The sequence below is a fragment of the Geobacillus zalihae NBRC 101842 genome (assembly GCF_001544135.1).
GTDB classification, from domain to species: Bacteria; Bacillota; Bacilli; order Bacillales; family Anoxybacillaceae; genus Geobacillus; species Geobacillus zalihae.
This window is the reverse complement of record NZ_BCPV01000033.1, coordinates 1-41,619: the sequence shown is the minus strand read 5'-3', so window position 1 is coordinate 41,619 and position 41,619 is coordinate 1. Positions and strand designations below refer to the sequence as shown.

The following is a 41,619-nucleotide window of genomic DNA, read 5'->3' as shown; positions in this document are numbered from 1 at the left end:
CGGCAAACACAGGCGGCGCTTCATGGCCTGCCGCCAGCTCGGCAAGCTGCTCGAGCTGCGCCTTGAACGAAATGATCATTTGCCAATCTTGTTCATACCGCTGCCGCTCTGCCTCAAGCTCGGACAGACGCTCAAGTTGGACATCGTGCGGTGCGGCGGCCGGATGCGGATGCTCGCGCGATCCGCACACTGGACACGGCTCGCCGGGACGGAGCCGCTCAGCCAAGGCGGAGGCGAGTTGCGCCGTCCGCGCTTCTTCGGCTCGCTGTCGCTCCGCCTCCATGGTTTTCTGCAACGTATACAATTGTTTTTCAGCGTCCTGCTGCCGCCAGCAGACGAAACGATACGTCCGCTCCACACGCCGGAACAGCTCTTGAAGCCGGGAGCCGACAGCGGCTGATCGGCGTTCCCGCTCCAACTTTTCCTCTTTCGCCCGACGCCAAACGGCCTCCTTTTGCTGAAGTTGGGCATCGACGCGAGCGATGGCTGACGCCGCTTGCTCAATATGCTGCTTCTGCCTGTACGCCCGCTCTGCCTCATCTTTTCCATCCAGCGCCTCTTCATGCTGTTTCAGTTCTTCTTTCAACTCCCGCTGCCGCTTCGCGCCGCGCTCATACCAGACCGACGCCTCTTCAAACCGGCGTGCAGCTGCCTTCTCCTGGGCAATGAGTCGCTTCCTCTCTTCACGAAGAGCTGCGAGCTCCTGTCCAAGCACTTCCATTTGCTGCTCAAGCTGCGCCGCCTGCCGCAGCCGTTCCATCTGGACGAGCAATTCCGGTTCGCGCTGCGCCTTTTCTTGGCGCGCCCGTTCATAACGCCGCGCCGCTTCTTCATAGCTCAATTGGGCTTCTTCTAACCGACGCGCCAGTCCTTCATACCGACGAAACGCCTCTGCCCGCAAGCGACATGCCTGCTCGCACTGCTCCCAATACGGCCAGATGCGCTCTGCTTGCTCGGCGCGCTCCTTTTTCGCCTCAAGCTCGCGGATGGCGGATTCATGTTGGCGCAGCGCGGCGAGCTCTTGTTCGACCGCTTCTTTTTCTTGCTGCCACGCCCATCGTTGTTTTGTTCGTTCCACATCTGCTTCGACTTCCTCAAGCTCTTTTTTTCGCTTGGCAAACAGCCCCGCGAGCTCCCGCACATCCGCCTCTGCCTGCTCGAGCGCTGCTTTTGAAGCATCGCCAAGCCCCGCTTTTTCCGCTTCGATTTTTTCCCATTCTTGCCGAGCGGCGGCAAGCCGGTCTTTCAACTTTTTATTCAACTGATCGCCATACCGCTCAAGATGGAAGAGGCGCTGCAGCATTTGCCGCCGCTCCGACCCTTTGAGCGATAAAAATTCGGCAAATTTTCCTTGCGGCAAGACGACCGCCCGGGTGAAATCCTCCATCGTCAAGCCGAGCAATTGCTCGATCGCCTTGTCCACCTCCGACAGTTTATCGGCGAGCACGACCGGCTCGGACCGATGCTCGATTAGGCGGCAAACGGCGCTGCGCGTCCGCCATTCGTCCACTTTTTTTAAGCTTCGTTCGACTGTATACCGTTTCGCTCCTGCCGCATTTTCCAGCTCAAACGTAAACGAGACAAACAACTCTTGCTCCGCGTGGTTGATGATCGCCTGCGTGCGGTTGGCCGCCCGCTCGACGCTGCCGAACAAGGCGAGCGTCATGGCGTCTAAAATCGTTGATTTGCCGCTTCCAGTCGGCCCGAAAATGCCGAACACACCGCCCTCACACAGTGCGGTGAAATCGATCGTCTGCTTTTCACGAAAGCTATGAAGCCCGGCGATCGTCAGCGAGATCGGCTTCATTCTCCCTCCCCTTCCTTCTCTTCTTCCGCCGCCAGCTCCAAAAAGAGGCGGACGAGCTCTTCATCCGGCGTTTGTCCCCCAGTCTGCCGTTCGTAAAAGCGGTGAAACATTTCTTCAAGTGAAAGCGGCTCGCGGCTCATTTCCATCATCTCTTCCACCCGATTGGGAAGCACCGGGCGAATGTGGACAAATCCGGGATGAAGCTTACGCAGCCGATCAATTTCTTCCATTGTCAACGACTCGGTCACATGAATCTCCAAATCGATCCAGCTTGATCGGTCTCTTCCTTCCTCACACCAGCGGTATACTTGAGCGAGCCCCTCTGTCGCCTTCCAACGGATGAGCGGTTTGCCGGCAACGAGCGGTATCTCCGCCACCTTGGCCTTCCTGCCTGGATGCACGTCAACGACCGTGACCGATTTGGCTTGACCGGCTTCGGAAAAGCTGTACGCCAACGGCGAGCCGGAATAGCGCGCCGCCGTCTTTGCCTGCTTGACATCCTGCGGCCGGTGCAGATGGCCAAGCGCCACATATTGCGCGGCTTTCGGCAAGCTCTCAGCCGCCACCGTATAAGCGCCGCCGACTTCAATCGGCCGCTCGGAATCGGACGTACGTCCGCCGGCAACGTAAAGATGGCTCATCGCGATATTGACGGTCTCCGCCGTGAACGAGGCGGCCATCGCCGCTAATAGGGCGCGGATGCGGTCATCGTACCGATCGCGCATCGTCGTCTCTTTACAGTCGGATGACAACAGCTCGGCGAGGCGCGATTCGGACGGATAGGCCAACGGAGCAAGCATCATCGTTTCGCCGCACGATGGAACGTCAATCCGGCAAACAGCCGCTTGCGGGCGGCCGAAAAGAAAAATGTTGTGCGCACACATCAACGTCCGGGCAGCGCTGATCCGGTCGGGGTGGTCGTGGTTGCCGCTGATGACTGCCACCGGGCGGCGTCCTTTGTCGGACAGGCGGGCGAGGCTTTCATAAAACAGTTGTTCCGCAGCCGCCGGCGGATTGACGGAGTCGAATACATCGCCGGCCACAAGGATGATGTCGATTTGTTCTTTCTTGACAATCTCCACAAGCTCATCAACAAATGCCTCTTGCTCGGCCATCCGACTCCGCCCCTCGAGCGTTCTCCCAAAATGCCAGTCCGCGGTATGCAAAATCCGCATTCTCTCTTTCCCCCCTTGCATCACTCAACAGCCACAACAAACCCGCCGTCAAACGAATACAAATAGCATTCCGCCACCGGCGCACGCCAAATTTGCTCGATGGCCCGCCGGTACAAGCGCATTTGCGTCCCGTAGCGGCCGAGCAGAAAACGAGCCGCTTCTTCCTTTTGCCCAGCAAAACGGTGGACGACTTCATCCGTTTTATAGTCAATCATCACATAGCCGCATTCGTCGGCAAACACGCAGTCGATCACCCCTTGCACGAGGACGCGCCGGCCGCTTTCCGTCCCTTCGCCGCCGTACAGTTCAGCCGCTTTAAGCCCCAAGCTGAACGGCACTTCACGGTGCACTTCGCGGGCGGCGCAAAGGCGGCGGCCAAGATCTGCAGTGAAAAAGGCAGCGATGGCCGCTGGATCGACCGCCTCTGCTTGTTCTGCCGACAGCAGCTCTTTTTCGACAAGGCGGACGATCTGACTGCGGATCCACGATTCATCAAGCGGCGCTTGCAAATCGAGATGGCGCATGACGACATGGAGCGCCGTCCCTTTTTCGGCCGGCGTCAACGTTTTCTCCTGCATAAAACGCGGCCGGGAAAACACCGGAGCCGTCCCTTGGCGCGGCCGCCATTCGTCCGCTTGCTCGCCAAAGAGCGCGCGCTGTTCTTTGAGTTCTGACACCGATTGCTTGGCGCGCACGGCCGTTTCTTTCTCATACGAATACCGCCACAACAAGCGGCGTTTGACCTCCTTCTGCCACCCTCCTTCTACGGGAACGGGTCGGCCTTGTTCGAGGGCAAGAAGCACGCCGCCATCCATCTCCTCCCTCGCAGCCTCTGCGCCGCGCAAATCGGCGGCCGGCACGATGGCGACACGCCATACAGACGGGTGAGAGGCGACCTCTTCAGGCGCCTTCGTTCCCGCAAGCGCCCCCCCATCCCGATGACGGATGAGCGCCCGGCCGATCCAATCCAAGTAGGAGCGGGCCGAAGCCCGCACATCGTCGGGGAGAAGCCAGCCGCGTTCCGAAGCAGCGCTTTTCCATTTTTCAATCTCCTTGGCCGCATCGTTGACCGACGCCAACAAATACAGCTTCTCTTTTGCCCTTGTGAGCGCGACATACAAAATGCGCATCTCCTCAGCGAGCAGTTCAAGCCGCTTTTTCGTTTGGATGGCCAACAGCGGCAGCGTCGGATAACTGATGCGCAGCCGCGGGTGGACAAAGCGGGCGGCAAAGCCCAGCTCTTTATCGAGCAAATATGGGTGGTGCAAATCACGTGTATGAAACGGACGAGCCAGCCCAGCGAGAAACACGATCGGAAATTCCAATCCTTTGCTGCTGTGAATCGTCATGATGCGCACGACGTCTTCCTGCTCGCCGAGCGGCCGGGCCGCCCCTAAATCGTCGCCGCGCTCTTGCAGCCGCTCGATGAAGCGAAGAAAGCGAAACAAGCCGCGAAACGACGTCGACTCGTACTGCCGCGCGCGGTCGTACAAAGCGCGCAAGTTCGCCTGCCGTTGCCTGCCGCCCGGCAGTGCGCCGACAAAATCGTAAAATTGCGTATCGCGGTACAGCTGCCAAATGAGATCAGCTAATGAGCGGCGGCGCGCCATCGTACGCCAGCCCTCGAGCCGCTCTAAGAAAGCCGCCGCTTTCCTTTGGGCGTTGGCCTCCTCTTTTGTTTCCGCCGGCTTTTGCCGAAACGAACAGAGCGCTTCATAAAACGTGCCCTTTGGATCGGCGAGGCGAATCATGGCGAGCTCATTCTCGTCAAAACGAAAGAGCGGCGACCGGAGCACCGCGGCGAGCGGAATGTCTTGGTGCGGGTTGTCGATCACTTTTAACAGTGAGAGCATGATCGAAATTTCCGTCGCCTGAAAATAGCCGGATGACAAATCCGCGGCCGCCGGGATGCCTTGCGCCTGCAACTGCTCGATCATCTGCGGCGCATTCGTCATCGAGCGGACAAGGATGACGATGTCACGGTACATGGCGCGCCGCGGCTGCCCGCTCGAACGATCGTATACATAAAACGGAGCGGAAACGATCTCTTTGATTTTTTTCGCCATCAGCCGCGCCTCGAGCTCCGCCGCTTCCCATTCAGCCGCTTCCTCTTCGTCCTCTTCCGCCGCACGCTGCCGGTTGATGATCATGACTTCCGGCGCCGCATCCTCCCCTTCCGGGTAATCGGCGCCGTATTTCAGCTGCGCCGCTTCGTCGTAAACCATTTCGCCGACGGTTTCCCCCATGAGTTGCGCAAACAGAAAATTCGTCCCGTCAAGCACTTCGCGGCGGCTGCGGAAGTTGCTCGCGAGGTCGATTTTCATCCCCCCTTCTTCCCCGTCGGCGGTGAATCGTTTGTATTTGTCCAAAAACAGCATCGGCTCGGCAAGGCGGAATCGGTAAATCGACTGTTTCACGTCGCCGACCATAAACAAATTGCCTGTTCGTTCACTTCCTTTTTTTACCATCCGCAAAATCGCTTCTTGAACGAGGTTCGTATCTTGATACTCGTCAACAAGCACTTCATCAAACTGCGCCTGGTATTCCAAGGCGGCGGAGGAAGGCTGCCATTCGCCCGTTTCCGGATCGCGCCGCCGCAAAATATGCAAACAATAATGTTCCAAGTCAGAAAAATCAACGATTCCTTTTTCCCGTTTCGCCGCTTGGAACATGACGGCAAAACGGCGGACAAGGTTAGCGATCGTTTCAACGATCGGCTTCATTTCCCTCATATGGCGGAGCCAAACGGATGGATCGAGCGAAAACACATTGTCGCGCAGCGCCTCCACTTTCTTTTTCGCCTGATCGCGCAGCGATTTGGCTTCGTCGATCAGCCGCTCGTCATAGTCCTTGCCGCGGCAGGCCGGCAGCCGCCCAAACGACAGCGCCTTTAGCGCGCGATGCAGCTCGGCCCACGGCCCGGAAAGTTGCGCCTCTAACTTGACGATCATCTCCAGATCTTCGCGCAGCCGCTCGGCATACGGCCGCGGCCCGCTCGGTTCTTCGGCGAGCTCAAGCGCCCTTCGGATCAGCCGTTTGGCCGCCGCCAGCTCCATCGCGGCATGTTGCGCGATATAGCGGGCTGCTGGCAGCGTCTTGATATCCGTCCGTTCATCGACGTCATACATCGAGGCCAAACCGGCCAACCATTCATCTGGTTCCGGATGGGAGCGGGAAAATTCATAAAGGGCGACAATCATCTCCTGCAGCTCGGCGTCGCTCCGGTCGCCCGTATAGGCATCCACGACGGCGAAAAACCGCTCGTTGTCCGGCTTTCCGTATTCCTCCTCAAGCAGCTCTTCAAGGACATCCTCTTTCAACAGCTCGATTTCCGTTTCATCCGCGATGCGAAACGACGGATCCAAATCGAGCAAATAGTAATATTTGCGAATGACATCCAAGCAAAAGGAATGGAGCGTCGAGATCGCGGCGCGGGGAAGCAGGCTGAGCTGGCGCCGCAAATGGAGCGAATGCGGACGCTTGGCCAATTCCCGCTCGAGCGCCTCACCGATTCTTGCTTTCATCTCCGCGGCTGCCGCATTGGTAAAGGTAACGACAAGCAGCCGGTCGATATCGACCGCTCCTTCTTCCGCCGTCACTTTTTGAATGATCCGCTCGACAAGAACGGCCGTTTTCCCGGATCCGGCCGCCGCGGCGACAAGAATGTCTCGGCCGCCCGCGGCGATCGCCTTCCATTGTTCATCCGTCCATCGGCTCCCAGCCGGCTTCGGGCGAATCGTGGCGTTCATTTATCCTTCCTTCCCTTCCGCTAGTTTTTCGATGACCGCTTCCTTCGTTTGCGGGGCAAGCTTCCGGTATTCGTTGCCGGAGAGTGCCTCATCAAATTGGCAGACCGGTTTGAAGACGCAAAACTCGCACGCTGTTTTATCTTTCAACTTGTACGGGGCGATCGACACGACGCCGTCGGCGATTTGCCCGCCGATGTCGATGAACAAACGGCGGACATGCTGGCGGAGCGCGGCAAAGTCGGATGGACTCGCCACCGACGAACGCGAATGGATCGATCCGCTTTTCGTAAGCTGAGCGGGCACAATCAGCGACCATTGTCCGTCTTCCGTTCGGTTGTCCATCAACCGGATCGCCTCGACGTCAGCGAGCAACAGTCCGCGCATCCGAAACGGTTCAAGCAACTTTTTCGCCATTTCCACCTCATCATCCACCCATTGCTTCGCTTGAACGATCGGATTGTGGATGTGAAAATAAAGCACCCCGGCTGGCAAGGCCGGCTGGCCGACGAGCTGTTCGGCATATGTCAGCACGATGTCCAGGTAGGTGAACATTTGCAGCGCCAGGCCGTAATATACTTCCGTCAAATCGAGCGTTTTCGCGCTCGATTTGTAATCGATAATGCGCAGAAGCACTCCTTGGCTGCTTTCCGCCTTATCGACGCGGTCGATCCGCCCAACAAGCTCCATCACTGTTCCGTCGGGCAGCCGAAACCGAAGCGGCGGCAGGTCGCCATTGGGGCCGAATGACAGCTCAAGTCCGATCGGAACGAAACCGCTCGCCCGCGCATGCTCACTTAACACATGGGTTGTACGGGCAACGACGTGTTTCAATTTTCGTTTCATATATTCATAGCGATGAGAGCTTGAGAGCACTTGCTGCTGGATGAGCGGGGCGATTCGCTCGACCGCTTCGGCCGACAGCCGTTCACAGTCTGGTCTTGACAGTTCGCGCCAATCAAGATGCTGTTCGCGCAGCCGGTCGGCGATTTGCTTGATGGCGGCATGGAACAATTGCCCAACATCCGGCGCCTCAAGTCGGAAAACGTTGCGCTCTTTCAACCGCAGCCCATGCGATGCGAAATGGGCGTACGGGCATTTTTGAAACTGCTCCATGCGCGAGACGCTCGCCTGAATTTTTTTGCCGTACAGCCGCTGGCTCCACTGTTTTTTGAGCGGCGTCGCTCCGTTTGTATAAAAGAGCGCGGAGACGGCATGCCGCACCTGCTCCTTCCAGTCCCGATGGCCGATGAACGTGTTATACACATCCCACCAAAGCGGATCGATGCCGTAGTTGCGCTTCCATGCTCGGAGCTGGCTGATCAAATACGTTTGCGTCGCCCGCGGCGCGGTCACGAACGCCTCTGCTTTTTCTGCCGGGGCGTCGAACGGGTCGTTGCCGCACAGATGCACCGGCGCATGCGGAAACAGTTCCGTAAGCTGCTTGATGAGCGGCGACGGCATCAACGCTTTCCCTTCTCCATCAGCAAGCGGATATGTAACATACAGCCGCCGGCTCGGACAAACAAGTGCCAAGTAGACAAAAAACGGGTCATAAAACAGCTGCTCCCGTCCCCCTGGGGCGAGCGCCACCCCCAACTCACGCAGCTGCTCGCGCTCCACTTCCGCCATCAGCCCGTCTTCCTTCACTTTCGCTGGAATAACGCCATCGTTGGCGCCGATGACGAACGCATACTTGATGTCAATTAAACGAGAGCGATCAAGCTGAGCGACGATCACCTGGTCCATCGCCGGCGGCACAAGGGAGAACTCCAACCGATCGAGCCCAGCCTCGATAATCTTGACAAACTCAGCGAGCGGCAGTGATTCTGTCCCGAGCATTTCTACATATTGGTCAAGCAAATCGACGACGGCGTTCCACGCCTGTTCATGCTGGCGCGCTTCAACGAGGCGGCCGTCCGCTTCCGCTTGCGCGCTCATTTTCTCTAGTTTTTTTGGAATCTGCAATTCTTCCAAAAACAGATATAATGCCATACAAAACCCGCGTCCGTCCTCCGCCCGGCGCAGACGGCGCTCCAACCGGCGAAGCGGAGCGGCCAACGCCTCGCGCCATTCATTGAGCATGTCCTCAAACTGCCGCTCTTCATCCGTTTGTGGTACGTTCAAACCGTCAAGCGCCTGATAGCGCCGATACGCCCAGCGCTCATTGTTTGTCCACTTATCCCCTTTGATTCCGTAAGCAAGCACATAGTTTTCGAGCTTGTCGGCCGCCTCGCGCCACATGTGCAGATCGCCGTCCGTTGGAAAAAGCAAATCCGTTTTCACCGCCCGAAACACCGCTTCATATCGCCAACGCGTCACGACCGTCTCTAAGGCAGCGCGCACGAGTTCAATGAGCGGGTGGTGGTGCATCGGTTCTTTTTCATCCATAAAATACGGGATCCCAAAATCAAAAAACACCGTTTTTACCAGATCGCGGTACGCCTCCGTCTGGCGGATGATCAGCGCAATGTCGCGATAGCGCGCCCCTTCATCGCGGACAAGGCGGATGATTTCGCGTGCGACCGCTTCGATTTCCGCTCGGCGATTGGACGCCTCATAAAGATGGACGGCATCGGTCTTTGCACCATATGGAAGCAACGGGCGTCGGTGAAATTGCGCCTCAAGATGAACGAGCGCCCTGTCTTCATGGCGTCGGTTGGCCGAAAGCACGATCGGCTCTTCGATCGCAATGTCATTGCTTAGCGCCAACTCCCTCAGCTGGCGGTACGTTTGCGCCGGCAAATAAAAGAGATGAAGTTCGTCCGGCATTCCGTCGTCATACGGGCGGTCGATCGTCAAACAAACGGTGACGCGCCGGCAATGGCGAAGAAGCTGTTCGATGATCATATATTCTTGCGGCGCGAAATGATGAAAGCCGTCGATGTAAATATCGGCATCCCGCAAATAACTTGAGCGCGGAATATGCTCAGCGAGCAAGCGCAAATAATCTTCCGAATCAAGATAGTGGCCGGAAAGACTTTTCTCAAGTTCCTCATACACAAGCGCGACATCGCTCAACTTGTCAGCGAGCAAGCGGCGGCCCGGTTGATCAGGCCCATCCTCGAACGCCTCAGCATGTCGGCGGAGTTCGCCCGGCGTCAGGCAATACCGTTTGCATTCGGTGATCATTTCGTTCAGCTGCTCGATAAACCCATGTTTGTCCGCCGCGCGGCCAAACAGTTTCAGCTCTTGTTTGCGTTGCTCAATAATTTTGCGGATCATCATCTGCACGCCAACATCATGAATGTGGTACCGGGTCATGCCGCCTGTTTCCTGCAGCACGCGCCAAGCGAGACGGGTGAAGCTGAACACTTGGGCGCGAATCATCCCGTCCACTCCCTCGGTATGTATCAACGCGTATTCGCATTGAAATGTCATTTGCTCCGGAACGAGATAGACGATCGCCCTTCCTTTTGGATCCTCTTGCAACTGGCGGCGAATTTCTTCGAGGCAGACAGCCGTTTTCCCACTTCCTGACCGTCCGAGCAAAAACCGCAGCGACATTGTATCCACCACCATTCGTTTCCTTTATTTGTTTTATTTTAGCACGTATGTTCGCTTTTGGGAAGAAAAAAACGCCCTTCCGGCCGCGGGTTATATAGAGGCAATCTGAAACGTTAACGTTTGTTTCTTTTTGTGGATCCAGCCGACATGTCAGCGACTGTCGGACGACTGAACAACCTCGCTTCGAAGGATCCATTTATTGGTCTCTGAAGCTTCACTTCGTTATAGAAGCGGAAGACTTCTTTCGAGATTAAGGTTAAAATTGAAAGGCGAACTGTTTAAACGGCCAGTAGCGAAAGTCCACCTTGCCGACAATTTGGTTGATTTTGACAAACCCAAAATGGCGGCTGTCCCAGCTGCTAAGCCGGTTGTCGCCAAGAACGAAAATGCAGCCGGGAGGCACCCGTGTTTTCCCGGTCACCTCCTCAAGCGTAAAATCCCCGGTCAGCCTGCCGTCAAGCAGCTTTTGCTTATACGGGCGCAAATACGGTTCGTCAACTTTTTTTCCGTTGACATACAAGATGTCATTTTTGTACGCGATCCGATCGCCAGGCAGGCCGATAACCCGCTTGACGTAATCTTCCTTTTTGTTGGCGTGAAAAACGATAATGTCGAACCGGCGAATAGGCCCGATGTCGTAGGAAAGCTTATTGACGATCAGCAAATTGCCGCTCTCCAGCGTCGGCATCATCGATTTTCCTTCCACCACGTAATTGCTGAACACGAACAACCGAAGCGTGGCGACAACACAAACGGCAACAAACCATGGCCATCGGCGGCCTCGTTTTTCTTTTTGCTTGGTCACTCCCCGCCCTCCTCGCCGCCTTGTTCTTCCGTCAACGAAAATCGCGCTTCCACCCGTTTTCCGGCGTACCAAAGCAACAGAACGACTGCGGCGATCATCGCCGTGCGCAGCGGCTGACGGATGAGCGCCTTCAAGTCATAGCCGATAAAACTGATGGTAAACACCATGATCATCTTTCCTAGCAGCACCGCCAATACAAACTGCTGGCGGCTGATGCGCGACAGTCCGGCAACAATATTGACAAGCGCCGATGGGGTGAACGGAAAGCAATACAACAAAAACAGCGGACCAAATCCGTGTCGCTCAATCCAATGCATAAACTGCCGCACTTTCGGGTGGCGGCGGACAAAGTGAAAAAAACGCTTCTGCCCCACTTTCCGCGTCAGCCAAAACACGATGAGCGAGCCAAGTGAAGCGCCTAGCCAAGAGATCAGAAACCCTTTCCATAGTCCAAACGCCGCTGCGTTCGCCATCACGAAGACGAACATGGGCAAAATGGGAAAAAACGACTCAAGCAACGTCGCTGCGATGCCGGGAAGCACGCCGAAAGAGCGGTATTGTTCGAGCAGGGAAAGGATGCTGTCGAGCGTGAACCATTGTTTGATTGTTTCCATATCCATGTCTATTCCCCATTCAAATGCCGTTTATATCTTTATTTTACACGTCCAGGCGCCTAATTTGAACTCATCTTTAGGAAAAACCATTTTTATCAATTTATTCAGCTAACTCTGTTTTTCTTGCTGCATGCGAAATATGTATTGGAGTTTGCGCTCCCTCGCTTCCATCCGCTCGGATAATTTTGTCCGCAGTTGAGCCGTTCGGTATAACTGGTTGATGAACGATTTGCAGGAAACATCGAGGGATATGCTTTTTCCGTTGCGGAAATAAACGATGGTCCGCTCATATTTGGCAGGCTCATACCGATAAACGTGCATGTGCGAGAGCCAAACGCAGCGGGAGTCACGCGGAGAGGCGGTTGGAAATACGTAAATTTCATTGGCTGGTTCAATGGCGATCGGCGCTTTATGGGTGATGCCAATGACGGCTTTTGTTCCTTCTTTTCTCCCTTGAAAGCTGCTTCCATAGTAATCGCAACTATGTTTAATAATGTCCATCGGCGTTTGTTTGATGATATATTCGCCGTCCTCCTCAATGACTTTCGCATACACATCGCTGTTTAAAAAGTATGGGAGAATCGCCATCGTATAACGGCTTACGATGAATTGCTCCAAGACAATGAATTCATTGACTTTCATCCGTTCGTCTCCTCTCTTAATCAACTCACCCACTACTCCTATCATACCATCAGAAGTTATATTTTTCTATATTTTGCAAAAAATCTATTAAAAAAACCCATGACAATCGTCATGGGTGTTCTAAGAGTTTTCAAACGTTTGACCGATTTCTTTGGACGCTAAATATTCATTCGCCTGTTCCAACGCGGTATGCTCGCCGACCGAGTCGCCAGCATACGTCTCTTCATCCATCAACCATTGCTCAACATGAAGATCCGTGCTGACGCGAAACTCAGCGGGCATCAGCTCCGGCAGGTCGCCTTGATTCTTTTCCATCACATCGCCTCCCTATGTCTTATAGGATGCTCCATCTTTTTCCTTTTTATACACGAAAAAAGCCCGGCCACGCCGGGCTTTCGTCTTCGTTTGTGATCGGTTTGCATTAAGCTGTCGTAAACTGTTCTTCTTCGGTCGATCCTTTCAAAGCGACTGTTGACGATTGGCCGCCAGAGATCACTTGGGCGACTTCGTCGAAATAGCCCGTGCCGACTTCGCGCTGATGGCGCGTCGCCGTGTAGCCGTACTTCTCGGCGGCAAATTCCGCTTGCTGCAGCTCGGCATACGCCGCCATGCCTCGCTCTTTGTAGCCGCGCGCCAGTTCGAACATGCTGTAGTTGAGCGCATGGAAGCCAGCCAAAGTGACAAATTGGAACTTGTATCCCATTTTGCCGAGCTCTTGCTGGAATTTGGCGATCGTTTCGTCGTCCAATTTTTTCTTCCAGTTGAACGACGGCGAGCAGTTGTACGCCAGCAGCTTGCCTGGGAATTTTTCATGAATCGCTTCGGCAAACCGGCGCGCCTCATCCAAATTCGGCTCGCTCGTCTCACACCAAATGAGGTCGGCATACGGCGCATAGGCAAGCCCGCGGGCGATCGCTTGATCCAAACCGGCTCTTGTGCGATAGAATCCTTCCGGTGTCCGTTCTCCAGTGATAAACGCTTGATCGCGCGGGTCGATGTCGCTTGTGATCAAGTCAGCAGCGTTCGCGTCGGTGCGTGCGATGAGCACCGTCGGAACCCCCATGACATCGGCGGCCAACCGCGCCGCAATCAAGTTGCGAATCGCCGTTTGCGTCGGCAAAAGCACTTTGCCGCCTAAATGGCCGCATTTTTTCTCCGATGACAGCTGGTCTTCAAAATGGACGCCAGCCGCTCCGGCTTCAATCATTGCCTTCATGAGCTCAAAGACGTTCAGTTGGCCGCCGAACCCCGCCTCAGCGTCAGCGACGATCGGCACAAAGTAGTCCACGTCCCCGCTGCCTTCTAAGTATTGAATTTGATCCGCGCGCTGCAACGCTTGATTGATTCGCTTGACGACATGCGGAACGCTGTTGGACGGATACAGGCTTTGGTCCGGATACATCTGTCCAGCGAGGTTGGCGTCGGCCGCCACTTGCCAGCCGCTTAAATAAATCGCCTTCAAGCCTGCTTTCACTTGCTGCACCGCCTGATTTCCGGTCAGCGCGCCAAGGGCCGCGACGTAATCCTCTGTATGAAGCAGCTTCCATAATTTTTCCGCCCCGCGTCGAGCGAGCGTATACTCGATGTCAAGCGAGCCGCGCAGTTTAATGACATCCTCCGCGCTGTACGGACGGACGATCCCTTTCCAGCGCTCCTCATTTTTCCAACTTTCTTCTAATTGCCGGACACGTTCAGCAAATGACGCCATTTTTCCTTCCCCCATCTCTCTATTGTTATATTACATTGTTTATATTTACGATTTTATTATATAACAGAAAAACAAAAGTGCAAGCCTTTTTTTGAAACTTTTTTTAATTGGGAAAATAGTCGCATATTGTTCATAAACATCGCGATTTTTTCGCTAATCTTTTTGATATGATCATATTGAGGAGTGATGAATAGTGAAAAAATGGTATACGTTAGCTGCCTCTCTTGTCATCATCGGCATCAGCGTCGGCATCCTGTACTTTGCTGTCTACCAGCCATCGACGATGCGGCTTCCAAATGACGTGACGATGGAAACAGCATGGGGAAAATCATACGAGTTTGGCGACCTTCCGCCGAAAGTGCGGCTTGTCGAGTTTATTTATACAAACTGTCCGGATCTTTGTCCGAATACGACAGCACAAATGGCAAAACTGCGCGATCGCCTAAAAAAAGCCGGGGTATTTGGGAGCAAGGTGGAATTCATCACGATCACGATCGACCCGGCGCGCGATACGAATGAAAAGCTGCAGACATATGCCAATGCGTTTGGAGTCATGAGCGACGGACAAGGTTGGGTGTTTTTGCGCGGCAGCGAAGCAGACACGAAAAAAGTAGCGGACGCCTTCCACTTTCAATACCGCGACCCGGGCAACGGCATGATCGTACACACGACGCTCGCCTACTTGCTTGGCCGCAACGGGCGTGTCGTCAAACAAATCGGCATGGGGACATCTCGATTTCATGTCGATGAGGTATACGAGGCGATTATGGAGGAATTGTCATAACCATGCAGCAAGTTTGCATACCTGTCGCAAAAGGAAAAGAGGAAGCGATGTCCGCTTCCCTTTTTAAACAAATAACGAATACAGGCTGAGCGCCGCAACCGCCGCAAGCACGACGATCATGACATTGGCCCCAAGCCAAGCGGTGATGACGGCCGCTACAAAACCGATGACACCGAACGAAAGATCATCTTGGATGAAAAAAACGTCCGGAATAATGAGCGCCCCAAGCACCGCATACGGCACATTTTTCAGCACTCCTTGCCAAAACGACGGCAGCTCGACGCCGCCGAGCAACACAAACGGCAACAGGCGCGGCAAATACGTCACGATCCCCATGCCGATGATCATCCATACGATCGCGCTATTCACCGCCGTTTCCCCCTTCCTTCGTCAGCCATTGAACGATGATGGCCGACAACAATGTAGCCAACACGATCGACCAGCCTTTCGACAAGTGAAGGGCAAACGTGCCGATCGAGTTGAATAAAGCCGACAGCCCCGCCAGCCAGACGATTTTCCGCTGCTTTTTCAACGCTGGAACGAGCAAGCCGATAAACATGGCATACAAGGCAATGGACATACTTTCTTGCAAACTTTCCGGCAAACCGGACCCAGCGGCATAACCAATGCCCGAGTTGACGACCCAGCTGCCATACGCCATGGCAATGAGCCCAAACATATACGAGGCATTGATCGTTCCTTCTTTCATCGCCGCCACCGAAAACGTCTCATCGGTAATGCCAAAGGCGTACAGCGCTTTTTTCCAAAGTGCGTCCGGCTCAGCCTTTTCATTAAGGGACGCCGACATTAAAAAATGGCGAATGTTCAATACGAATGTCGTCAACACGATTTCAAACACCCCGGTGCCAGCGGCAAGCAGACTTAATGAGATATATTGCGAGGCGCCGGCGAAGACGACGATGCTCATGAGCACGGTCTCGGCGAACGTCAGTCCGGTTGTCTTGGCGAGCAGCCCAAACGCCAGCGCGATCGGCATGTAGCCGATGGCAATCGCTGCTCCTGCTTGCACCCCTTGGCGAAACGGCGCCATCTTGCCGGCTGCCCATGTCGTTTCCATTCATTCATCCCCCCATTTGACTATATAAGTTGAAACTTTGTTTTACATCCAGTAGAGCGCCCGCTGCATTCTATCAAAATGACTTGTTATGAAGGAAAACAGAATCGAACAATCGGAAAATCTTTATTGCAACTTATATAGATTGATAACTTTATTATCTAAAAATTCGTCTCATTTCGCAACCCGAACATCCATCCATTGTTTCCGCTCACGCCAAACACGAGACAAACGCAGAAAGAGGCCAATCTATGATATAATCAAACTGATTCATGATTGATGGCAACAGAAAAGGAGTGCACGTCCATGTCAGTGAAACCGTATGTATTAACCGACCGCGGCATTTTCCGTTATGAACAAGTCACGTACCCGATGGAAGAGCGCGGCTTGCAATTCGGTGATGGCGTCTACGAAGTCGTCCGCTTATATAACGGGATATACGTTTGGCTTCGCGAGCATCTTGACCGGCTGTACCGTTCAGCGGCCGCCATTCGCCTATCCGTTCCGTTTGGCTGCGAAGAGCTCATCGAACAGCTTGAGGAGCTTCGCCGCCTCAACGATGTGCAGGAAGATGCGATTTTGTATTTGCAAATGACGCGCGGCAGCTTCCCGCGCAACCATGCGTTTCCGGCGGAAAACCGGCCGAACTTGTACGCCTACATCCAGCCGATGGCGCGGAAAACCGAGGAAATGACACATGGGGTGCGCACGATTTTGACGAAAGATGTCCGCTGGGAATACTGTTACATTAAAAGCTTGAACTTATTGCCCAACGTATTGGCGAAACAAGAAGCGGTTGAGCGCGGAGCGTTTGAAGCGATTTTGCATCGCGACGGCGTCGTAACCGAAGGCAGCTCGTCAAACATTTTCCTTGTCAAAAATGAAACGGTGTACACCCATCCGGCCACCGCACGGATTTTAAACGGCATCGTCCGCACGAAAGTGAAGCAGTTTTGCGCTGAGCTTGGCATTCCATTTGTCGAAGAAGCGTTTTCCACCAACGACCTTAGGGAGGCGGACGAACTGTTTTTAACGAGCACGACGTCAGCGATTATCCCGATTATTCAAGTCGACGAAACGGTGATCCGAAGCGGCGCGCCGGGGGCGGTGACGAAGGCGCTGCAAGCCGCCTACCGACAAGCGACGCAGCGAGAAACCCAAAATATCTGACCGGCCGGCCGAACAGAAGAGGTGTCCCCCAGCCAAAGAAGGACACCTCATTTCCTTTATGAGCTGAGCACGGCGCGGTCGCTCGCAAACTGGCTGCCGCGGATGCGTTGGAATGCCTCAAGCAGCCGCTCGACCGTCAGCTCTTCTTTCTCCTTTCCTTCTGCGGCAAAAATGATTTGCCCGCCATCCATCATGATCAACCGGTTGCCAAGGCGAATCGCCTGCTCCATGTTGTGCGTCACCATGAGCGTCGTCAGGCGGTGCTGCTCAACAATTTGCTTCGTCAACTCCGTGACCAACTCCGCCCGCGCCGGATCAAGGGCGGCGGTATGTTCATCGAGCAACAGCACATCCGGTTTTGTAAACGTCGCCATCAACAAGGAAAGCGCCTGCCGCTCCCCGCCGGAAAGAAGTCCGACTTTGGCGGCGAGCCGGTCTTCAAGCCCTAAATGAAGCGTTCGCAGCGTTTCCCGAAACCACTCGCGCTTTTGCTTCGTGACGCCAAGGCTTAACGTGCGCCGCTTTGTCCGGTTGTAGGCGAGCGCCAAATTTTCCTCAATCGTCATATGCGGGGCGGTGCCGGCCATCGGGTCTTGAAAGACGCGGCCGATGTAGCGGGCGCGCGCATGCTCCTTGAGCGCGGTTACATCGCGGCCGTTGATCCACACTTCGCCGGTATCAGGAGACAGCCGTCCGGAAATGATGTTCATGAGCGTGGACTTGCCGGCGCCGTTGCTGCCGATGACGGTGACGAAATCGCCGGGGGCAAGCGTCAGATCAATGCCGCGCAAAGCGATTTTCTCGTCAGCCGTTCCTTCGTTAAACACTTTTGTAATTCGTTTCAGCTCCAGCAACGGTTTCCCCCCTCTCCAACTGCCGCACCCTCCGCTTTTTCCTCTGCCGTTCTTTTTGCGCCGCCAACGTGTTGGGCACGACGAGCGCCATCATCACAATGAGCGCAGTAATCAATTTCACATCGCCCGTCTCCAAAAACTCGACGCGCAACGCAAGCGCCAAAATGAGGCGATAGACGATGGCGCCGCCGATGACCGCCCACGTCGCGCGTGCGACCGAACGGGCGCCAAACAAAGCCTCCCCGATGATGACGGAAGCGAGCCCAATAACGATCATCCCGATTCCCATCCCGACGTCGCTGAATCCGCCGTACTGGGCGACGAGCGCTCCGGAAAGCGCCACAAGTGCGTTCGACAGCCCAAGGCCAAACACGATCAACCAATCGGTGTTGGCGGAAAAGCTCGCCACCATCGGCTTGTTGTCTCCAGTTGCCCGCAAGGCGATCCCCACTTCTGTTTTCAGCAGCCAATCCAACAGCCCTTTGACCATTAGCGCGACAATCGCCATTGACACAAGCACCGCCCATGTCCGCGGCGCAAAGCCGGTGAAGGAAACAAGTCGGTTGAGCGCCGCATCCAATCCGGCTTGCCGCCAGGCGGCGGTGATTTTTGTGATGACCGTTTCCTGCTGCAACAGCGGAACGTTCGATTTGCCCATAATGCGCAAATTGATCGAATACAAAGCGATCATCATTAAAATGCCGGATAACAGTGGATTGATTTTCCCTTTCGTATGCAAAAGCCCAGTCAACACCCCGGCGGCAAAGCCGGCCAAAAGCGCCGCGGCTGAGGCGGCAAACGGGTTGGCTCCATTGACAATGAGCACGGCGGCGACAGACGCGCCGGTGACGAAGCTGCCGTCAACCGTCAGATCGGGAAAATCCAAAATGCGAAACGATAGATAGACGCCGAGCGCCATCACGGCGTAAATCAAGCCGGCTTCGACGGAACTGAACATCGCTGTCCACACAGCTTTTCACCTACCTTTTCGGAAACACACCGAAGGCGCATGTGGCACGTTGCGCGCCAAAACGCACTTTCCCTGCTTTTTTGGCCCCCTCCTTCATCGAAGGAGGGACGGCCGCTTATTCAATATATTCCGCAATGGAATCCCATTCTGGATTGAGCTTGATGCCCATTTCTTGCGCTGCTTTTTTATTGATGACAAGCTTCAATTTTTGTGGATATTGCACCGGCAAATCGGCTGGCTTTTTGCCGTCTTGCAAAATTTGCGCCGCCATTTCCCCCGCTTCGTAGCCGATGTCATAATAGTCAAACCCGTACGCCGCAAAACCGCCGCGCTTGACGGAATCGAGTTCACCGACAAAAAGCGGAATGTCGTGCTCATTCGCCACCTGGATCACCGACTCGAGCGCCGAGACGACCGTGTTGTCGGTGATGATGTACAGACAATCGACTTTGCCGACGAGCGACTCGGTCGCCTGCTTCACCTCTGCTGATGTCGATACGGACACCGGGACCATTTGCAAATCGGTTCCTTGCATCGCCTTTTTCACCTGCTCGATTTGAGCGACGGAGTTTTGTTCGCCGGCGTTGTAGACCATGCCGACGCGGTTGCCTTTGATATATTTGTCAATAAATTGCACCGTTTTTGGAATGGCCTCCGGGTGGGTATCGGTCGTTCCCGTCACATTGCCGCCCGGCTTTTCCATCGATTGGACAAGCTGCGCGCCGACTGGGTCGGTCACCGACGTGAACACGATCGGAATGTCTTTTGTCGCATTGAGCGCCGCCTGCGCGCTTGGCGTTGAGTTGGCAAAAATCAAGTCGACGCCGTCCGAAACAAAATTATTGGCGATCGTTTGGTTGTTGCTTTGGTCGCCTTGGGCGATTTGCACGTCATACTCAACGGACAGCCCTTTGTCTTTTAACGCCTGCTGGAATCCCTTGCGCGCCGCATCGAGCGATGGATGCTCGACAATTTGCGTCACGCCGATTTTGTACGTCTTTTCTTTCCCGCTCTTCCCGCCGCTTCCCTGGCTGCTTCCCGTCTCTTTCGCGCCGCCGCAGCCGCCAAGCAACAAAAAGCCGGCTGCACACACCGCGGCGAACCGCCGAATCGATTGGCCCATGATCCCATCCCCCTATGTAGAGAAGTTTAGTCCTTTTAAACTTTTATGTGTTAAATTATATAAATTTATCTACTTGTTTTCAATATACTATTCAAAAAAAAGAAAAGGTGCTGAAAATTCAGCACCATCAAGCATGGGAAGACGCGAGCCGCTCTTTTAACGCTCTTCGCAAAATTTTTCCTGTCGCATTTTTCGGCAGCTCGTCCAAAAAGTCAATCGCGCTCGGCACTTTATATTTTGCCAACCGCTCACGGCAGTAAGCAATGAGCTCTGCTTCCGTCAACTCCGGATTTTTCGAGACGACATACGCCCGCACCGCTTCGCCGTAGTCCGGGTCCGGCACGCCGATCACGGCGGCTTCCACGACATCTGGATGGCTGTACAGCACTTCTTCGACTTCGCGCGGATACACGTTGTAGCCGCCGACGATAATCATCTCTTTCTTTCGGTCGACGATATAGAAATAGCCCTCCTCGTCCATGCGCGCCAAATCACCGGTGTGCAGCCAACCGTCGCGCAAGGCAGCCGCTGTTTCTTCCGGCATTTTGTAATACCCTTTCATAACGTTTGGCCCGCGAACGACAAGCTCTCCGACTTCGCCGACGGGCACTTCCTCGCCGTACTCGTTGACGACCTTATTTTCAACATTTTTAATGTTCGTTCCGATCGAACCAGGCTTGCGCGGCCGATCAAGAGGATTGAAACAGGTGACAGGGGACGCCTCCGAAAGCCCATATCCTTCTGAAATGATGACGTTGAACTTTTTCTCAAAGTTTTCAAGCAAAGCGACCGGCATTGAAGCGCCTCCTGAGATGCAAAGGCGGAGCGTCCGCAAATCGTCCGCGCTTCCACCTTCGTACTGATAAAGGAAATTGTACATCGTCGGCACGCCGGCAAAAATCGTCGCTTTTTCCTCTCGGGCCAGCTGAAACAACTTTGCTGGACTGAACTTTGGCATAATGAGCACCGTCCCGCCGTTCATTAGCGGGGCGTTGAGCGCCACGGTCAGGCAAAACACATGAAACATCGGCAGCGCAGCGATGATGCGGTCATTTTCATTGATGCCTAAATAATCGGCCGTATCTTGGGCATTGCTGTATATGTTTTTATGAGTGAGCATCGCCCCTTTCGGCTTGCCGGTCGTCCCCGATGTGTACAAAATGACGGCGACATCGTCATCACCCAGTTCAGGGCCGGTAAAATCCCGGCTGCCGTCCGCCAACACTTCTGCAAACGATTTCATTCCTTCCGACAGGGAAATGCCTTTTTCCTTCCCTTCCGGTGTTTCACAAACGATCGCATGCTCGAGCAGCGGAAGCCGCTTCTTCGCCTCCACAAACAACGGAGCGAGCAAGTCAAGGCCGATCACCGCCTTGACGTCGCCGTTGTGCAAAATATAAGAAATTTCCTCGGGCGTGTAGATGGGATTGATCGGAATGACGGTCGCCCCAAGCCGCAGCGCCCCGTACAAGCCGATGACGAACTGCGGCGAATTGCCAAGCAACAAGGCAATATGGTCGCCTCGGCGAATGCCAAGCCGCGCCAATCCGTCGGCAAATCGGGAAATGGCTTCATCCAATTGTTGATACGTGCACCGCTCTTCCCTAAACACATACGCTTCCTTGTCCGGCAACTGCTTCGCGATTTGCGCCAACCGCGCCGTGACGTTCATATACGCTCCTCCCCCCAAAATGAATGAATGACCATTCATTTTATAAATAAAAAAATTCGAACTATATCCATTATAAAAAAAAGAACAGCAAAGGGCAAGGGAAAGCGTTTCCTTTGCTGCTCTCTCTTATTTTGGCCTATTGCGCCCATGTTAGGCCGGTGCGGGCGAGGCGGATGACACCGCGGAACGTCCGGCCAGCCTCCTCAACCAGCTGCTCGTGCCGGCCAACGTGTGGCAAATGCGTCAACCATAATTCTCCGACACGTGCTCCCTCTGCGATGGCCGCCGCCTCCTCGCTCGTCATATGCCCAGCCGGCGCCGCGTTTTGCCCAGCGTAAAAGTTGCACTCGCAAATGAGCAAGTCGGCTCCTTTGGCAAACGGAAGAAACTCCGGTATATAGCTTGAATCGGCCGTATAAACAACCGTCTTGCCGCCGGCAGTAATGCGCATCGCGTAGCATGGCACCGGATGGACTGTTTTCATAAATGTGATCGAAAACGGTCCAACAGCCAGCGTCCCATTCGGGTCATAGGCAATTCCTTCCGTAATGCCGCTGTGCGTCAAGCGGGAAAACGCCGCCTCGTCTTCCACATGGCCGTAAATCGGCAAGACGGGAAGGTCAGCTCCCAAATTTTTATGAATGAGACGCGCGTATTGGAGCGGGCCGATGTCGGCGATATGGTCGTAATGGTAATGGGAGATGATGACCGCATCTAAGTTTTCCACAGCCGTATAGTTTTGCAGCTTGGCAAGCGCCCCGCTGCCGCAATCAACGAGCAGGCAAAATCCGTCATGCTCGAACAAATACGCCGATGTCGCTTCATTGGAGGCCGGGAACCCTCCCCAATAGCCGATGACCGTCACTTTCATTTTCGGTTCTCTCCTTCCATTCGTTTTGTCTTCATCATACACAACCGCGCCTATTTTTTCATCTTTGTTGATTTTTGTTTTAAAACACATATTGACATTTTGTTATGTGTTATAATACAATAAAATTACCAAGACAACGGAGGGGATCGGAATGTTGATGAAAGTGTTGGAATTTTTCAGAAACTTGCCACCTAAAAAATGTACGCACTGCGGCAAAGAGATTGACGAGCAGCATGAATGCTACGGCAACACATGTTCTGATTGCCTTGGCGCCGCTTACCGCCACTAGGTAAGCGGAATACCTTCTTGCGTCACGACGTCGGCTGCCCCGCCGGCGTTTGGCTGTTCCCTAATGCAGCCTGCCTTTTCTTTTGACTGCCTCCAGCTAAGAGGCATTTTTTTTTTGCCAATCTCAGGGGCGCCATCACACACAACGTTCTAATGGCGGCCCATCCGCAAAAAGCAATCCCTCGTCCTAGAAAATGGTTTTAATTCCATCTGTTGTTTGATTCCGATATTGGCCAATGCAAAAAGGCGTCCCAATCTTTTTAGGACGCCTTCGAGACGGCATGGTTCAATCATCACGTTTGAGCCGCTGTTTCCGTCCATACCGCATAACGGCGGCGATACCGAAGGAGAAAATACACGAGCGTCGCCAAGGCAAAGACCGCGGCTGTCGCAAGCAATATCGCAGCTTCCTTCCACATGACCAAGAAATCGCCGCTTGAAATGACTGCTCGCAACCCACGGATCGCATGGGTCATCGGCAGCCACGGATGAAGCGACTGCAACGCACCCGGAACGAGCTCAATCGGATACGTGCCGGCGCTTCCAACTAGCTGGGCAATCAATAGCAAAATGGCAAGAAACCGGCCTGAGTTGTCAAACACGGTGACAAGGAATTGAACAATCATCATAAATGTTATGCTGATGATCCAAGTGAACAAATGCCAAGCAAATTCGGGCGGAGCACGATGGCCCGCAGCTCTTTTCGCAGCATATGGCGCTCCCTCCTTTGTACAGATGACCAAATTGTCCGCATGGTCAATTTCCAACAAAAAAAGAGGATCATCTATCTCGACAATCCTTGCAAAAAATAGAGCGTAAACAATTCAGCAATTTGTTCTTTTGTCAACGGTTCATGATCTTTTTCCCAATCGACGATCAAGGCGATGTACGTCTTGAGCATCAAAAATGCCGTAATTTCCGAATTGCACGGACGAATCTCCCCTTTTTCCACCGCCGCATCAATTTTTTGCCGAATGAACTCGACCATTGCCCGGTCCAGTTTGGCAAGCACTTCTTGCACCGCCGCCGTACCGATATTGCGCACTTCTTGAAGCAGCTTCGCCGTCAGCTGATGGCGCTGGCGAAATTCCAAAATGCGGTACAAGGCGCGGTGGACGTTTTCGGAAAACGGCAGCGACGAGTCCATCGCCAGCTCCGCTTCCGCCTTGATTTCCATAATCAATCCGGAGACGATTTCATCAAGCAGTTCCTCTTTGCTTTTAAAAAACGTATAGATCGTCCCCTTGCCGACGTTGGCGAGCTTGGCGATCTGCTCCATCGTCGTCGCCTTGTAGCCAAAGGCAGCAAACGATTGGGCCGCCGCTTCGATGATTTGCCGTTTGCGGTCGCTTGCCATACTCCTCATCCTTCAAACTGACTAAATGAACAATTTGGTCAATCCGTATCCATTATACTATCAAACAACATGGATGTAAAGGGCCGTCGCATTGGGGACGGAATTTCTTCCTGCTCCCTCATCCTTTCCAAGCAAATGGGTAGAAGCGCCGTTGAAGCTTCTCCCACGTTCTTTTCACATCCCTTTTGCAGCGGAAACCACTTCCACGAACCAAAAGAGACAAACAGCCATCCGCTGCTTTTCGCTTCAAACGGCGGGCGGCCGCACCGACGTCCAAATGTGAGCGGCGAACGGACCAGGGCGTTGGAAAACCGTTGGTTAACGGACGCTGCTGTACAGATCGGACGTCTGTTGAACTGGCGCTTGCTGCAAATACAGAAGCACGTCACGCACCGCTTTTTCGCCTTGGTCAATGCAATCCGGCAATCCGAGCCCTTCGTATGAGCTGCCGGCCAAAAACACCCCCGGCAACTCGGACGCCATCTGCTCCTTAATCTTCGCCAGCCGCTCGCGGTGCCCGACCGTGTATTGCGGCATGGCCCGCTTCCAGCGCGAGATGACGGCGAACTCCGGTTGGCCGGCGATGTTCATCACTTTATTTAAATCATCCAATACAACACGGACGATCTCATCATCAGGTTGGTCGACGATCTCCTCATCGCCCGGGCGCCCGACGTAGCAACGCAAGAGCGCCTTGCCAGGCGGCGCGGTGTGCGGCCATTTTTTATGCGTCCATGTGCACGCTGTCATCGTGTAATCGCTGCGGCGCGAAACGACAAACCCGGTGCCGTCAATGTCTTGGCGGATCGCCTCCTCCGGAAATGCGAGCGCCACCGTCGCCACCGACGTCAGCGGCACTGAACGGAACGGGGCGAAAAACGGATAGTCAGCGAACATGTCGGGCACAACATGATGCGGCGTTGTCACGATGATGCCGTCTGCCCCCCACACCTCTCCTGTGCTCAGTTGCAGCCGATACGCCGAATCGGTGCGAACGATCCGCTCGACACGCACCCCTTTGATGACGCTGCCCGGCTCAAGCCGTTTTTCCACTTCATCAACGAGCGACTGCAAGCCCGTTTTTAACGTCTGGAACGCCCCTTTCCGCTCTTTTTGCTCTTTCGGCGTCGTTCGTCTCGCTCCACGGACAAGGCTTCCGTATTTTTGCTCAAGCTGAAAAAACTGTGGAAACGTCGCCATTAGGCTCATCTCATCAATGTCGCCGGCGTAAATGCCGGAAAGTAGCGGTTCGATGAGATTGTCCACCACCTCATCGCCGAGGCGGCGGCGGAAGAAGCGGCCAAGCGGCATATCACCATCGACTTTCACCGGCGGCAGCACAAAGTCAAGCGCCGCCCGCAGCTTGCCGGCCGGGGAAAACAGTCCGGTCGTTAAAAACGGGGCGATGCGCGTCGGAATGCCCATCACCGCTCCGCCCGGAATGGGATAGAGTTTGCCGTTGACCAAAATGTACGATGTTCCGGTCGCGTTATGAACGATCTCATGTTCAAGGCCGACTTCCTTCACAAGGCGAAACGCGCTCGTTTTCCGCGCCAAAAACGAGTCTGGACCGCGTTCAATGACAAAACCGTCGCGGACGACCGTCTGCACTTTTCCGCCGAGCCGGTGCGTCGCCTCGACAAGTTTGCATGCAAGTGGGAGGCGTTGCTCTCGAATCGCTTTTTGCAAGTAGTAAGCAGCCGTCAAGCCGGTAATGCCACCGCCGATGATGACGACCGTCCGTTGCCCTTCATTCATGTCGATCGCCTTCTTCCGCCCACCGCTTTAACACAACCGACGCCAATGCATCAATAAACAATGGATTCGTGTTGGGCATCTCCGGTCGGTAATAGCGGGCGCCGATCTCTTCCGTCACCTGTTTGCACTCAATGTCGTTGTCATACAACACTTCCAAATGGTCGGCGACAAAACCGACCGGCGCGTAAACGAACGACGTATAGCCGCGCTCTTCGTAAAGCTGGCGCGTCAAGTCTTGCACGTCCGGCCCAAGCCATGGTTCCGGCGTCTGACCGGCGCTTTGCCAGCCGACGGCATAGTGGGCGACGCCGGCTTGATCAGCAATTCGTTTCGCTGTATCTTCGAGCTGCGTTGGATACGGGTCACCGGCTTGAATAATTTTTTCCGGCAAACTATGTGCGGATACGATCAGCACAGCTCGCTCCCGCTCACGTTCCGGCATGGCGGCAAAAATCGCCCGCACTTGTTCTGCCCAATATTGCAAAAACTTCGGCTCGTCATACCATTGATCAATCGTGTAAATGGTCGGTCCGCCGAGCTTTTTTGCTGCCGCTTTCGCCCGCTCATTGTACGAGCGAATGCTGAATGTGGAATAATGAGGGGCTAGGACGATCCCAACCGCTTCTTTGATGCCGTCATCATGCATGCGCTCGACGGCATCCTCAATGAACGGCTCAATATGTTTGAGCCCTAAATACATGCGAAACTCGACTTCATCTTGCACTTCGTTCAGCCGCTCCTCGAGCCGTTTCGCCTGCTCTTCCGTAATTTTCGCAAGGGGCGACAACCCGCCGATCGCCCGGTAACGCGCTTTTAAATCGTCGATTTGTTCCTGCGGCGGCTTGCGCCCATGGCGAATGTGCGTATAATACCGTTCAATATCATCTTCCCGGTACGGCGTTCCGTACGCCATCACGAGCAGCCCCACTGTTTTTTTCACCATTGTGCCACCCCCTCGTTTAGTTCGTTGACGTATATTCGTGGATAAAAGCGGTCAGACGCTTCAGTGTCGCCGGCTGAACATCCGGAAAAATGCCGTGGCCTAAGTTGAAGATGTAGCCCGGCCGTTCCATCCCTTCGTCCAAAATGCGCTTCACCCGTTCTTCGATCACGTCCCACGGCGCAAGAAGCACCGCCGGATCCAAGTTGCCTTGAATCGCTTTCGCAATGCCTTGGCGGCGCGCTTCGCGAATCGACAGCCGCCAGTCAAGGCCGATGACATCAAGCGGCAAATCGTTCCACTCATGCACTAAGTGGCTGGCGCCGACGCCAAACATAATGAGCGGAGCCCCTTCTTCCCGCAAAGCGGCAAAAATGCGCGCCATCGCCGGCTTGATAAACGTCCGGTAATCGTCAGCACTAACGGCGCCAACCCAAGAATCAAAAATTTGCACAGCGCTTGCCCCTGCCCGAATTTGCGCCCGCACATAACGGATCGTCATCTCAGCGAGCTTGTCCATTAAGGCGAACCACGCTTTCGGTTCAGCATACATGAACGCTTTCGTCTTATGATAATTTTTTGACGGACCGCCTTCAATCATGTAGCTCGCCAACGTAAACGGCGCCCCGGCAAACCCGATGAGCGGCACATCCAACTGTTCGTTGACAAGGAGCCGAATCGTTTCAAACACATACGGCACATCATGTTCTGGATCAATCTCCCCAAGCCGCTCGACGTCTTGAAGCGAGCGAATCGGATTTGCGATCACCGGCCCGATGCCGCCCTGAATCTCGACGTTCACGCCAATGGCCGGCAGCGGTGTCATAATGTCTTTATATAAAATGGCGGCATCGACGCCATATTGCTCAACTGGAAGTCTCGTGACGTACGCGCAAAGCTCCGGTTGATGCGTAATTTCAAACAGCGAATATTTTTCTTTCAGCGCCCGATACTCCGGCTGCGACCGTCCGGCTTGCCGCATATACCAAACCGGCACGTACGATGTTTGTTCGCCGCGGCAGGCGCGCAAAAATGTATCATTGATCTGTCTAGCCATCTCCATCCGCCTTTCTTTCCTCACAATCCCGTCAATGGTTTCGCCTTTTTTTGCCTTCAAACATTGCCTATCTCCTTTTCACTATACAGCTTTCCGTACCCAATGTATAGAGAAGAAGGCGAACTGTCAAAAAATCGACCGATTTTTAAGTCCATGCCCATTATAGCAAAAAAGCTGCCCCGGCCGCACGGGACAGCTTTCTGTTCAGATGAGAAACATGGCGACAACGGTCGTCACCACCAAGCCGACAGCAACAGGAATGAGGTTGCGGCGCGCCAGCTCAAACGGGTCAACCCCGCAGATCGCTGCGGCTGGAATGAGCGCCCACGGAACGAGCGTGCCGCCGCCGACCCAAATGGCGGCGATTTGGCCGAGCGCCGTCAACGTTGCCGCTCCGCCGCCGATCGCTACAGAAAACAAATGGGCGATCGAACCGGCGAGCGAGATGCCGGAAAACCCGGAGCCGTCAAGACCAGTAATCGCCCCGACGATCGTAAGTGTAACCGCTCCCACCTCATTGTTCAGCGGCATCGCATGAGCCAAGGCAACCCCTAAATCGTTGACGATGCCTTGCGATGCCTGCGGCAAATAGTCGCCGATGATTTTCACAAACCCCGCATCGCCAAGATAGAAAAACGCGGCGATCGGAATAACAGGGCCGAACACTTTAAACCCGAACTGAAACCCTTCAATAAAGTAATGGGTCACTTCCGCAAAACTTTCTTGCCGATGGGCGAGAACGGAGATGAGAATCAAAATGAAAATCGCCGTCCCACCGACCAAGGCGGTCGCTTCCCCGCCTTGCAACCGCAAATAAAACATCGCGATGACATCAAGGGCGAACAAAATCGGAATCAACAGCGCAAGCCATTTTTTCGTTTGTCCCGTCAGGAAATGACTTGTTTTTTCCAGCGTCGAATCGACCGTTGCAGCCATTTCCGCCTCCCCGCTTGCCAGGCGCCCTCGCTTCATGTCACGGCGCAGCAAGTAAAACGCGGTGACCGTTGTGACGGCCCCCATGACAAAAACAAGCGGCACACTGGCAGCGATGACATCGCCGACCGGCAGCCCGGCGGCATCGGCCGTTAATTTCGGCGCCCCTTGGATGATAAAATCGCCGGAAAGCGCGATGCCATGCCCGAACAAGTTCATCGCCATCGCCACTCCCAACGCCGGCAAGCCCACCCGGACCGCTGCCGGCAACAGAACTGCCCCCATGAGAGCAACAGCCGGAGACGGCCAGAAAAACCAAGAAATGATCATCATCAAAATTCCGATCGTCCAATACGCCCAAGCCGGCGTACGGATGAAACGGACAAACGGCGAAACCATGACATCATTGATGCCGGTGGCCGACAACACTTTGCTCATCGCCACAATAATGGAGATGACTAAAATCGTCGGCAATAGCTCCGTAATGGCGTAAATAAAGCTGTTAAACACTCCGCTGACCGCCGCGCTCAACGAATGGGTAGCGACCGCCGCCAATAAAAAGATGCCGGCAATGCAAATGAGCGATGTATCTTTGCGGGCGACCATAAACCCAATAATGAGCACGATGAACAGCAAGTAAATCCAGTGCAACGCTACAAGCTCTACACCCATGATTCATTCCCCTTTCTTCCCGACTTCCAGCCTGACCGCCGGACATGCGCCCAGGCCAGTGTACTACAGCATATGAAGCGGGAAAAAAGGTGTGAAAGCTTTGGCCATCCATTGAAGAATGAAAAACGCCGGCGCCAGCGCAAACAGCGCTAGCGTCCGGCTTTCTGCCCACGCTGCAGGCGCACGTACCGCCCTGCCGTCCAAAGCCCCCATATATTTCCGCCAAGCCAAGTGGCGAGCCAAAGAAGGCGCGGGGAAACAGCCAACAGTACGAGATGGAATATCGTATTTTGCCCAATCAGCAGAATGGAAAGCAACCGAACCGCCGCAGCATCCGGTTGCGCCTGCGGCAACGGGTACAGCCGCGGCCATAGCAAATAGCGATGATGGGAAGGCAGCGCGGCCAATTGAACAGCGGTCGCGTAAAGAAACAAAAATGCGATGCCCGCCCGCCCGTATTGGTGATCGATCACAGCCAGCATGACGCCTCCGATCGCAGTGAGGCGGACATATAGACCAGCATACCCGCCGGCGCGCAAAAACGTGCGGGCATACAAATGAAAAAACACATGCCGCTCGTCGTACGGTATCAAAGCGAGCAGCGGATCAAGCCAGCGCCGCCGCTTCGCCGCCTCCCGCCATTCCGGAACGTCGGTAAACAAGTTGGCCAACCGGTAAAACGCCGTGGCCGCTCGCTGTTCTTCCGCGATGATCCGTTCCCATTTCCATGTTTTACCTCTGACCAATCTTGACAAACAGATGGACAGAACAACCATCAAACCGACCAAAACGACGAAAAATGGCCATGGGGCCGCAACCAGCACCAAATAAACGAACACCGCCGCTAGGCTGAAACGGGTAAATGCGCCAAAGCGATGAAAAGACGGATCGGCGATGTAGCTTCCTTGCCAACTGGCCCATAAGCTCCATCCTTTGAAGCAGAAAAGACCGAACAAAAAAAGCGGCCATGACACCGGGGAAAAGCGAGCATGCAGTGGACCCGCCAACAGCAAAAGCAAAGAAAGGCCGTACGCCTGCCATAACCATGAGACGAAAAACGCCCGCTGAATATACGGACCGAGCCGTTCTTCCGCCGGCAATAAAAACACCGTATCCGCCTCGCGGAACAAGGTGCGCACCGATCCAGCGGCCGCCGCCCAGCCGAACACGACCGCCGCAATAGCCGGATACGGAAACGAGTCAGGAAGCGCCGCCGCAAAGCGCTCGTACATCACCGCTATGCCGCCAAGCACAATGATCAAACCGACGAGCAAATGGTCGTTGAACATATAGCGCAAGTAGCGGATCCGTTTTCGCCATTCCGCTTGGAAACGCTGCTTCCAAAGACGGCGGGCGTCAATCATGGCGCATCGTCCTTTGTCAATTCGACGTACAGTTCATCAAGCGACGCCCCCCGCAGCCCGAACTGGCGGCGAATGTCATCGAGCGTCCCTTTGGCTTTGACGCGGCCGTTGTGCAAAATCACAAATGAGTCGCAATACCGCTCTGCCGTCGCTAAAATGTGCGTCGACAGCAAAATGCCCGCCCCCTTCTCTTTCTGTTCATTCATTCGCTCAAGCAGGGCGTGAATGGCAAGCGGATCGAGGCCGAGAAACGGCTCATCGATGATATAAAGCGGCGGTTCAAGCAAAAAGGCGCATACAATCATGACTTTTTGCTTCATTCCTTTCGAAAAATGAGCCGGAAACGAGGAAAGCCGCCGCTCCAATCGAAACTCGCGAAGCAGCGGCGGAAGGCGGCGTTCATACTCTGCTTCGCTCAACCCGTACGCCATCGCCGCTAGACGCAAATGTTCCTCAAGCGTCAATTCTTCATACAACACCGGCGTTTCCGGGATATAAGCAAACTGCCTTCGATACGTTTCCCGCCCGTCCGCAAGCCGATAGCCGTTAATGGAAATCGCGCCGCGGCGCGGTTCCATCAAGCCGATAATATGTTTGATCGTCGTGCTTTTGCCGGCTCCATTTAGGCCGATCAAGGCGACCATTTCGCCGCGGTCGACCGCAAACGTCACGTCTTCAAGCACGTTTTGCGCCGTGTAGCCTCCGGATAGATCCTTCACTTCTAAAAGCGTCATCGTCCGCTCCCTTTCCGTTCTGGCCTTTGTCCCCATTGTACCAAACGATAGCCTCGCTTACCAAAAAAAGATCACACCGTTCTTTTGCATAAACTCACTCAAGCCGGGCATGATAAATAGCGAAGAGGGGATGAGGAATCAAAAAGTTGATGAACGATCCATCCGAAATGGGGTGTTCGTCAAAGACACCGTTGTGAGCCGCAAAACGTTGTAAACGTTCCTAGGAAGCGACCATCGCATTCGTTGCTGGGAAGCAACGAGCCTGTCCAAAGGGGATGGTCACGTTGAACAAAGGAAGCGCTCACGCCGAACCAACTTTTGTTGCAAATGGGGTGTTCATCAAACGCACATTTGCTTGAATCATCCTCTCCCCTTTTCACCAACCGGGATGTAACCTGCGTTGCGGGATTACATCCCGGTTTTTTTATGGTAAAATGAAGAAAATAGGAAGGAAAGGGTGACCACAGTGAGCGATTGCATTTTTTGCAAAATCATTAACGGCGAATTGCCTGCGGCGAAAGTGTACGAAGACGACCATGTGCTCGCGTTTTTGGACATCAGCCAAGTGACAAAAGGGCATACGCTTGTCATCCCGAAAGTACATACGGAAAACATTTTCACCCTCACGTCGGAGGCGGCCGGCCAACTGTTTCGCGCAGTGCCGACGATTGCCAATGCACTCAGGCGAGCATTTTCCCCGGTCGGGCTCAACTTACTGAACAACAATGGCGAGCAAGCGGGGCAGACGGTGTTCCATTACCATCTTCACCTCATTCCACGCTACGGCAAAGGGGATGGGTTTGGCGCGGTCTGGAAGTCGCATGCAAGCGACTATACGCCCGCTGACCTGCAGGCGATCGCGGCCGCCATTCGCGAACAGCTCGGCTGATCTCCCGTTGTTGAACAGCAGAAAGGTCAAGCCCACAAATAAAAAAACGGAAGCAGGGATGTTCCGCTTCCGTTTTTTTACTGTTTTCCTTGCTGCCCGATCACATCTTGCAAATCTTTGTCTTTGATCTCAACACCGGCATCTTTCACCAGTTTGTCCACTTTTGACTGCATCGTCGCAGGATCAAGCTTGTTCCGTTTGACTTCAAACGCAATTTCGTCTTTCATTTCGTTGAACGACTTTTTCTTTTCTTTGTCCGTCACTTTAATGATATGGTAGCCGTAATCCGTTTTCACCGGATCGCTCACTTCGCCGACTTTCAGCTTATAGGCGGCTTCTTCAAACTCCTTGACCATTTTCCCTGGGCCAAACCAGCCTAAATCGCCGCCGTTGGACGCCGAGCCTGGATCTTGGGAGTATTCTTTGGCCAACTTGGCGAAATCCTCGCCTTTATCAAGCTTCGCCTTTACTTCTTTTGCTGTTTTTTCATCTTTGACCAAAATATGGCTGGCGCGAATTTTCGGCTTGTAGTTGTCATAATACTCCTTCAGCTCTTTCTCCGTCACTTTTATGTCTTCAACGGCCGCTTTCGTCCGCAGCAAATCGAGCTTGACCATTTCGCGGATCACTTTTTCTCCGTTCTGCTGCACGGCCAAATCATATTGCGTTCCATACGCTTCCTTGATTCGTTCGATTTCGCGGTCGATCTCTTCATCGGTTACCTTGTATTTTTTGCTCAACACTTTTTCGTCAATCAAATCACGAAGGACGGATTTGCCGACGCGCTCTTTCATCTCATTATAAAATTCGTCTTTCGTAATATTGCCGTTTTTCGTTTCCACAATCGCTTCCGAACCGTCGTTGCTGCAGGCCGACAAAGCCATGAGCGAAACGACGGCAGCGGCCATCATCCATTTTTTCATTCGCTTCACAACTCCTACATCTTTTTTCGATTGAATGTTCCCACGCTTTCAAGCGGCGCAGATCGAATGGCGCCCAAGCGCGCCCAAGAAACAACATGCTCGCCTCTTCAGCCACGACAATAACTATACCATATTTCCAACGAAAAAAAAACCTCTTTCCGCTTTAGTCATCCGCCCATAACATGCACGCTTGCCATACATATGATGAGGATGAAGCGCTCGACAGGCTTCTTCTTGCCGAAAGGGGGTGTTACGATGAGCGCACCTTATTCCGGAGGCTTTGCGTTGATTGTTGTGCTGTTTATTTTGCTAATCATTGTCGGCTGCGCCTGCGTCATCTACTAAACGAAAGAGGGTGCTCCCGCAAAAGGAGCACCCTTTTTTTGCCGCCTTCCTTGAAACGAAGGGAGAGGCAACGACAATGGAACTCGCTCCATCAAAAGGAAAACATAACAATCCCCGCATCAACCGTTAGAAGAGAGAAAAGTTATGTAAACAACACTTCAAAGTAAGAAGAGATTAATAAAATCGTAATAAGGACATTGATCGTGCGAAAAACCGCCGGCTGCTGCTCCTCCGGGATGTCACGCTGCGCGCAAAGCGAGTGTGTGAGCTGGTTGATAAAAAATAAGACCGTAACCGCCAGGAGGATGAAATAAAGCACCAAAACTGTTCCCCTCCTCTTTGATTCTTCGCCAAACGCCGCCCATGGCTTTAACTTTACATCGTTCATGGCGGGAAATCAATCATTTTTCTTTTTCCGGACACAAACCGATTTTTCTATTGGTGAATGCGCACAAATTCGGTAAAATATACGTAAAAACGGTCACATTTTCGTCACCAAAAGGAGCACGATATATGGAATCGTTGGAAAAGCGAGTGGCCAAGCTGGAATTTCACCAGTCTCTGCTGATGGAAATGATCGACGAAACGAAAAAACCATTTTATTCCCTCATCATCCGCGCGGATTTGACCAAAGAAGAAGTCGACGCCTTCTTGGCGTTTTGCCAAGAGCTTGCCGACCAATACGAACAGCAAAAAGCGGAAGGGTTGACGATTTTCACTCCCCTGCTCGTGCAGTTTGCTGGGATGCTTCATCCGAACCTTCCGCTGGAACAGACAGTTGACGCTCTTTTGGCCCAACAAATGTTTGTCCCGCTGATGACCGAGCTGAAAACGCTCATTCGCACCATCAGTTAGCCTGGCTGGCCAATTCTTTCTCGTGCTCTTCCGTTTTCGGCTTTCGCTTGACAAGTTTGCCGTCCTGCTCGATAAAGTCTTCTTTAATGTTTTCAAACGCCCGCTCAAAAATTTCCATGAAATCATCGCCATAAATATTGCGGACGATGCACATCATTTCTAAAATTTCTGGAAACTTTCCGTACAACTCGCGCAACGGCAACGCCCCATTGAAAACGGCATTTTTCGTCGGGTCATACGTCTCCATCAGCTTCATCAACACTTCTTCGCCTTTTTCCGTCAACTCAATGTACGTATTGCGCTTGTCATCCTGTTTTTTGGAAAACGAAAGCAATCCTTTTTCTTCTAATTTCTTTGAGAAGTTGAACGCCGTCGACACATGCATCACACCGAACTTGGCGATTTCCGAAATCGAGGCCCCTTTGAAGTGGTAGGCGATCCATAAAATGTGATGTTCGTTAATGTTCAAGTCAAACGGCTTGATCCACCGTTGCCAATCTTTTTCAATGGATTTCCATAGCGCTTTGCTCAGCTGGGCAATTCGTTGGCTGAATAACATCGCCTCTTTGATGGAATAATGCTGTTCTGTCGCTTTCATCGTTCCACCCACTCTTCCCTCACCGTATTTTTTACTCTCCATTATATCAATAAAACAAAAAGGAATAAAGACAAAAGTATTTATTTTTATGATTTTTTTTTGCATATTCATAGTAGTAAGCATAAGGCGCTTAGCGCATACAGGAGGAGAATGCCATGGTGTATATACAATGGCTGCTTATCGCTGTCGGATTCTTATTTTTCTGTCTTTTTATAAACGCATTTTTCGCCTTATGGAAAGCGCGGGCGTACCCGCCGAAAGCATTGCTGAAAGAACGGACTTTGCGCTATATTGGAATAGCGTTCATTTGCTTGCTCACCGCTTGGCTTCTCAGCTATGTCTAATACGCGTTAAAAACAAATGGAGCATAACACGAGTGTTGATGATCCATTATTTTACTAAAAGCACAGAATCATTTGACTGAACACAAGCTTTTCTGCCTCTTCCCTCGAACAAGAACGCCGGCGGGCAAATGTCATTTGCCCGCAAAGCGTTCATTGTTCGAGGAAGGCATGCGTACAGCATGCCCAGTCGGCAAGCGGTTCGCTTGCCGACTACGGCAGAAAAAGCTGATAATAGAGCGATTTCAACTGGTTTTTAATGGTTAATCAACACGCCTGAGAGCATAAGTATTTTTTTCCTACTCTCTCTTTGATAGCAAAAAACCCGACCAGCCATGATCGGGTTTTTCGCCGTCTACACGTGCGCTGTCACGTTCATCCGTCGGAAAATCGACGATGCGATCGGATAGATGACGGCCATCGCCACGGCGTTCAACGCCGCTGTCGGCAACACGATGGTGACAAACAGCGCCGAAAACGTCGCTCCGCCCGGCAACCCGACAAGCAAGAGCGCCGCAGCCAAAAACACCGCCCCGGAAATGACGGTGCCGACAGCCGCCAGCACTGAAGCCCCAATGACCGTTTGGCTGTATGCTTTCATCAAAGTCGCTAGGGCAAACACGACAAAGGCGGTGATGATCTTATCGATCATATTCGGCAGCTGTCCGCCCGGGAACGTCGTCGTCATGGCTGAGATCAAGCCAGTGACGACGCCGACAAGGCCGACCGCTTTGACGTTCGGAAAAAGCAAAATCGCCAAAAACATCATCGCCAGCATCATATCCGGCTTCATTCCGAAAAACAACCCCGGAATGACCGCGTGCAACACGGCTCCGATTCCGACTAACAGCGCCATCGATACTAATGCTCTCACATTCATGCTCATCTCTCCTCATCTCTCCTCGTCTATATCTTTTGCTCGAGAATTTTTCTATCATTATATCACTTTGCAGTGTAAAAGTGAAGAAGAAATTTTCAGGCAAAACGGCGGCGGAACTCGTTCATGAACGACGCGAGCGCTTCGCACGCCTCAAGCGGCACCGCGTTGTAAATCGACGCCCTGCAGCCGCCGACCGATCGGTGCCCGCCGAGCCCGACAAACCCGCGTTCTTTCGCCTCGGCGAGGAACGTTCTCGTCAGCTCCTCATTTGGAAGCGTAAAGGTGACGTTCATGAGCGAACGGCTCCCCTTTTCGGCGTGCGGTTTGTAAAAGCCGCCGCTTTCATCAATCGCCTCATACAGCACGGCTGCCTTTTGCTGGCTGCGCTCTTCCATCGCCGCCACACCGCCTTGCTCTTCGACCCATTCGAGCACGAGCGACAGCATGTAAATCGCAAACGTCGGCGGCGTGTTGTACAGCGAATTGCTCTTCTGGTGCGTCCGGTAATCAAGCATCGTCGGCAGCCCGTCCGGAATGCGCTCAAGCAAATCGTTGCGGAGAATGACAACCGTGACTCCTGACGGGCCGAGATTTTTCTGCGCCCCGGCGTAAATGAGGGCAAATTGACTGACATCGAACGGACGGCTTAAAATATCGCTCGACATATCCGCGACCAAGTCAACCGGCGTGTTCGGAAATTCCTTCCATTGAGTGCCGAAGATCGTGTTGTTTGACGTAATATGGACATAGGCGGCGTTTTTCGGCCATTGGACGTCATCAAGCGGCGGAATGTATGTGTAGTTCGCTTCTTTGCTCGAAGCGACGACCGTTGTCAAACCGATTTTTTGCGCTTCTTTCAGCGCTTTCTCCGACCACGCCCCGGTCAGCACATAACAGCCGATTTTCCCTTCCGTGAGGAGGTTCATCGGCACCATGGAAAACTGCAGGCTCGCCCCGCCTTGCAAAAATAAAATGTCATATCCGTCCGGCACATTTAGAAGCCGCTTGAGCCGCTCTTTCGCCGCATTATGGACAGCCTCGTATTCCTTGCTTCGGTGGCTTAATTCCATCACCGACATGCCGGTGTTTTGAAAATTAAGGAGCTCTTTTTGCGCCCGCTCAAGCACCGGAAGCGGCAGCGCTGACGGGCCGGCGTTGAAGTTGTACGCGCGTTTCATTGTCATCCCTCACTTTGCCTCCTGGTAGTCCATTGATATTATTATCCTAACACGATTCGCAAAAAAAGAAAGAGAATTTTTCGAAAAAAACGCTTTCAAATGAAATCTTCCAAAAAAAGAAAGTCCCTGCTATTGCAAGGACTTCGCTTGTTTCCGCCGCTCGCGCTCCTTTCGGATGCGCTCCATGTAAATCTCCCCTTCTTTTTCAATAAATGCTTCGTCAATTTCCCGCTCGCGCGCCGCCGTTTTTACGGTCATATAGCCGCTGAAAATAATACCGGCAACAACCAAATACACCCACCAAGGCAAACTGAGCATCGCCATTCCCCCTTGTATGCTTGTCTTGTCTTAGTACACTATACGCGCAACAAGGGGGCAGTATGCATGGAGAAAGAGGCGGGAAAGCCGCCTCTTTCTTAGGGACAACGCTTATGCTTCGTTTCGCTTCTTCTTTGTTTTCTTCTTCGCTTTCTTCCACTGTCGGCGCAGCTCGTTCAACTCTTCTTTCGCCTGTTCATACTGAGCCGTCGGGACGATTTCAATGATCGGTTCGATCATGATCCATCCCTCCCTTGGTCCGCCCCTTACTCTTTACTACCCGCGTTTTTTGGCTTTGAAACAGACAAAAACGCCGGTTTGTAAAACGAGCGGTTGTCAAGGGCAAAGACGCGTTCAGTGAATTCACCTGGTTTCACTTTCTCAAGCGCACGGTCGATCATCGTAATTTTCGCATCCAAATTGTCAATGTAATGAAGCACCTCGGCTTCTTTGACAAGCGGCGGCTTCGGGCTGCCCCATTCCGCCTTGCCGTGATGCGCGAGCACAAGATGCTGCAAAATGACAACTTCTTCACCTTGAATGCCGAGCTGTTCCGCCGCCTTGCTGATCTCGCTCACCATGATCGAAATGTGTCCGAGCAAATTCCCTTCAAGCGTATACGCCGTCGATACCGGACCAGATAATTCCATCACTTTGCCAAGGTCATGCAAAATGACGCCGGCATAAAGCAAGTCTTTATTGAGCGACGGATAGAGATGGACGAGCGCCTTGGCGAGTTCAAGCATCGACACGACATGATACGCCAGTCCGGAGATGAATTCATGATGGTTTTTCGTCGCCGCTGGGTACTCAAAAAACGCCTTTTCGTATTTTTTCAACAAATAGCGGGTAATGCGCTGGATGTTTGGATTTTCCATCGCAAATATGTATTCCATCACTTTCGCCTTCATTTCCTCGCGCCCGAGCGGAGCCGTCTCCAAAAAGTCATCGATGCGCACCGCATCGCCCGGATGAGCAGGACGGATCGAACGGATGCGCAACTGCAATTTGCCGCGGTAGTTATGGATGTCTCCCGCCACTTTGACGATGCACTCCGGCACATACCGCTCTTCGTCATCCGGCGAGACATCCCACAGTTTGGCTTCAATGTCGCCGCTTTTATCTTGCAAAATCAACGTCAAGAACGGCTTGCCGTTGCTGGCGATGCCTTTCGTTGCGGATTTGATGAGCAAAAAGAGATCAACTTGTTCCCCAACCTCATAATGGATGATGCCTTTCGCCACTTCGTTCTCCTCCGTTTCTCTGTACGTACTTTCTAGTATATCATAACGGGCAAAGGGCAAAAAGAAAGCCTTGCCGAAACGGCAAGGAAACATTGGCCCAAACGTCCCGTCACGCTGTTTATTTTTTTGTTAGCTGAATGGCCCGTTTTATATCCTTGAAAATGTTCATTCGCCCATACATCAGCACACCGCCTCGATACACTTTGGCGCCAAAATAGATCAGCAAAACAATCGTCGCCACCAAAAGCACAAGGCAAAGCGCCACTTCCCACCCCGGCACGGACACGAGGCCGATGCGCAAAAACATGAGCATCGGCGCGAAAAAAGGAACGAACGAAGCGCCGGTCACGAACGCCGACTCTGGGGCATTCAAGCCAAACATCGCGATCATAAAGGCAGCGACAACCAACATCATGACCGGCGTAATCGCCGGCTGCACGTCCTCAACCCGGCTGACGAGCGAACCGAGCACGGCAAACAGCACCGCGTACAAGAGGTAACCGAGCAAGAAAAAAAACGAGTGCATACACAAAGATCGATGCCGGCAGGTGGTCCAATCCGAGGAAACGCCACACTTCCTGCCCGCTCGTTTTTAACGCGGCGAACGCGACGGCGAAAAAAACGAAAAATTGCGTCAAGCTGACAAGCGCAACGCCGATGATTTTGCCAAACAGCTGTTGGACCGGCGGGACGCTTGACACTAAAATTTCCATCACGCGCGACGATTTTTCCGTCGCCACCTCCGTCGCGATCATGCCGCCATACATCAAAACGAACATATACATCGCGAAAAGAAGGACATAAACAAGAGCGCGCGCTTGGTTCAACTCCTCTTCCGTCTTCGCGTTTTTTTCCAATGCCACCTTTTGGAACGGAACAGGTTTGTAAAGCTCCGCCATTTGTTCATCCGTCAGGCCAAGCTTAGCGGCTGAAAGCGCTGTTTTCAGCTGGCTCAGCGCTCGTTCCAGCTCCTCAGGCGTCTGATTGTCCACAATCGTATTGGCATAATACACCGCTTCCGGCAATCCTTCCGCATCCTTGGACAATACGAGCAATCCGTCCCATTTGCCTTCTTTGACTGCTTCTTTCGCTTCGTTTTCCATATCCGTAATTTTTGTCAACGCGATTTGATTATGGTTTGCCTGCTTCTCAAGCGGACCGTACAAAGATCCCGTGCGGTCAATGACCGCGACATGAGGCTTTTCATCACCGGTGAAAAACTCAATGATCGGCTGAATGTTGGCCACCCCGATGATCAACAGGCAAGTGATGGCAGTGGTCACCAAAAATGCTTTCGCCTTCAGCTTCGTCTGATACGTATGTACCGCCACAAGGAAAAACTTATTCATACGCCGCACCTACTTTTTCAATAAAGATATCATTCAGAGACGGTTCCTCCAAGGCAAACAGACGAACCGCGAATTTTCCTGCTATATGACCGAGTATCGCTTGTGCCGTCTCCTCATTGGCGATTTGCAGCCGCACCCCTTCCGCCGTCCTCTTCCACTGCAAAACGCCAGGAAACCGCGCCAATTCTTCAAACGGCCCGTCGCCTTGAATAACAAGTATTTGTTTGCCAAACGAGCGTTTCAGTTCACGCAGCGCTCCAGCCACCACTGCGCGGCCGCGGCGCAAAATGCAGACATGTTCGCACAGCTCTTCCACATGTTCCATCCGATGACTCGAGAAGACAATGGTCGTGCCGTTCCGTTTTAAATCAAGCACCGCTTCTTTCAACAGTTCAACGTTCACCGGATCAAGACCGCTGAATGGCTCATCCAAGATTAATAGCTTCGGTCGATGAAGCACAGCAGCGATAAACTGGATTTTTTGCTGGTTGCCTTTCGACAGCTCCTCCACCCGCTTGTGGGCGTAATCGCGGATATGGAAGCGCTCGAGCCAGCGGTCGATTTCCGGAAGAAGATCCGTCTTTTTCATTCCGCGCAACCGCCCTAAATACAGAAGCTGCTCTTGCACTTTCAGCTTCGGGTACAACCCGCGCTCTTCCGGCAAATAGCCGATCAGATGACTTTTCGAGTCATCAATTGGTTCGCCTTGCCAACGGATCACCCCTTCCGTCGGGAGCAGAAGGCCTAAAATCATGCGAAAGGTCGTCGTTTTTCCCGCTCCGTTCGCCCCAAGCAATCCGAACATCTCCCCTTCTGGAACCGTCAACGTTAAATGGTCGACGGCCGTCGCCTGACCAAACCGTTTCGTCACCTCAATGATCTCTAAACTCATCCACATTCCCCCAACGTAAAACAAATTTTCCACCCACATTATTAAAACGTACAATCTTAAAAAAAGTTTCAGATAAAAGCAGGAATTTGTCGATTCAACCTCTAAATGAAAGAGAAATGAATGATGATTCAGCGAAAGGAGATGGTGACATGCCGACGTATACGTTGACCGCGTTTGAGCG

The 41,619-nt window shown here is 53.3% G+C and carries 40 protein-coding genes and 1 pseudogene; 7 read left to right on the top strand and 34 right to left on the bottom strand.

Annotated elements, in window-relative coordinates; genetic code table 11:
* From GZ1_RS10760 to aceA, 9 genes are all read right to left on the bottom strand, one after another.
* Nucleotides 1-1,807: AAA family ATPase (locus tag GZ1_RS10760; protein WP_157074364.1), on the bottom strand; the 1,807-nt coding region annotated here is incomplete at its 3' end.
* The gene (locus GZ1_RS10755; protein ID WP_033005587.1) at nt 1,804-2,982 is read right to left on the bottom strand and encodes an exonuclease SbcCD subunit D; all 1,179 of its coding nucleotides are present in this window, start codon (nt 2,980-2,982) and stop codon (nt 1,804-1,806) included. The genes GZ1_RS10760 and GZ1_RS10755, both read right to left, overlap by 4 nt.
* A gap of 20 nt (nt 2,983-3,002) precedes the next feature.
* Nucleotides 3,003-6,731 (bottom strand): helicase-exonuclease AddAB subunit AddA, encoded by a 3,729-nt coding sequence (addA, locus tag GZ1_RS10750; protein WP_060788463.1) that lies wholly within the window; start codon nt 6,729-6,731, stop codon nt 3,003-3,005.
* Entirely contained in the window at nt 6,732-10,235 is a 3,504-nt protein-coding gene (addB, locus tag GZ1_RS10745; RefSeq protein WP_278247960.1) for a helicase-exonuclease AddAB subunit AddB, read from the bottom strand. It abuts the gene before it with no gap.
* Between the two features lie 256 nt (nt 10,236-10,491).
* Nucleotides 10,492-11,040 carry a signal peptidase I gene (gene lepB, locus GZ1_RS10740; RefSeq protein ID WP_011230183.1) on the bottom strand — a complete coding sequence of 183 codons (549 nt, stop codon included), beginning with the start codon at nt 11,038-11,040 and terminating at the stop codon, nt 10,492-10,494.
* Nucleotides 11,037-11,660 (bottom strand): TVP38/TMEM64 family protein, encoded by a 624-nt coding sequence (locus GZ1_RS10735; RefSeq protein WP_013146210.1) that lies wholly within the window; start codon nt 11,658-11,660, stop codon nt 11,037-11,039. Before GZ1_RS10735 ends, lepB begins: the two co-directional genes overlap by 4 nt.
* 102 nt (nt 11,661-11,762) lie before the next feature.
* On the bottom strand, nt 11,763-12,296 hold the full coding sequence (locus GZ1_RS10730; protein WP_013146211.1) for a competence protein ComK: 534 nt from the start codon (nt 12,294-12,296) through the stop codon (nt 11,763-11,765).
* Nucleotides 12,297-12,416: 120 nt separating this feature from the next.
* The gene (locus tag GZ1_RS10725; RefSeq protein WP_013146212.1) at nt 12,417-12,611 is read right to left on the bottom strand and encodes a hypothetical protein; all 195 of its coding nucleotides are present in this window, start codon (nt 12,609-12,611) and stop codon (nt 12,417-12,419) included.
* Between the two features lie 106 nt (nt 12,612-12,717).
* Nucleotides 12,718-14,004: an isocitrate lyase gene (gene aceA / locus GZ1_RS10720; RefSeq protein WP_033005585.1), complete on the bottom strand. Its 1,287-nt coding sequence runs from the start codon at nt 14,002-14,004 to the stop codon at nt 12,718-12,720.
* A gap of 193 nt (nt 14,005-14,197) precedes the next feature.
* Between aceA and GZ1_RS10715 the strand changes: the two genes are divergently transcribed.
* Nucleotides 14,198-14,788, top strand: a complete 591-nt coding sequence (locus tag GZ1_RS10715) for an SCO family protein (RefSeq protein WP_013523073.1) — start codon at nt 14,198-14,200, stop codon at nt 14,786-14,788.
* A 63-nt stretch (nt 14,789-14,851) separates the two neighbouring features.
* Here GZ1_RS10715 and GZ1_RS10710 read toward each other — a convergent pair whose 3' ends face one another.
* Both GZ1_RS10710 and GZ1_RS10705 read right to left on the bottom strand, forming a co-directional pair.
* Complete coding sequence (locus GZ1_RS10710) at nt 14,852-15,157, bottom strand: AzlD domain-containing protein (protein ID WP_060788462.1); 306 nt, start codon at nt 15,155-15,157, stop codon at nt 14,852-14,854.
* Complete coding sequence (locus tag GZ1_RS10705) at nt 15,150-15,866, bottom strand: AzlC family ABC transporter permease (protein ID WP_020755018.1); 717 nt, start codon at nt 15,864-15,866, stop codon at nt 15,150-15,152. Before GZ1_RS10705 ends, GZ1_RS10710 begins: the two co-directional genes overlap by 8 nt.
* A 303-nt stretch (nt 15,867-16,169) precedes the next feature.
* Here GZ1_RS10705 and dat point away from each other — a divergent pair, with 303 nt between their 5' ends.
* Nucleotides 16,170-17,033 carry a D-amino-acid transaminase gene (gene dat / locus GZ1_RS10700; RefSeq protein ID WP_014195013.1) on the top strand — a complete coding sequence of 288 codons (864 nt, stop codon included), beginning with the start codon at nt 16,170-16,172 and terminating at the stop codon, nt 17,031-17,033.
* A gap of 56 nt (nt 17,034-17,089) precedes the next feature.
* On the opposite strand, the gene GZ1_RS10695 is transcribed toward dat, so the two are convergent.
* The 5 genes from GZ1_RS10695 to GZ1_RS10675 form a co-directional block, all read right to left on the bottom strand.
* A complete protein-coding gene (locus GZ1_RS10695; RefSeq protein WP_013146218.1) occupies nt 17,090-17,887 on the bottom strand; it encodes an ABC transporter ATP-binding protein in 798 nt (265 codons plus the stop codon).
* Nucleotides 17,853-18,845, bottom strand: coding sequence for an ABC transporter permease (locus GZ1_RS10690; protein ID WP_033006390.1), 993 nt, complete (start codon nt 18,843-18,845; stop codon nt 17,853-17,855). Before GZ1_RS10690 ends, GZ1_RS10695 begins: the two co-directional genes overlap by 35 nt.
* Before the next feature lie 127 nt (nt 18,846-18,972).
* A complete protein-coding gene (locus tag GZ1_RS10685; RefSeq protein WP_060788461.1) occupies nt 18,973-19,980 on the bottom strand; it encodes an ABC transporter substrate-binding protein in 1,008 nt (335 codons plus the stop codon).
* 127 nt (nt 19,981-20,107) lie between these two features.
* Nucleotides 20,108-21,652: a fatty acid--CoA ligase family protein gene (locus GZ1_RS10680; RefSeq protein ID WP_060788460.1), complete on the bottom strand. Its 1,545-nt coding sequence runs from the start codon at nt 21,650-21,652 to the stop codon at nt 20,108-20,110.
* 136 nt (nt 21,653-21,788) lie between these two features.
* Nucleotides 21,789-22,523: an MBL fold metallo-hydrolase gene (locus tag GZ1_RS10675; protein ID WP_033005982.1), complete on the bottom strand. Its 735-nt coding sequence runs from the start codon at nt 22,521-22,523 to the stop codon at nt 21,789-21,791.
* A gap of 151 nt (nt 22,524-22,674) precedes the next feature.
* Here GZ1_RS10675 and yhfH point away from each other — a divergent pair, with 151 nt between their 5' ends.
* A complete protein-coding gene (yhfH, locus tag GZ1_RS18295) occupies nt 22,675-22,812 on the top strand; it encodes a protein YhfH (RefSeq protein WP_013146223.1) in 138 nt (45 codons plus the stop codon).
* Nucleotides 22,813-23,104: 292 nt separating this feature from the next.
* On the opposite strand, the gene GZ1_RS10670 is transcribed toward yhfH, so the two are convergent.
* From GZ1_RS10670 to GZ1_RS10635, 8 genes are all read right to left on the bottom strand, one after another.
* Nucleotides 23,105-23,440: a YhgE/Pip family protein gene (locus GZ1_RS10670; RefSeq protein WP_238980183.1), complete on the bottom strand. Its 336-nt coding sequence runs from the start codon at nt 23,438-23,440 to the stop codon at nt 23,105-23,107.
* A gap of 155 nt (nt 23,441-23,595) precedes the next feature.
* Nucleotides 23,596-24,168, bottom strand: coding sequence for a TetR/AcrR family transcriptional regulator (locus tag GZ1_RS10665; RefSeq protein ID WP_011230167.1), 573 nt, complete (start codon nt 24,166-24,168; stop codon nt 23,596-23,598).
* Nucleotides 24,169-24,486: 318 nt separating this feature from the next.
* Entirely contained in the window at nt 24,487-25,926 is a 1,440-nt protein-coding gene (hemY, locus tag GZ1_RS10660; protein WP_014195002.1) for a protoporphyrinogen oxidase, read from the bottom strand.
* The gene (gene hemH, locus GZ1_RS10655; RefSeq protein ID WP_020755633.1) at nt 25,919-26,869 is read right to left on the bottom strand and encodes a ferrochelatase; all 951 of its coding nucleotides are present in this window, start codon (nt 26,867-26,869) and stop codon (nt 25,919-25,921) included. The genes hemY and hemH overlap by 8 nt, the downstream gene beginning before the upstream one ends.
* A 16-nt stretch (nt 26,870-26,885) precedes the next feature.
* Nucleotides 26,886-27,923 (bottom strand): uroporphyrinogen decarboxylase, encoded by a 1,038-nt coding sequence (hemE, locus tag GZ1_RS10650; RefSeq protein WP_025038854.1) that lies wholly within the window; start codon nt 27,921-27,923, stop codon nt 26,886-26,888.
* A gap of 204 nt (nt 27,924-28,127) precedes the next feature.
* Entirely contained in the window at nt 28,128-29,528 is a 1,401-nt protein-coding gene (locus GZ1_RS10645) for a hypothetical protein (RefSeq protein ID WP_060788459.1), read from the bottom strand.
* A 149-nt stretch (nt 29,529-29,677) separates the two neighbouring features.
* A complete protein-coding gene (locus GZ1_RS10640) occupies nt 29,678-30,892 on the bottom strand; it encodes an ABC transporter permease (protein ID WP_060788458.1) in 1,215 nt (404 codons plus the stop codon).
* Nucleotides 30,889-31,626, bottom strand: coding sequence for an ABC transporter ATP-binding protein (locus tag GZ1_RS10635; RefSeq protein ID WP_060788457.1), 738 nt, complete (start codon nt 31,624-31,626; stop codon nt 30,889-30,891). Before GZ1_RS10635 ends, GZ1_RS10640 begins: the two co-directional genes overlap by 4 nt.
* Before the next feature lie 466 nt (nt 31,627-32,092).
* Between GZ1_RS10635 and GZ1_RS10630 the strand changes: the two genes are divergently transcribed.
* Nucleotides 32,093-32,515 (top strand): HIT family protein, encoded by a 423-nt coding sequence (locus GZ1_RS10630; RefSeq protein WP_014194996.1) that lies wholly within the window; start codon nt 32,093-32,095, stop codon nt 32,513-32,515.
* 77 nt (nt 32,516-32,592) lie between these two features.
* Here the strand turns inward: GZ1_RS10630 and GZ1_RS10625 are convergent, their stop codons facing one another.
* The gene (locus tag GZ1_RS10625; protein ID WP_013146230.1) at nt 32,593-33,438 is read right to left on the bottom strand and encodes a peptidylprolyl isomerase; all 846 of its coding nucleotides are present in this window, start codon (nt 33,436-33,438) and stop codon (nt 32,593-32,595) included.
* A gap of 255 nt (nt 33,439-33,693) precedes the next feature.
* Between GZ1_RS10625 and GZ1_RS18290 the strand changes: the two genes are divergently transcribed.
* The gene (locus GZ1_RS18290) at nt 33,694-33,783 is read left to right on the top strand and encodes a YjcZ family sporulation protein (RefSeq protein ID WP_021322511.1); all 90 of its coding nucleotides are present in this window, start codon (nt 33,694-33,696) and stop codon (nt 33,781-33,783) included.
* Nucleotides 33,784-33,925: 142 nt separating this feature from the next.
* On the opposite strand, the gene GZ1_RS10620 is transcribed toward GZ1_RS18290, so the two are convergent.
* Nucleotides 33,926-34,105, bottom strand: coding sequence for a hypothetical protein (locus GZ1_RS10620; protein WP_011230158.1), 180 nt, complete (start codon nt 34,103-34,105; stop codon nt 33,926-33,928).
* 191 nt (nt 34,106-34,296) lie between these two features.
* On the opposite strand from GZ1_RS10620, the gene GZ1_RS10615 reads away from it, so the two are divergent.
* A complete protein-coding gene (locus GZ1_RS10615; RefSeq protein ID WP_011230157.1) occupies nt 34,297-34,638 on the top strand; it encodes a YhaI family protein in 342 nt (113 codons plus the stop codon).
* Here the strand turns inward: GZ1_RS10615 and GZ1_RS10610 are convergent.
* Nucleotides 34,631-35,236 (bottom strand): HTH-type transcriptional regulator Hpr, encoded by a 606-nt coding sequence (locus GZ1_RS10610; RefSeq protein WP_011230156.1) that lies wholly within the window; start codon nt 35,234-35,236, stop codon nt 34,631-34,633. The two genes, GZ1_RS10615 and GZ1_RS10610, sit on opposite strands and share 8 nt — an antisense overlap.
* Nucleotides 35,237-35,391: 155 nt before the next feature.
* On the opposite strand from GZ1_RS10610, the gene yhzF reads away from it, so the two are divergent.
* Nucleotides 35,392-35,580 (top strand): membrane protein YhzF, encoded by a 189-nt coding sequence (gene yhzF, locus GZ1_RS10605; RefSeq protein WP_013146234.1) that lies wholly within the window; start codon nt 35,392-35,394, stop codon nt 35,578-35,580.
* 352 nt (nt 35,581-35,932) lie between these two features.
* Here the strand turns inward: yhzF and GZ1_RS10600 are convergent, their stop codons facing one another.
* The 7 genes and pseudogenes from GZ1_RS10600 to GZ1_RS10570 all read right to left on the bottom strand — a co-directional run bounded on the left by GZ1_RS10600 (nt 35,933) and on the right by GZ1_RS10570 (nt 41,438).
* Complete coding sequence (locus GZ1_RS10600; protein WP_060788456.1) at nt 35,933-36,457, bottom strand: tryptophan transporter; 525 nt, start codon at nt 36,455-36,457, stop codon at nt 35,933-35,935.
* Nucleotides 36,458-36,552: 95 nt separating this feature from the next.
* A complete protein-coding gene (serC, locus tag GZ1_RS10595; RefSeq protein ID WP_033024819.1) occupies nt 36,553-37,635 on the bottom strand; it encodes a 3-phosphoserine/phosphohydroxythreonine transaminase in 1,083 nt (360 codons plus the stop codon).
* Nucleotides 37,636-37,764: 129 nt separating this feature from the next.
* Nucleotides 37,765-37,953 carry a sporulation YhaL family protein gene (locus tag GZ1_RS10590; protein WP_011230152.1) on the bottom strand — a complete coding sequence of 63 codons (189 nt, stop codon included), beginning with the start codon at nt 37,951-37,953 and terminating at the stop codon, nt 37,765-37,767.
* A 111-nt stretch (nt 37,954-38,064) separates the two neighbouring features.
* On the bottom strand, nt 38,065-38,193 hold the full coding sequence (locus tag GZ1_RS10585) for a hypothetical protein (protein ID WP_013523055.1): 129 nt from the start codon (nt 38,191-38,193) through the stop codon (nt 38,065-38,067).
* 26 nt (nt 38,194-38,219) lie between these two features.
* On the bottom strand, nt 38,220-39,197 hold the full coding sequence (gene yhaM / locus GZ1_RS10580; protein ID WP_033005724.1) for a 3'-5' exoribonuclease YhaM: 978 nt from the start codon (nt 39,195-39,197) through the stop codon (nt 38,220-38,222).
* Nucleotides 39,198-39,315: 118 nt separating this feature from the next.
* Nucleotides 39,316-40,546 (bottom strand): annotated as a pseudogene (locus tag GZ1_RS10575) (ABC transporter permease).
* Nucleotides 40,539-41,438, bottom strand: a complete 900-nt coding sequence (locus GZ1_RS10570) for an ABC transporter ATP-binding protein (protein ID WP_060788464.1) — start codon at nt 41,436-41,438, stop codon at nt 40,539-40,541. The pseudogene GZ1_RS10575 and the gene GZ1_RS10570 overlap by 8 nt, the downstream one beginning before the upstream one ends.
* Nucleotides 41,439-41,619: the final 181 nt, after the last annotated feature.

Bases quoted from the DNA above. Each gene is read 5' to 3' on its own strand.
- GZ1_RS10755 (WP_033005587.1), bottom strand. From the start codon at position 2,982: ATGCGGATTTTGCATACCGCGGACTGGCATTTTGGGAGAACGCTCGAG.
- addA (WP_060788463.1), bottom strand. From the start codon at position 6,731: ATGAACGCCACGATTCGCCCGAAGCCGGCTGGGAGCCGATGGACGGAT.
- addB (WP_278247960.1), bottom strand. From the start codon at position 10,235: ATGTCGCTGCGGTTTTTGCTCGGACGGTCAGGAAGTGGGAAAACGGCT.
- GZ1_RS10735 (WP_013146210.1), bottom strand. From the start codon at position 11,660: ATGGATATGGAAACAATCAAACAATGGTTCACGCTCGACAGCATCCTT.
- GZ1_RS10730 (WP_013146211.1), bottom strand. From the start codon at position 12,296: ATGAAAGTCAATGAATTCATTGTCTTGGAGCAATTCATCGTAAGCCGT.
- GZ1_RS10725 (WP_013146212.1), bottom strand. From the start codon at position 12,611: ATGGAAAAGAATCAAGGCGACCTGCCGGAGCTGATGCCCGCTGAGTTT.
- aceA (WP_033005585.1), bottom strand. From the start codon at position 14,004: ATGGCGTCATTTGCTGAACGTGTCCGGCAATTAGAAGAAAGTTGGAAA.
- GZ1_RS10705 (WP_020755018.1), bottom strand. From the start codon at position 15,866: ATGGAAACGACATGGGCAGCCGGCAAGATGGCGCCGTTTCGCCAAGGG.
- dat (WP_014195013.1), top strand. From the start codon at position 16,170: ATGTCAGTGAAACCGTATGTATTAACCGACCGCGGCATTTTCCGTTAT.
- GZ1_RS10690 (WP_033006390.1), bottom strand. From the start codon at position 18,845: ATGTTCAGTTCCGTCGAAGCCGGCTTGATTTACGCCGTGATGGCGCTC.
- GZ1_RS10685 (WP_060788461.1), bottom strand. From the start codon at position 19,980: ATGGGCCAATCGATTCGGCGGTTCGCCGCGGTGTGTGCAGCCGGCTTT.
- GZ1_RS10680 (WP_060788460.1), bottom strand. From the start codon at position 21,652: ATGAACGTCACGGCGCGGTTGGCGCAAATCGCGAAGCAGTTGCCGGAC.
- GZ1_RS10675 (WP_033005982.1), bottom strand. From the start codon at position 22,523: ATGAAAGTGACGGTCATCGGCTATTGGGGAGGGTTCCCGGCCTCCAAT.
- yhfH (WP_013146223.1), top strand. From the start codon at position 22,675: ATGTTGATGAAAGTGTTGGAATTTTTCAGAAACTTGCCACCTAAAAAA.
- GZ1_RS10670 (WP_238980183.1), bottom strand. From the start codon at position 23,440: ATGATGATTGTTCAATTCCTTGTCACCGTGTTTGACAACTCAGGCCGG.
- GZ1_RS10665 (WP_011230167.1), bottom strand. From the start codon at position 24,168: ATGGCAAGCGACCGCAAACGGCAAATCATCGAAGCGGCGGCCCAATCG.
- hemY (WP_014195002.1), bottom strand. From the start codon at position 25,926: ATGAATGAAGGGCAACGGACGGTCGTCATCATCGGCGGTGGCATTACC.
- hemH (WP_020755633.1), bottom strand. From the start codon at position 26,869: ATGGTGAAAAAAACAGTGGGGCTGCTCGTGATGGCGTACGGAACGCCG.
- hemE (WP_025038854.1), bottom strand. From the start codon at position 27,923: ATGGCTAGACAGATCAATGATACATTTTTGCGCGCCTGCCGCGGCGAA.
- GZ1_RS10645 (WP_060788459.1), bottom strand. From the start codon at position 29,528: ATGGGTGTAGAGCTTGTAGCGTTGCACTGGATTTACTTGCTGTTCATC.
- GZ1_RS10640 (WP_060788458.1), bottom strand. From the start codon at position 30,892: ATGATTGACGCCCGCCGTCTTTGGAAGCAGCGTTTCCAAGCGGAATGG.
- GZ1_RS10635 (WP_060788457.1), bottom strand. From the start codon at position 31,626: ATGACGCTTTTAGAAGTGAAGGATCTATCCGGAGGCTACACGGCGCAA.
- GZ1_RS10625 (WP_013146230.1), bottom strand. From the start codon at position 33,438: ATGAAAAAATGGATGATGGCCGCTGCCGTCGTTTCGCTCATGGCTTTG.
- GZ1_RS18290 (WP_021322511.1), top strand. From the start codon at position 33,694: ATGAGCGCACCTTATTCCGGAGGCTTTGCGTTGATTGTTGTGCTGTTT.
- GZ1_RS10615 (WP_011230157.1), top strand. From the start codon at position 34,297: ATGGAATCGTTGGAAAAGCGAGTGGCCAAGCTGGAATTTCACCAGTCT.
- GZ1_RS10610 (WP_011230156.1), bottom strand. From the start codon at position 35,236: ATGAAAGCGACAGAACAGCATTATTCCATCAAAGAGGCGATGTTATTC.
- yhzF (WP_013146234.1), top strand. From the start codon at position 35,392: ATGGTGTATATACAATGGCTGCTTATCGCTGTCGGATTCTTATTTTTC.
- GZ1_RS10600 (WP_060788456.1), bottom strand. From the start codon at position 36,457: ATGAATGTGAGAGCATTAGTATCGATGGCGCTGTTAGTCGGAATCGGA.
- serC (WP_033024819.1), bottom strand. From the start codon at position 37,635: ATGAAACGCGCGTACAACTTCAACGCCGGCCCGTCAGCGCTGCCGCTT.
- GZ1_RS10590 (WP_011230152.1), bottom strand. From the start codon at position 37,953: ATGCTCAGTTTGCCTTGGTGGGTGTATTTGGTTGTTGCCGGTATTATT.
- GZ1_RS10585 (WP_013523055.1), bottom strand. From the start codon at position 38,193: ATGATCGAACCGATCATTGAAATCGTCCCGACGGCTCAGTATGAACAG.
- GZ1_RS10570 (WP_060788464.1), bottom strand. From the start codon at position 41,438: ATGAGTTTAGAGATCATTGAGGTGACGAAACGGTTTGGTCAGGCGACG.